Origin of the sequence: Streptomyces sp. NPDC101166, assembly GCF_044768125.1 — a bacterium.
In the GTDB taxonomy this organism is placed as follows: domain Bacteria; phylum Actinomycetota; class Actinomycetes; order Streptomycetales; family Streptomycetaceae; genus Streptomyces.
In genome coordinates, this window is the sequence record NZ_JBIWPF010000028.1 from 1 (window position 1) to 54840 (window position 54840).

Annotated in this window: 58 protein-coding genes (1 of these 58 only partly in view); 25 read left to right on the top strand and 33 right to left on the bottom strand. The window is 71.1% G+C overall.

The window, feature by feature from the left end; genetic code table 11:
• Positions 1-88 precede the first annotated feature (88 nt).
• The 3 genes from ACIRS4_RS32825 to ACIRS4_RS32835 all read right to left on the bottom strand — a co-directional run bounded on the left by ACIRS4_RS32825 (position 89) and on the right by ACIRS4_RS32835 (position 4696).
• The gene (locus ACIRS4_RS32825) at positions 89-1036 is read right to left on the bottom strand and encodes an aldo/keto reductase (RefSeq protein ID WP_404202988.1); all 948 of its coding nucleotides are present in this window, start codon (positions 1034-1036) and stop codon (positions 89-91) included.
• A gap of 41 nt (positions 1037-1077) precedes the next feature.
• The gene (locus tag ACIRS4_RS32830) at positions 1078-3756 is read right to left on the bottom strand and encodes a SpoIIE family protein phosphatase (RefSeq protein ID WP_404202990.1); all 2679 of its coding nucleotides are present in this window, start codon (positions 3754-3756) and stop codon (positions 1078-1080) included.
• Positions 3757-3916: 160 nt separating this feature from the next.
• Entirely contained in the window at positions 3917-4696 is a 780-nt protein-coding gene (locus ACIRS4_RS32835) for a class I SAM-dependent methyltransferase (protein ID WP_404202992.1), read from the bottom strand.
• A 116-nt stretch (positions 4697-4812) separates the two neighbouring features.
• Here ACIRS4_RS32835 and ppk2 point away from each other — a divergent pair, with 116 nt between their 5' ends.
• A complete protein-coding gene (gene ppk2, locus ACIRS4_RS32840; RefSeq protein ID WP_404202994.1) occupies positions 4813-5823 on the top strand; it encodes a polyphosphate kinase 2 in 1011 nt (336 codons plus the stop codon).
• Between the two features lie 58 nt (positions 5824-5881).
• Here ppk2 and ACIRS4_RS32845 read toward each other — a convergent pair whose 3' ends face one another.
• The gene (locus ACIRS4_RS32845; RefSeq protein WP_404202996.1) at positions 5882-6967 is read right to left on the bottom strand and encodes a right-handed parallel beta-helix repeat-containing protein; all 1086 of its coding nucleotides are present in this window, start codon (positions 6965-6967) and stop codon (positions 5882-5884) included.
• A gap of 302 nt (positions 6968-7269) precedes the next feature.
• Here ACIRS4_RS32845 and ACIRS4_RS32850 point away from each other — a divergent pair, with 302 nt between their 5' ends.
• On the top strand, positions 7270-8622 hold the full coding sequence (locus ACIRS4_RS32850; protein ID WP_404202998.1) for a helix-turn-helix domain-containing protein: 1353 nt from the start codon (positions 7270-7272) through the stop codon (positions 8620-8622).
• Between the two features lie 45 nt (positions 8623-8667).
• Here the strand turns inward: ACIRS4_RS32850 and ACIRS4_RS32855 are convergent, their stop codons facing one another.
• Entirely contained in the window at positions 8668-8925 is a 258-nt protein-coding gene (locus ACIRS4_RS32855) for a hypothetical protein (protein ID WP_404203000.1), read from the bottom strand.
• Between the two features lie 86 nt (positions 8926-9011).
• Positions 9012-9638, bottom strand: a complete 627-nt coding sequence (locus ACIRS4_RS32860; protein ID WP_404203002.1) for an NAD(P)-dependent oxidoreductase — start codon at positions 9636-9638, stop codon at positions 9012-9014.
• A 195-nt stretch (positions 9639-9833) separates the two neighbouring features.
• Between ACIRS4_RS32860 and ACIRS4_RS32865 the strand changes: the two genes are divergently transcribed.
• Complete coding sequence (locus ACIRS4_RS32865) at positions 9834-10439, top strand: lytic transglycosylase domain-containing protein (RefSeq protein WP_404203004.1); 606 nt, start codon at positions 9834-9836, stop codon at positions 10437-10439.
• Positions 10440-10651: 212 nt separating this feature from the next.
• Positions 10652-11641, top strand: coding sequence for an aldo/keto reductase (locus ACIRS4_RS32870; RefSeq protein WP_404203006.1), 990 nt, complete (start codon positions 10652-10654; stop codon positions 11639-11641).
• Between the two features lie 25 nt (positions 11642-11666).
• Here the strand turns inward: ACIRS4_RS32870 and ACIRS4_RS32875 are convergent, their stop codons facing one another.
• Positions 11667-12329, bottom strand: a complete 663-nt coding sequence (locus ACIRS4_RS32875; RefSeq protein WP_404203008.1) for a hypothetical protein — start codon at positions 12327-12329, stop codon at positions 11667-11669.
• Positions 12330-12583: 254 nt separating this feature from the next.
• Between ACIRS4_RS32875 and ACIRS4_RS32880 the strand changes: the two genes are divergently transcribed.
• Positions 12584-12967, top strand: a complete 384-nt coding sequence (locus ACIRS4_RS32880) for a hypothetical protein (protein WP_404203010.1) — start codon at positions 12584-12586, stop codon at positions 12965-12967.
• A gap of 73 nt (positions 12968-13040) precedes the next feature.
• Here the strand turns inward: ACIRS4_RS32880 and ACIRS4_RS32885 are convergent, their stop codons facing one another.
• From ACIRS4_RS32885 to ACIRS4_RS32900, 4 genes are all read right to left on the bottom strand, one after another.
• Positions 13041-14312, bottom strand: coding sequence for a hypothetical protein (locus tag ACIRS4_RS32885; protein WP_404203013.1), 1272 nt, complete (start codon positions 14310-14312; stop codon positions 13041-13043).
• Complete coding sequence (locus tag ACIRS4_RS32890) at positions 14309-15541, bottom strand: glycosyltransferase (RefSeq protein ID WP_404203015.1); 1233 nt, start codon at positions 15539-15541, stop codon at positions 14309-14311. Before ACIRS4_RS32890 ends, ACIRS4_RS32885 begins: the two co-directional genes overlap by 4 nt.
• A gap of 620 nt (positions 15542-16161) precedes the next feature.
• Positions 16162-16668, bottom strand: a complete 507-nt coding sequence (locus ACIRS4_RS32895) for a SigE family RNA polymerase sigma factor (RefSeq protein WP_404203017.1) — start codon at positions 16666-16668, stop codon at positions 16162-16164.
• A gap of 192 nt (positions 16669-16860) precedes the next feature.
• Positions 16861-17310 carry a spore-associated protein gene (locus ACIRS4_RS32900; protein WP_404203020.1) on the bottom strand — a complete coding sequence of 150 codons (450 nt, stop codon included), beginning with the start codon at positions 17308-17310 and terminating at the stop codon, positions 16861-16863.
• A gap of 184 nt (positions 17311-17494) precedes the next feature.
• On the opposite strand from ACIRS4_RS32900, the gene ACIRS4_RS32905 reads away from it, so the two are divergent.
• Entirely contained in the window at positions 17495-18385 is an 891-nt protein-coding gene (locus tag ACIRS4_RS32905) for a glycerophosphodiester phosphodiesterase (RefSeq protein ID WP_404203023.1), read from the top strand.
• Between the two features lie 23 nt (positions 18386-18408).
• On the opposite strand, the gene ACIRS4_RS32910 is transcribed toward ACIRS4_RS32905, so the two are convergent.
• From ACIRS4_RS32910 to ACIRS4_RS32925, 4 genes are all read right to left on the bottom strand, one after another.
• The gene (locus tag ACIRS4_RS32910; protein WP_404203025.1) at positions 18409-18933 is read right to left on the bottom strand and encodes a GtrA family protein; all 525 of its coding nucleotides are present in this window, start codon (positions 18931-18933) and stop codon (positions 18409-18411) included.
• Between the two features lie 227 nt (positions 18934-19160).
• Positions 19161-19313, bottom strand: a complete 153-nt coding sequence (locus ACIRS4_RS32915; protein WP_404203027.1) for a hypothetical protein — start codon at positions 19311-19313, stop codon at positions 19161-19163.
• Positions 19310-19516 carry a hypothetical protein gene (locus ACIRS4_RS32920; RefSeq protein ID WP_404203029.1) on the bottom strand — a complete coding sequence of 69 codons (207 nt, stop codon included), beginning with the start codon at positions 19514-19516 and terminating at the stop codon, positions 19310-19312. Before ACIRS4_RS32920 ends, ACIRS4_RS32915 begins: the two co-directional genes overlap by 4 nt.
• Before the next feature lie 47 nt (positions 19517-19563).
• Positions 19564-20607: a LysR family transcriptional regulator gene (locus ACIRS4_RS32925; protein ID WP_404203031.1), complete on the bottom strand. Its 1044-nt coding sequence runs from the start codon at positions 20605-20607 to the stop codon at positions 19564-19566.
• A 95-nt stretch (positions 20608-20702) separates the two neighbouring features.
• Between ACIRS4_RS32925 and ACIRS4_RS32930 the strand changes: the two genes are divergently transcribed.
• Both ACIRS4_RS32930 and ACIRS4_RS32935 read left to right on the top strand, forming a co-directional pair.
• A complete protein-coding gene (locus tag ACIRS4_RS32930; RefSeq protein WP_404203033.1) occupies positions 20703-21860 on the top strand; it encodes a nuclear transport factor 2 family protein in 1158 nt (385 codons plus the stop codon).
• Positions 21861-22008: 148 nt separating this feature from the next.
• Positions 22009-22179: a hydrophobic protein gene (locus ACIRS4_RS32935; RefSeq protein WP_351093860.1), complete on the top strand. Its 171-nt coding sequence runs from the start codon at positions 22009-22011 to the stop codon at positions 22177-22179.
• 265 nt (positions 22180-22444) lie between these two features.
• Here ACIRS4_RS32935 and ACIRS4_RS32940 read toward each other — a convergent pair whose 3' ends face one another.
• Entirely contained in the window at positions 22445-24253 is a 1809-nt protein-coding gene (locus ACIRS4_RS32940; protein WP_404203036.1) for a hypothetical protein, read from the bottom strand.
• A 303-nt stretch (positions 24254-24556) separates the two neighbouring features.
• On the opposite strand from ACIRS4_RS32940, the gene ACIRS4_RS32945 reads away from it, so the two are divergent.
• Complete coding sequence (locus tag ACIRS4_RS32945; protein ID WP_404203038.1) at positions 24557-25648, top strand: protein kinase family protein; 1092 nt, start codon at positions 24557-24559, stop codon at positions 25646-25648.
• 72 nt (positions 25649-25720) lie between these two features.
• On the opposite strand, the gene ACIRS4_RS32950 is transcribed toward ACIRS4_RS32945, so the two are convergent.
• Entirely contained in the window at positions 25721-27322 is a 1602-nt protein-coding gene (locus ACIRS4_RS32950) for a helix-turn-helix domain-containing protein (RefSeq protein WP_404203040.1), read from the bottom strand.
• Between the two features lie 361 nt (positions 27323-27683).
• Positions 27684-27971 carry a hypothetical protein gene (locus ACIRS4_RS32955; protein ID WP_404203042.1) on the bottom strand — a complete coding sequence of 96 codons (288 nt, stop codon included), beginning with the start codon at positions 27969-27971 and terminating at the stop codon, positions 27684-27686.
• A gap of 212 nt (positions 27972-28183) precedes the next feature.
• Between ACIRS4_RS32955 and mscL the strand changes: the two genes are divergently transcribed.
• Positions 28184-28627 carry a large conductance mechanosensitive channel protein MscL gene (gene mscL, locus ACIRS4_RS32960; protein WP_402155743.1) on the top strand — a complete coding sequence of 148 codons (444 nt, stop codon included), beginning with the start codon at positions 28184-28186 and terminating at the stop codon, positions 28625-28627.
• 298 nt (positions 28628-28925) lie between these two features.
• Here mscL and ACIRS4_RS32965 read toward each other — a convergent pair whose 3' ends face one another.
• Positions 28926-29621, bottom strand: a complete 696-nt coding sequence (locus ACIRS4_RS32965; RefSeq protein WP_404203045.1) for a hypothetical protein — start codon at positions 29619-29621, stop codon at positions 28926-28928.
• 132 nt (positions 29622-29753) lie between these two features.
• Positions 29754-33149: a hypothetical protein gene (locus ACIRS4_RS32970; RefSeq protein WP_404203047.1), complete on the bottom strand. Its 3396-nt coding sequence runs from the start codon at positions 33147-33149 to the stop codon at positions 29754-29756.
• Positions 33150-33511: 362 nt separating this feature from the next.
• On the opposite strand from ACIRS4_RS32970, the gene ACIRS4_RS32975 reads away from it, so the two are divergent.
• From ACIRS4_RS32975 to ACIRS4_RS33000, 6 genes are all read left to right on the top strand, one after another.
• Positions 33512-33736 carry a hypothetical protein gene (locus tag ACIRS4_RS32975; RefSeq protein WP_404203049.1) on the top strand — a complete coding sequence of 75 codons (225 nt, stop codon included), beginning with the start codon at positions 33512-33514 and terminating at the stop codon, positions 33734-33736.
• A 434-nt stretch (positions 33737-34170) separates the two neighbouring features.
• Entirely contained in the window at positions 34171-34497 is a 327-nt protein-coding gene (locus ACIRS4_RS32980) for a hypothetical protein (protein WP_404203051.1), read from the top strand.
• Positions 34498-34520: 23 nt separating this feature from the next.
• On the top strand, positions 34521-35786 hold the full coding sequence (locus ACIRS4_RS32985; protein WP_404203053.1) for a sensor histidine kinase: 1266 nt from the start codon (positions 34521-34523) through the stop codon (positions 35784-35786).
• Positions 35783-36460 carry a response regulator gene (locus tag ACIRS4_RS32990; RefSeq protein ID WP_404203055.1) on the top strand — a complete coding sequence of 226 codons (678 nt, stop codon included), beginning with the start codon at positions 35783-35785 and terminating at the stop codon, positions 36458-36460. The genes ACIRS4_RS32985 and ACIRS4_RS32990 overlap by 4 nt, the downstream gene beginning before the upstream one ends.
• A gap of 229 nt (positions 36461-36689) precedes the next feature.
• A complete protein-coding gene (locus tag ACIRS4_RS32995; RefSeq protein ID WP_404203057.1) occupies positions 36690-37412 on the top strand; it encodes a VOC family protein in 723 nt (240 codons plus the stop codon).
• Positions 37413-37539: 127 nt separating this feature from the next.
• Positions 37540-37905, top strand: coding sequence for a gas vesicle structural protein GvpA (locus tag ACIRS4_RS33000; RefSeq protein WP_404203059.1), 366 nt, complete (start codon positions 37540-37542; stop codon positions 37903-37905).
• Positions 37906-38084: 179 nt separating this feature from the next.
• Here ACIRS4_RS33000 and ACIRS4_RS33005 read toward each other — a convergent pair whose 3' ends face one another.
• The 8 genes from ACIRS4_RS33005 to ACIRS4_RS33040 form a co-directional block, all read right to left on the bottom strand.
• Complete coding sequence (locus ACIRS4_RS33005) at positions 38085-38576, bottom strand: hemerythrin domain-containing protein (protein ID WP_404203061.1); 492 nt, start codon at positions 38574-38576, stop codon at positions 38085-38087.
• A gap of 207 nt (positions 38577-38783) precedes the next feature.
• The gene (locus ACIRS4_RS33010) at positions 38784-39506 is read right to left on the bottom strand and encodes a dienelactone hydrolase family protein (protein ID WP_404203063.1); all 723 of its coding nucleotides are present in this window, start codon (positions 39504-39506) and stop codon (positions 38784-38786) included.
• Positions 39507-39730: 224 nt separating this feature from the next.
• Positions 39731-40267: a hypothetical protein gene (locus ACIRS4_RS33015; RefSeq protein ID WP_404203065.1), complete on the bottom strand. Its 537-nt coding sequence runs from the start codon at positions 40265-40267 to the stop codon at positions 39731-39733.
• A gap of 356 nt (positions 40268-40623) precedes the next feature.
• Entirely contained in the window at positions 40624-41016 is a 393-nt protein-coding gene (locus tag ACIRS4_RS33020; RefSeq protein ID WP_404203067.1) for a hypothetical protein, read from the bottom strand.
• Positions 41017-41250: 234 nt separating this feature from the next.
• A complete protein-coding gene (locus ACIRS4_RS33025) occupies positions 41251-41877 on the bottom strand; it encodes a hypothetical protein (protein WP_404203069.1) in 627 nt (208 codons plus the stop codon).
• Positions 41874-42251: a PadR family transcriptional regulator gene (locus ACIRS4_RS33030; RefSeq protein WP_404203071.1), complete on the bottom strand. Its 378-nt coding sequence runs from the start codon at positions 42249-42251 to the stop codon at positions 41874-41876. The genes ACIRS4_RS33025 and ACIRS4_RS33030 overlap by 4 nt, the downstream gene beginning before the upstream one ends.
• A 222-nt stretch (positions 42252-42473) precedes the next feature.
• Positions 42474-42746 (bottom strand): hypothetical protein, encoded by a 273-nt coding sequence (locus tag ACIRS4_RS33035; protein ID WP_404203073.1) that lies wholly within the window; start codon positions 42744-42746, stop codon positions 42474-42476.
• Positions 42747-42857: 111 nt separating this feature from the next.
• A complete protein-coding gene (locus ACIRS4_RS33040; protein ID WP_404203075.1) occupies positions 42858-43796 on the bottom strand; it encodes an alpha/beta hydrolase family protein in 939 nt (312 codons plus the stop codon).
• Between the two features lie 164 nt (positions 43797-43960).
• Between ACIRS4_RS33040 and ACIRS4_RS33045 the strand changes: the two genes are divergently transcribed.
• From ACIRS4_RS33045 to ACIRS4_RS33055, 3 genes are all read left to right on the top strand, one after another.
• Entirely contained in the window at positions 43961-44341 is a 381-nt protein-coding gene (locus ACIRS4_RS33045; protein WP_404203077.1) for a MerR family transcriptional regulator, read from the top strand.
• 133 nt (positions 44342-44474) lie between these two features.
• A complete protein-coding gene (locus tag ACIRS4_RS33050) occupies positions 44475-44663 on the top strand; it encodes a hypothetical protein (protein ID WP_404203079.1) in 189 nt (62 codons plus the stop codon).
• A gap of 191 nt (positions 44664-44854) precedes the next feature.
• On the top strand, positions 44855-45256 hold the full coding sequence (locus ACIRS4_RS33055; RefSeq protein WP_404203081.1) for a hypothetical protein: 402 nt from the start codon (positions 44855-44857) through the stop codon (positions 45254-45256).
• A gap of 135 nt (positions 45257-45391) precedes the next feature.
• On the opposite strand, the gene ACIRS4_RS33060 is transcribed toward ACIRS4_RS33055, so the two are convergent.
• Positions 45392-45871 (bottom strand): Ig-like domain-containing protein, encoded by a 480-nt coding sequence (locus tag ACIRS4_RS33060; protein WP_404203084.1) that lies wholly within the window; start codon positions 45869-45871, stop codon positions 45392-45394.
• 302 nt (positions 45872-46173) lie between these two features.
• On the opposite strand from ACIRS4_RS33060, the gene ACIRS4_RS33065 reads away from it, so the two are divergent.
• Together ACIRS4_RS33065 and ACIRS4_RS33070 are read left to right on the top strand one after the other, a co-directional pair.
• Positions 46174-46806: a GNAT family N-acetyltransferase gene (locus ACIRS4_RS33065; RefSeq protein WP_404203086.1), complete on the top strand. Its 633-nt coding sequence runs from the start codon at positions 46174-46176 to the stop codon at positions 46804-46806.
• 144 nt (positions 46807-46950) lie between these two features.
• Positions 46951-48360 carry a protein kinase gene (locus ACIRS4_RS33070; RefSeq protein ID WP_404203088.1) on the top strand — a complete coding sequence of 470 codons (1410 nt, stop codon included), beginning with the start codon at positions 46951-46953 and terminating at the stop codon, positions 48358-48360.
• 61 nt (positions 48361-48421) lie between these two features.
• On the opposite strand, the gene ACIRS4_RS33075 is transcribed toward ACIRS4_RS33070, so the two are convergent.
• On the bottom strand, positions 48422-49609 hold the full coding sequence (locus tag ACIRS4_RS33075; protein ID WP_404203090.1) for a serine hydrolase domain-containing protein: 1188 nt from the start codon (positions 49607-49609) through the stop codon (positions 48422-48424).
• Between the two features lie 244 nt (positions 49610-49853).
• Between ACIRS4_RS33075 and ACIRS4_RS33080 the strand changes: the two genes are divergently transcribed.
• Entirely contained in the window at positions 49854-50036 is a 183-nt protein-coding gene (locus tag ACIRS4_RS33080) for a hypothetical protein (RefSeq protein ID WP_404203092.1), read from the top strand.
• A 72-nt stretch (positions 50037-50108) separates the two neighbouring features.
• Positions 50109-50405, top strand: a complete 297-nt coding sequence (locus ACIRS4_RS33085) for a hypothetical protein (RefSeq protein WP_404203094.1) — start codon at positions 50109-50111, stop codon at positions 50403-50405.
• Between the two features lie 119 nt (positions 50406-50524).
• On the opposite strand, the gene ACIRS4_RS33090 is transcribed toward ACIRS4_RS33085, so the two are convergent.
• Complete coding sequence (locus tag ACIRS4_RS33090; protein WP_404203096.1) at positions 50525-51829, bottom strand: hypothetical protein; 1305 nt, start codon at positions 51827-51829, stop codon at positions 50525-50527.
• A 238-nt stretch (positions 51830-52067) separates the two neighbouring features.
• On the opposite strand from ACIRS4_RS33090, the gene ACIRS4_RS33095 reads away from it, so the two are divergent.
• Both ACIRS4_RS33095 and ACIRS4_RS33100 read left to right on the top strand, forming a co-directional pair.
• The gene (locus ACIRS4_RS33095; protein ID WP_404203098.1) at positions 52068-52388 is read left to right on the top strand and encodes a DMT family transporter; all 321 of its coding nucleotides are present in this window, start codon (positions 52068-52070) and stop codon (positions 52386-52388) included.
• Positions 52388-52957 (top strand): TetR/AcrR family transcriptional regulator, encoded by a 570-nt coding sequence (locus ACIRS4_RS33100; RefSeq protein ID WP_404203100.1) that lies wholly within the window; start codon positions 52388-52390, stop codon positions 52955-52957. Before ACIRS4_RS33095 ends, ACIRS4_RS33100 begins: the two co-directional genes overlap by 1 nt.
• 196 nt (positions 52958-53153) lie before the next feature.
• Here ACIRS4_RS33100 and ACIRS4_RS33105 read toward each other — a convergent pair whose 3' ends face one another.
• Positions 53154-54122 carry a hypothetical protein gene (locus ACIRS4_RS33105; protein ID WP_404203102.1) on the bottom strand — a complete coding sequence of 323 codons (969 nt, stop codon included), beginning with the start codon at positions 54120-54122 and terminating at the stop codon, positions 53154-53156.
• A gap of 543 nt (positions 54123-54665) precedes the next feature.
• Positions 54666-54840 carry the 3' portion of a LysR family transcriptional regulator gene (locus ACIRS4_RS33110; protein ID WP_404203104.1) on the bottom strand. The gene runs 734 nt beyond the window's last position, so 175 of the gene's 909 nt are visible here — the last part of the coding sequence; its start codon lies beyond the right edge, outside the window — the gene reads right to left on this strand; its stop codon occupies positions 54666-54668.

Genomic DNA, 54840 nt, shown 5'->3' on the forward strand with positions numbered 1-54840 from the left:
GTACATCCAGTACACGGGCGATGCTCCGCCTTGCGATCCACCGCGCCGGACGCCGCGAGCTTCCCGGCAAACCTTTCCGGTCACGGCACTAGCGCGCTTCGGCGAAGCGCGCCAGGTGTCCGTCGTCGAGCCGCAGCCGGCGTGCGGCGAGCGCCTGCTCGATCTGCTCCGGCCGGCTGGCGCCGACGATGGGATCGATCCCCTGGCGCATCAGCCACGCGAGGACGACCTGGTTCCTCGTGGCCGAGAGCTCGTCGGCGACATCGCCCAGGACGGCGAGCACCCGGGTGGTTCCGGGGTGATCATAGGTCTGCGGAAGGGGCTTGTCCGCGCGTTCGTACGATCCCCACATCAGCGAGCTGTACGACCACACGGCGAGCCCCTCCGATCGTGCGTAGTCCAGGTCCTCGGCGGCGAGCATGCGATGACCGGCCTCCGCGAGCGGGGTGAGCGGGCGCGGCCGCACGAGCGAGTGGCGCAGTTGCAGTGCCGACCACGGCTCCACGTTCCGCCGCCGCGCCGACGACCGGGCGCGCTCGACGCGCCAGGCGGCATGGTTCGCCGCCCCGACCCGCACGGCCACCCCCTTGGCGACCAGCTCGCCGAAGGCGTCGACCGTCTCCTCCAGCGGCACGCCACGGTCCTCGGCGTGGGCCCACAGCAGGTCGACGTGATCGACTCCGAGGCGCTCCAGGCTCCCCTCGACACCGGCGTGGACCGCGCGGGCGGAGAGGCCCTCGGCGCTCTGCGGCCACGAGTGGGGGATGAGCGGGTTCTGCCGGACCTTCGTCGCGATCCGCACCCGTTCGCGCACGCCCGGGCGGGCTCGCAACCACGCGCCGATGACGCGCTCGCTGGCGCCGCCGACGCCACTGGGGTCGGCCCAGAAGGAGTAGCAGTTCGCGGTGTCCAGCCAGACACCGCCGCCGGCGACGAAGGAGTCGAGGACCGCGAAAGCCCGCTCGGGGGCGACACGCGTGCCGAAGTCCATCGTCCCCAGGACGACGTGAGGTTCGTCGGTGTTCATGCCGCCCATGCTCGTATCTGGAGCGCGCTCCAGGTCAAGAGCCCTGTTCCTCAGTCGTCCGGCAGCGCCAGTTCGGCCCAGATGACCTTGCCCTGCGGGGTGTACCGGGTTCCCCAGCGTTCGGTCAGCTGGGACACCAGGAACAGGCCCCGGCCGCCTTCGTCGGTCGTCGCGGCGTACCGCAGATGGGGCGAGGTGCTGCTCCCGTCGGACACCTCGCAGATCAGCGTGCGGTCGAAGACCAGCCTGACGTGGATCGGCTCGCAGCCGTAGCGGACGGCGTTGGTGACGAGCTCGCTCAGCACCAGCTCCATGCCGAAGCCCAGCTCGGACAGTCCCCACTCGTCGAGCCGGCCGGTGGCCGCGGCGCGCACCCCGGCCACGGCAGCCGGATCGGGCCGTACGTCCCACTCGGCGATCCGGTCCGGCGGCAGCGCATGCGTGCGGGCGATGAGCAGGGCCACGTCGTCCGTGGGACGCCCGGGCAGCAGCGATTCCAGCACGGCCTGACAGCTCTCCTCCGGCGGGCGCGCGGGGTGTCCCGCCAGGGCTTTGCGCAACAGCTCCATTCCCTCGTCGAGGTCGCGGGTGCGGTCCTCGATGAGACCGTCGGTGTACAGGACGAGCTGCGAGCCTTCGGCGATGTCCAGCTCGGCCGACTGGAAGGGCATGCCGCCCAGCCCCAGCGGCGGCCCGGACGGCAGGTCGGGGAAGGTGACGCTGCCGTCGGGACGGACCAGCGCGGGGGCCAGGTGTCCCGCGCGCGCCATGGTGCAGCGGCACGTCGCGGGGTCGTAGATCGCGTACAGGCAGGTGGCGCCCACGACGGCGGCCGGACTCTCCGTGCACGCCTCGTCCTGGTCGATACGCCCGACCAGATCGTCAAGATGGCTCAGCAGCTCATCGGGCGGCAGATCGAGCGTGGAGAAGTTGTGCACCGCGGTCCGCAGCCGCCCCATGGTCGCGGCGGCGTGCAGGCCGTGGCCGACCACGTCGCCGACGACCAGCGCCACCCGGCTGCCCGGCAGCGGGATCACGTCGAACCAGTCCCCGCTCACGCCCGACTGAGCCGGAAGGTACCGGTAGCCGACGTCGAGGGCGCTCTGCTCGGGCAGGCCGCGCGGCAGCAGACTGCGCTGGAGGGTGACCGCGAGAGCGTGCTCGCGCGTGTACCGGCGGGCGTTGTCGATGCTGACCGCCGCGCGCACCACCAGTTCCTCGGCGAGCGACAGCTCCTCCTGGTCGAAGGGGGCGTGCTCCTCGCAGCGCCAGAAGTTGACCATGCCCAGCACGACACCGCGGGCGCGGATCGGAGCCGAGATGAGCGAATGGATGCCGTATTCCAGGATCTGTTCGGTGCGCTCAGGGTCCTGCCGGTGCCAGCCCGTCGCGGTGGAGAGGTCGGTCACCAGTTCCGAGCGGCCGGTGCCGTAGCCGCGCGCCTGGGGCGTGGACGGCACGAAGTCGATCAACCGGCCCTTCTCGTAGAGCGGTTGGTCGTCGCGGATGCCGCAGACGGCGACGCGGCGCATGCCCTTCGCCGTGGCCGCCGGCTCCTCGCCGTGCAGCACGGCGTCGGCCAGGTCCACGGTGACGAAGTCGGCGAAGCGGGGGACGGCGATCCGGGCGAGTTCGTCGGCCGTGCGCACCACGTCCAGGGTGGTGCCGATGCCCAGTCCCGCGTCGTAGAGCAGCTTCAGCCGCTCACCCGTGATCTGGGCCCTGCCGGACACGGCCCGCAACTCCGTGGAGTCGCGCAGCGTCACCACGGTGCCCTTCGGGCCTCCGTCGCGGTCCGTGGGCCGCTGGTTGACCACCAGCAGCCGGGGACCGGCCAGGTGCACCTCGTCCGTGGCCTCGCGTCCGGAGCCGAGCAGCGACGCCATCTCCGGCTCGAGACCCGGCAGCTGGGAGACCTGCCGGCCCTCGGCGTCCGGGGGCAGCTCCAGAAGGCGCCTGGCCTCGTCGTTCGCCAGCAGCAGCCGCCCCTCGCCGGTGACGATGAGCACCCCTTCGCGCACCGAGTGCAGCACCGCGTCGTGGTGCTCGTACATGCGGGTCATCTCGTTCGGCGCGAGACTGTGGGTCTGCCGTCGCAGCCGCCGGCCCACCAGGACCGTCGCCGCGGTGGCCGCCCCCAGGGCGACCGCCCCGGCGGTGAGGATGATGGGTATCTGCCGGTCCACCAGACCGGTCACGTTCTTGACCTTCAGCCCGGCTGAGACAAGGGCCACCACCTGACCCCGGGCGTCCCGCACGGGCACCGTGGCCTGGACTTCCTTCCCCAGGGGGCCGCGCACGCTCTCCGTGTAGACCTTCCCGGCGAGCGACGGCTCGATCTCTCCCACGAACCGCTTGCCGATGCGGTCCGGCATGGGATGGGTGTAGCGGATCCCCTTCGTGTCCATGACCACGACGAAGTCGACGCCGGCGGACTTGCGACCGGCCTCGGTCAGCGGCTGCAGGACTTTCGCGGGATCGGGGCCGCGCAGGGCGGAGAGCAGGCCCGGGGAGTGGGCGAAGGTCTGTGCGACGGCCACGGAACGCCGTTCCGCCTCGGCGCTCGTGCCTCGCTGTGACTGCAGCACGAGAGCGAGGACGGCGAACGCCACGAGCAGCACCACCAGCGCCACCTGCAGGAGGAACATCTGCCCCGCGACGCTCAGGGCGTTCTTCCGCAGTCGCGACCACGGTGATACCGGTCTTACTCGGGCAAAGCGGTCGTCCATCGGTTCTTTCTAGCATTGCTCCCCCCGTGCCGTCACGGGTCGCCGGCCGAGCGGCCCCCGCCCACCGCAAGCGCAGCGCCTCCGCCGTCACACAGGCCACAACGGTCACGACAGTCAGGCCATGTCGAGAACCGGGACACCTGGCACGCAGCGTGACGCCTCACAGCCTCCGCGTGCGCAGCACGCCCGTCAGCATCGGCAGAGTGAACTCGCCGCGGCCGGTCTGCGGCACGCTTGCCAGGAAGCCGCGAATCCGGTCCAGCGTCGCCTCCCGTTCCCGCTCCGGCATGACCAGCATTCCCGCGCGCGTCGCCAGGGTCGCGACGAGGGAGTCAGCGGTGCGGCGCTGCCCATGCGGGAACTCGGCCTGCTCCGGCGCGCCGAACCGGGGGGCCGCGCCCGTCCGCGGACGGTGGGCGTTCGCCGTCTCCGCGCGCCAGCCGGCTGCCGTGTCCCGCGGGCCGACGGCCGCGCTCCCGCCGACCTGGGTGAGCCCGGCGACCCAGTCCACCCGGTCGTCCAGGACGTTCCACAGCCCGGCCAGAACGCCGCCGGGAGTCAGCACCCTGGCGATCTCGGGTCCCGCCACGGCCATGTCGAACCAGTGCATGGCGTTGCCGGCCAGGACCGCGTCGACGCAAGCGTCCGGCAGCGGTATCGCCTCGGCGCCGCCCGCCGACGCACGGACGGCCGGAAGTGAGCGGCGCAGCTCGCCGAGCATGGCCGGGTCGGGCTCGACCGCGACGACGTCGACGCCCAGCGCCACCAGCGTGGCGGTCAGCTTCCCCGTTCCGGCGCCGAGATCGAGCACACGCGGGCCGGGCGCGAGCGCGAGCGCCCAGTGCACCGCGGCCCGCGCGTAGTCCGGGCGGTGCTCGGCGTACTCGGCTGCCGCCGCGCCGAACGACGAGGCGTGCAAGGCTCGTTGGTCCCCCTCCACGCGGTCACCGTACCGGCGCTGCCGACGGTCCACCACACCGCCTCGTGCCCCCTCACCACGGGGTGTGCGAGCCGGTGCGAGGCCTTAGACATGTGCGGCACGGGTAGTCGGGCGGCGTGGACGATCGTGAGTTGCAGCGGCCCGAGGCCCAGGACCTGCTGTCAGGGCTGAGCGTGGACGACCGCCGACCGGAGCAGCCCGTGCTCCTGGACTCCTCCGGGGCGTCGATCCGTACATGGCAGGAGAACTATCCCTATGACCACAAGATCGGGCGGGTCGAGTACGAGAGGACCAAGCGGTTCCTCCAGATCGAGCTGCTCAAGCTGCAGAGCTGGGTGAAGGACACCGGCGCCCGGCTGGTGGTGATCTGCGAGGGCCGGGACGCGGCCGGAAAGGGCGGCACCATCCAGCGGTTCACCGAGCGGCTCAACCCCCGTGGGGCGCGGATCGTCGCCCTGGACAAGCCGACCGAGCGGGAGACGGGACAGTGGTACTTCCAGCGGTACGTCGCCCATCTGCCGGCTCCCGGTGAGATCGTCTTCTTCGACCGGTCCTGGTACAACCGCGCCGGCGTCGAGAAGGTGATGGGCTTCTGCACCGAGGAGCAGTACGACCTGTTCCTGCGGCAGTGCCCGTCCTTCGAGGCGATGCTCGTGGAGGACGGGATCCTGTTGGTCAAGTTCTGGTTCTCCGTCTCCCGGGCCGAACAGCGGACCCGCTTCGCCATCCGCCAGGTCGACCCCGTGCGTCAGTGGAAGCTCTCGCCCACCGATCTTGCCTCCCTGGACCTGTGGGACGCGTACACCGCCGCCAAGGTCGCGATGTTCCGCGCGACCGACACCGAGCGCGCGCCGTGGACGGTGGTCAAGAGCAACGACAAGCGCCGGGGCCGCCTGGAGGCGATGCGCAGCCTTCTGTGGCGCATCGACTACGACGGCAAGGACGAAGACGCCGTCGGCCGCCCCGACCCCCTCATCGTCGGCAACGCCGACACCCTCCTGGAGGCGGGCGAGGAACCCACCGACCTCTCTCCCACCCCCTTGGCCGGCCCGCCTCTCGGCCCCGGTCTGCACCCCCGCTCACCAGCACACGCACCGGAGCGGCGCCCCGACGACGAGACCGGCTGACGACGCCGACGAGTCGGCGGAAGGAGCCCGGCCGGCCTCCTTCCGCCGGTCCGCCGTCTCACCCGACGCAGCCGCCGACGGAGCCGGCCGGGGCGCAGTTGTCGGGGATGTTGCCGTTGACGGGCGTCCCCTGCAGCGTGACCGTGCCGCCGGCCCGGAAGACGCCGCCCCCCACGCCGTCCGCCTGGTTGCCGGTGATCCGCCCTGCGAAGAGCTGGGACGTGCCGGCCTGGTTGTAGAGGCCGCCGCCGTCGACGTGGGCGGTGTTGCCGACCAGCGACGCGGCGATCAGACGCACGGTGCTGCCGAGGTTGGCGACGCCCCCTCCGTACGAGGCGGCCGTGTTGCCGCTGATCCGACCGCCGTTGACGGTCAGCGGGCCGATGGCGGTGAAGACGCCGCCGCCTTCGAAGGCGCCGGCCGTGTTGCCGCGGACGAAGGCCGAGTTGAGCACCGTCGTCCCGTTGGAGGCCACTCCGCCGCCGGTGGCGGTCGCGGTGTTGGCGTCGACGGCGCCGCCGTTGACGGTCAGCCTGCCGGAGGTGTCGACGTGGACGCCGCCGCCGTCGGAGGCGGTGTTCCCGGTCACGGTGCTGTCGGCGAGGTACGCGGCGCCGCCGGACGCCACTTCGATCCCTCCGCCCGCCACGGACGCCGCGTTGCCGGTGACGCGGCCGGCGTTCAACCGGAGGACTCCCTGAGTGAGGACGCCCCCGCCGTCGCCGGTGGGGGCGGAGGCGGCGCTGCCGTTGGACAAGGTGACCCCGTTGAGTGTGAGGGTTCCCTGCGGGGCGACCTCCGCGATGCGGAACGCGGTCGCCGCGGCCCGCGTGATGGTGGCGGAGCCGAGCGCCGTGAGGGTCAGGTTCCCGGTGATCACGGGGAGACCGTCGGCTCCGTTGGGACCGGCGGCGACGGCGGGAGCGAGGAGCCGGTACTCGCAGCCCGGTGCGAGGAGCAGTATCCCGGAGCCACGGGAGTTGACGCTGTCGATCTGTCTGATCAGCTCGCCGACGTCACCGCACGGCACCACCGCGGCATGTGCCCGCGGGCTCGCTGCGGCGGCCGTCGGGGCGATGCCCGCGAGGGACGTGCTCAGAGTCGCGGCCAGGAGCAGGGCAGGCGTCTTCTTCACGGTCAGCACCGGTTCTCCCTCGGTTCGGCTGTGGGACGGCAATCTCCTGAGCCGGATGAGTGGCGGGAACTGCCGCCCCGACAGTCCAACCTGACCGTGGGCGGCCCGCCATCCGGTGAAACCAGACGGGTTAGGGCGTACGCCCGTCCGGCGTCGGCGGACATCCGAGCCCGGGGTACGGCGCCGGCCGGACACCCGCGCCCGGTGCGACGCCGGTTCTCCCTGCCCATCGTGGGAACCATCCCAGCCCGTCTCACGTGCAGGGACATGAGGGCCTGTGATGCGGGATCGCGGGCGGACGAGGGAGAACGGTGCCCAATCACCACGACGTCGAGGAGTTCGCGGCGCTGCTGCGCCGGCTGAAGGACCGCACGGACCGGAGCTACGGCTCCCTGGCCCGCCGCCTCAACATGAACACCTCCACCCTGCACCGGTACTGTGCGGGCGAGGCGGTGCCGCAGGACTTCGCGCCCGTGGAACGGCTCGCGGCCTTCTGCGCGGCGACACCGCAGGAGCGGCTCGAACTGCACCGCCTGTGGCTGTCGGCGGTGGCGGCTCGCCAGCGAGCCCGTACGGGCGATTCACCGCAACCGCAGCCGGAGGGGGAGCCGCAGCCGGCCCCCGCGCCGGAAGTGGACGCGCACGACCCAGACCCCGTCGACGAGACCGTCCCTACCGAGCAGTCCGGGAGCGGTCCGGCCCCGCACGAGGACGCCCCCGCCCCCGCCCCCCGCCCCTGGTATCGCAGCCGACGCGCCCTGGCGTCCACCGCCGTCACCTGTGCGCTGCTCGCCGCTGCCGGCGGCGTGTCCGCACTGGCGGACCACGGCTCCTCCGCGGCGGACGCGTCTCCCTCGACGGGCCCGAGGACGATCGCCGGCGCACCCCACCGCACTGCTGGACCGTCCGCAGTCTCCCCCTCCCCGTCCAGCAGCCCCGTGTCGCGGGGCGCCCGGCAGAAAGCCCCCACCGCGTCCGTCTCCGGCGGCACCCCCTCGTCGGCCGAGGAACCCGCCGGGCAGCCGACCACCGCCCTGCCCCTCACCTGGAGTGTCGACTCGCTCGTCTGGGACAAGGGCTGCGACCACGACTACGTCATAGGCAAGCCGCCCGCGCAGGTGCCTCCGCCGCCGATGCAGCAGGACGCCGGGGTGTGGGCGGCGACGCAGAGCGCGGTGCACGGGCGGCAGACGAAGGTGCAGATCTCGGTGCAGGGACGGTCGTCCGCGGCCGTGGTCCTGCACGCGCTCCGCGTCCGCGTCGTCAGCCGAGGCACCCCGGTCACCGGGAACGCGTACTCCATGAGCCAGGGCTGCGGCAGCGAGATCACGCCACGCCGCTTCACCGTGAACCTCGACGCCGATCGCCCCGTCGCCCGTCCCGAGGACGGCGCCGACAGGGACGTGACCGTCCCGGCCGTGCGTTTCCCGTACCGCGTCTCCGCCGAGGACCCGGAGGTGCTGCTCGTCGACGGGACGACACAGGCCTACGACGCCCGCTGGTACCTCGAACTCGACTGGTCCTCCCAGGGCCGCACCGGCACGATCCGCATCGACGACCACGGCCGCCCGTTCCACACCACCAGCATCAAGGGAATGCCGCACTACTGGTACGGCACGAACGACGCCGACGAGCGAGCCTGGGTCCCCGCCGACAGCCAGTGACCTCCGGGCCGACACCACGTCCGCTGTTCGGCATCCGGTGCACGCTCACGACGCCCACTGCTCGCAGTACTCGATGTGGATCTCGCGCGCGTTGCCGAGGACGCCGTCGTTGGAGTGCAGCTCGGTGCAGAAGTGCCGGGAACCGGGATGGGCTTCAGCATGGCCCGGGCCCTTGAGGGCGATGTCGAGGAAGCGGCCGGCGGACGTTGCGGCGCGCGACGGGCGCGGGTGGGCCTGGGCGGTGAGGGGCGCGGCCCGTTGCCGAGCGAGGACACGGTAACGGCCGTCTGACACGAACAGCACGTCAATTCCGCTCAGCGGCAAGCCTGTTGGGCAGGCCCCGCCTCCACCCCCTTCGGCGAGGCCGCGCGCTCAGACCGCGGGGCGGCTCAGTCGGTGATGACGGCGTCCCGGCGGATCCACTCGGAGCCGTGGGCCGCCTTGCACAGGAAGTCGGCGACGTCCGCCCGGCTGACCTTCGGGACGCCCTTCATCGCGAGACGCTCGCCGACCCGGTACGCGCCTCTGGCCGGCCCCTTGGTCAGCACGGTCGGATAGACGAGCGTCCAGTCCAGGCCGCTGGAGCGGATCGCCTCCTCGGCGAGCGCCTTGTTCGCGTAGATGCCGCGCAGAAGGGTGCTGTACATGACCTTCTGCACGGGGCTCGCCGAGCGGTAGGTGTCCCCCACACCGAACGAGGACAGCCACACCAGGCGCGACACGCCCTCCGCCTCGGCCGCACCGACCACGGCCGCCGCGGCCCGGGTGAACAGGTCGTCGGCGCGCAGGGACGTACCCCTGCCGAGGGCCGAGACGACGGCGTCCTGCCCCCTCGTCGCCGCCACGACATCGGCGTACGAGGTCGCGTCTCCGGCGACCACCCGGACCCGGTCCGCGACGTCGTCCAGCGCCTCCGGCCGGCGGGCCAGGACGGTGACCGCGTCACCGCCCTCGACGGCCAGATCGACGACATGGCGGCCGGTGGGGCCGGTCGCCCCGAGGATCAAGAGCTTCATGGAATGTGCGTCCTTCGTCCGGGAGACAGGGGCGAGCGGGCGTCCACGCGAGGGGAGCCCGCGCCCAGGATGGCCGGGGCCCGGGGGGATGAGCCAGGCGGCCGCGGGATTGAGACCTGCCCGCAGGGGCACGCGGACCTCGAAATGCCAGGCGTTTCGCTGCTTCGGGCGGCGGCGGGGGAGAGGTGAGTGCGGATGGAGCAGTGGTCGTCCACGACGACGCCGAAGCAATCGTCGAGGCCCGAGGACCACTGCGGTGCCCCGACACCACCGTTGCGGCCCCGCGGCTACGACCCGGCGGACTACGCCGCCTGCGTGGTGCGCAGCGCCGAGGAAGCCGCAGTGACGCCCCTGCTCGTGATGACCGTGCTCCACAACGAGGCCTACAAGCCCCACCACCCGCTGCTGGAGCGGCTGTGGCAGTGGTGGAAGCCCGAGGCGTCCTTCGGGGTGGCCAACATGCACCGGGCGACGTTCGAGCAGGTCCGGCGAATCCACGGCCTGTCGGAGCAGTGGCAGGACCTTCGCGACGATCCCGCTCTCGCCGTCCGCGCGGCGGCCCTGCACCTGGGGGACCTCGACCGGAGCCTCCCGGAGCGGCACGTACGCCGTTACACCCGCGACGAGCTCCTCGCCCTGGGCTACAACACGGGCGAGCGCAACATGCGGGCCTTCGCCCGGGGCATCCCGCCGGGCCCCATGGCGCAGGCGTACCTGCGCCGCTTCCGCACGAACCGGAGCCGGTCCGCCGACGCTCTCGCACATCGCGGCACGCCCGGCGACGCCGCGGCCGCCGGCTGATCCACGCGGCGGCGGACGGCTCGGCGTTCCGGGAACGTCACCGGCCAGGGAGGCTTGCGTTGGAGCGCGCTCCAACACATAGCGTCGAGGACATCGCGGCGCGATGCCTCTCACGGGATGCCGGACGGTGGGATCCGTCGCTAGATGGATGTGGGGCTTCGCGGCGTCCACACGACGTACGAGTACGAGCATGCAGGGAAAGGCTGGGACACATGCAGGAGCGCAGTCTGCGGGATCTCCGGGTATCGGCCATCGGCCTGGGGTGCATGGGCATGTCCGCCTTCTACGGATCCGCCGACGAGAAGGAGGGGATCGCGACCATCCGCCATGCCCTCGACCTCGGTGTGAACTTTCTCGACACCGCGCAGATGTACGGGCCGCTCACCAACGAGTCGCTCGTCGGCGAGGCGATCCGGGGGCACCGCGACGAGTTCGTGATCGCGACGAAGTTCAACTACCGGATGGACGACGCCGTACCCGGCGACATCAGCACGGTCGGCCCGCAGGACGGCTCGGCCGAGCATGTCCGCAGCTCGGTCCACGGCTCCCTCGAACGGCTGGGCACCGACCACATCGACCTGTACTACCAGCACCGGGTCGACCCGAACGTGCCCATCGAGGAGACCGTAGGCGCGCTGGCCGAGCTGGTCGCCGAGGGCAAGGTGCGCCACATCGGTCTGAGCGAGGCGAGCGCGCAGACCATCAGGCGCGCCCACGCGGTGCACCCGATCACCGCGGTGCAGAGCGAGTACTCGCTCTGGTCGCGGGACGTGGAGGCCGAGGTGCTGCCGGCCTGCCGCGAGTTGGGCATCGGCTTCGTGCCGTACTCGCCGCTCGGCCGTGGCTTCCTCGCGGGCCGCTTCACCTCGCCGGACGAGCTCGACGCGAACGACTGGCGCCGTGAGAACCCGCGTTTCAAGGAAGCCAACCTGGAGGCGAACCAGCGGCTGGCGGCCAAGGTGAAGGAGATCGCCGCCGAGAAGGACGTGACGCCGGCCCAGCTGGCCATCGCCTGGGTGCTGGCCCGGGGCGAGAACTTGGTGCCCATCCCGGGCACCAAGCGCCGCACCTACCTGGAGCAGAACGCCGCCGCCGTCGACATCACACTGACCGGCGACGACCTGGCCCGCATCGAAGCGGAGCTGCCCGAGGCCGCGGGGGAGCGGTACGACGAGGCGGGGATGCGATCCCTCGACCGGTAGCACCGCGCCCGGTGGCGACGGCGAGCTACGCCTCGCGCTCGGCGCGGGGTGCGCCGTACCAGCGCCACTTGCTCGGACGCGGCCGGCCGGGGAGCTCGGCACGACCGGTGGCCCACAGGAGGGTGGGCCACCGGTCGGTGTCGGTCGGGGCGTCGGGGAAGAGCCTCGCCAGCACGCGGTCGCACAGGTCGGCGGGCGGCGTCCACCGCAGGTTCAGGCCCTCCGCCACGTCGTGGACGTGCACCAGCGTCTCGACGACGCCCATCGCGGCGAACCCCTCGGGGTCGGCCGCGCCGAAGACATGGTGCGCCCGGACCGTGGGCGCAGTGGTGCGGACGATCGCGGTCAGCAAAGCACCACTGGCGTCCAGGACTTGGAGCAGACCGGCCGGCCCTGCCTCCCGGTCGGCGAAGACCGCGTTCGCCGGGCCGCCAGGCCTCTTCTGGCTCCAGGCGAAGGGGACGTCGGTGTCCGACGGCGGCCTGGCCGGGCCCAGTTGGACGGCGTAGGAGAACAGATCGTCGGCGAGGTGCTCGACCGTCTCCCAGCAGTCCCACTCCAGGGAACCCGCCTTGGCGCTCCAGTCCAGAGCGTCGGCCCCGCGCAGAGCGGCGAGTGCCAGGCGGACGGCGTGCTCGACATCGTCCGCGGTGACCGGGCCGCTCGATGATTCCTGTGCTGCAACCATGGCGGGACCGTATCAACGATCATGCGCCAGCAGGGGAGTTGTTTTCCTTCGAGCTGACCGGCCTCTCGCCCCCGGCGGGGAGCACGCGGAGCGCGTGAGGCGTCCCCGACCACGAGCATGAGCGCCCTCTGTGCCCCGTGTTCGCCCTATCGTGGCGTTTGACCTGATTTCCCGCCCGATGCCCGATCGATGTCACCAGGATGGTCGTCGAGAGCTCCGCTTCCCCGGAGCCCACGGCACGAGAGGACATTCATATGCGAGGCAAGCAGGCGATCGGCGCGGGCGTTCTGGCCCTGGCCCTGGTGTCGGGAGCGGGCTGGGCCGCTCAGGCCGGCGACGGACAGGCCGGCGACACCAGCCGGGCGGCGGCCGCCGCGGCGCCGGCGCGGGCCGCCTCCGTGGCCGGCTACCAGATCGTCAAGCTCCCCAACGCCGACGTCCCCAACTTCCAGCGTCGGACCGTCTACTGCCCGGCGGGCAAGGTGGTCGTCGGCGGTGGCGCCGAAGCGCAGGGCAACGGCGCGATCCTGGTCGGCAGCTTCCCGACCGACGACGGACGCGGCTGGATCGGGCTGGGCCGACAGGACGGCTACTCCACCGTCGGCATCAGCGTGTACGCGATCTGCGCCAGCGTCTGACCGCTGAATCCTGACGCAGGGGTGGCTTCCGCCGGCGGAATCCACCCCTGCGTCAGCGCGTTCCGGCAGCGGCTTACGGAACTCCCAGTTCGAAGAGCGCGTATCCCGCATACGAGCCGGACGCCACCGCCGTGATGCTCAGCAGTGTCATCAGGGTGGGCAGCCCCAGGGCGCGGGACTTGAGGGCCAGCGGGATGAAGAGAGGGAAGGCGGGGAGCAGGTAGCGCGAGACGTTGCCGAATATCTGCTGGCTGCCGAGCGCGAGGACGAAGGTGAGGAGCGTGTAGACGACCAGGAAGGCCGGGGGGCGCAGACGGATCAGCAGGGGGAGGAGAAGTACGGCCAGCAGGACGACCAGCACCCCGATGATGTCCTCGAAAGGGGCCGCGAAGACATAGTCGTGGCGGCCCACCGCGACGGAACTCACCACGTCGAGGGTGTGCGCTCCATAGTCGAAGGTGTGCCCCCACGCCCCGGTCTGGAGGATGAAGTAGCCGCGGAGGTCGCCCATGCGGTTGCCGACCCACAGCAGGTAGCCGACGAGGCCGAGCGGTGCGATCAGTATCGCGGTCCACAGGCGGGCGAAGTCCTTGCGGCGACGGTGCAACGCCACCAGCCCGGCGACGGTGAGAGCGGCGATGAGCGCGACGGCGGTGGGGCGGTTGAGGCCGGCGCTGAAGGCGAGGACGCCCGCCGTCAGCCAGCGGTCGCTCATGACGGCGTGGCAGGTCCACACGGCGAGGGCGACGTACAGCGACTCCGAGTAGCCCGACCACTCCGCGCCCGAGCCGGGCCACACCGCCCACAGTCCGGCGGCGGCCAGCCCGGCCCGTTCGCCGCCGAACCGTGCGGTGACCGTGTGGATCCCGACGGCGGCCACGAAGGAGGCGACGACCGAGACCAGCATGCCGGCGCCGTACAGACCGAGACCCGTGCCCTCGGAGACCACCCGCATCACTGCCGGGTACAACGGGAAGAACGCCGCCGAGTTGCCTTCGAGCGTGATCAGTCCCTCGGCATCGGGCACCGGCACGAGGGCGGGGTCGTACCCGTGTGCGGCGATCTGCTGGTACCACCAGCCGTCCCAGCTCGCCAGCACGTCCCAGGCGTGGGCCCCGCCGCCGAAACGCGGGTGTTTCTCCCGGAAGTCCCCGGCTGAGTCCAGCAGGTACATGAAGACCGAGAAGCCGATGAGTTTGAGCACGCCGTACACGGCGAGCACCGGACCGTAGCGCACGACCGCGCGGCGCAGCCCCGGAAGCGGGCCGTCGTCCGGTGCCTCGCCCGGGGCGGGCGAGGCACCGGGGCTCCCGGTGCCGACTCCTTGCGTCATGGTGTCGCTCATGCGGCAGCGGCCCCCCGCCCACGACGGCGGACCGGGAACACCCAGGCACGGAAGAGCAGGAACCGCAGCAGTGTCGCGGCAAGGCCGGCGGCGACGAGCACCGCGATCTCCGTGGCGCGCGCGGGACTTGGCGCCACCTGGTGCAGCACGCCGAGGCATCCGCTGGTCAGGGCCAGGCCCACCACGAAGATCAGCAACCCCTTGGCCTGGTGGCCGACCGCGCCGGCGCGCCCGCGCAGGGCGAAGGTGAACCGCCGGTTCGCGGCCGTGTTGGCGACCGCGCACACCAGCAGGGCCAGCGCGTTGGCGGCCTGCGGCGTCGTCGTCGCGCACAACGCCGCGTACAGCGACACATGTCCGACGGTGCTCACCGCGCCGACCACGCCGAAGCGCAGCAGCTGGCCGCTCAGACCGCCGTCCGCCGCGTCGGGCGCGTCCCTGCGCAGCCCGGCTGTGGGGAGCGAGCCACGGGCCAGTCCCCGTCCGATCCGGGCGATGCCGCGCAGATCGGCCAGGGCCGTCGCGAGGACGTCGACCCTGCTGTCGGGGTCGTCCACCCAGTCCACCGGCACCTCGTGGATGCGCAGCCCCGCCCGCTCCGCTATCACCAGCAGTTCGGTGTCGAAGAACCACTGCGAGTCCTTCACCAGGGGCAGCAGCCGCTCGGCGACGTCACGCCGGACGGCTTTGAAACCGCACTGCGCGTCCGAGAAGCCCACGCCCAGGGTCGACCGCAGCAGGATGTTGTAGCAGCGGGAGATGACCTCTCTCTTTGCGCCGCGGACCACCCGGGAGCCGGGGACCAGGCGGGTGCCGACGGCGATGTCGGAGTGGCCGGAGATCAGCGGCGCGACCAGCGGGAGCAGCGCCGTCAGCTCGGTCGACAGGTCCACGTCGACGTACGCGAGCACCGGCGCCCCCGAGCGCGACCACGCCGTGTGCAGCGCCCCGCCCCGCCCCTTCTCCGGCAGTCGCAGCCACTGTGTCTCGGGCAGCTCGGCGGTCAGCCGGGCCGCGATGAGTGGAGTGTCGTCGGTGCTGGCGTTGTCCGCGATGGTGATGCGGAAGGGGTAAGGGAACGTGTCACACAGGTGGCTGTGCAGCCGTCGCACGCTCCGCTCCAGGCACGCCTGCTCGTTGTACACCGGGACGACCACGTCGAGGACGGGCTGCCCGTGGTGTGCGGGCACAGGTGCGCGCAGCGGAAGCTGATTCACGAGGGTTGTCATGCGATTTCCGTTTCGGTGATCTGTCCCAGGGCATGCCGGGGCCGCCCGTGGCGGTGCCGGGCCGGACAGGGCCCGGTGCGGTCGGCGGGCAGGAGTCAGGAGGTGCCGGTCAGCGGTCGCCGGAGCCCGGAGAGGCGATCGCCGACGTGGGCGGGGGGCTCGTCGACGTATCCGTGGGCGACGGCGGCGTGGTCGCGAGCGACGTCGCGTCCGGGCCATGAGTGGCCGGGTCTCCGCCCGGCGCGGACGTGTGGGACGCGGAAGCGGGCCCCCCGGCGGTGGCGCTCTCGTCGGGAAGGGACGATGAGGACTCGCTCGGGGACGCGTCCGGGGTACGTGTCGGAGTCCCGCTCGGCGAGACGGGGCTCGACACGGGCCGCGGCTGCGGAGCCTGCGGCCGGTTCTCGGCAGGGTCGTCGCGAGGCAGCAGCAGGAAGCCGAGGCCGAGGCCGGCGACGACAAGCGCGCAACCGACGGTCCGCTGGGCCACGCGGGTGCGGCGCCGGGCCCGAACTCCGGACCGGAGGCGATCACGGTGCCGGGGCTCGAACGGGACGTACTCCTGGGAGTCGCGCATCAACTGCGCCAACTCCCGTTCGAAGTGATCCATGACCTCCCTCTCACTCCACCGACTCGACGGCCTCGGCCAGGATCCGACGTAGTCGCGCCACACCACGCGACGCATGGGACCGAGCCGTGCCGACGGGGCACCCCAGCACTTGGGCGACCTGCTTCTCGGACAGGTCCTGGTAGTAGCGCAGGACCACCACGGCCCGCTGTTTCGGAGGCAGTTGGGCCAGGGCGTCCTCCAGTCGCGAGCGTTCGGCGACGGTGGCGGACGCGTCGCCCGCCTCGGCCCGGTCGGGCAGGTGCTCGACCGGTTGCTCACCCCACCACCGCCGGCGGGCCGAACGGGCCGCCGCTCGTGCCAGAACCTTGCGCACGTACGCCTCCGGCGCCTCCTCGGCGATCCGGGGCCACACGAACCAGAGCTTGACCAAGGCCTCCTGAAGGAGGTCCTCGGCACGGTGCCGATCGCCTCCCACGAAGAGCAGGGCGAGGTGAAACAGCGCCGACCAGCGGGCAGCCACGAACCCGTCGAACCCCTCCGCTCGGCTCTGCCCCATTCGCACCGTCCCCGTTCCAGCGAGCTCTTCACACTTGAATGAAGACGGTGGCCCCCTCGCCGCGATGCACCTCGCCTTGGTGATCTGGATCACCCGGCACGCGATGCGGGCTCCACGCACCGCGGCGGCGCGCGCTCGACGCGACGCCGCCCTCCCACCGGCTCTCGCGCGGTGGAAGGGCGGCGGGGCGGGTCAGCGGACGGAGGTGGTCCGGTGCTCCTTCAGCGAACCGCAGTTGGACTGGGTCACCGTCACATGGGTGTTGGCGATGGCGCCGCCCCAGTCGACGCAGTGGCCCTTGCCGATGGCGTAGGCGGGACCCGCGTACGAGGTGAACTGACCGTAGTCCTCGTCGGTCTCGAGGGTCGCGTCGATGAAGATCCACGCGGACATGTACACGGCGGCACCGGGGGTGTTGCGAATGGTGACGACGCAGTTCTTGCCGTTGGCCGCGTTGTAGGTGAGGTAGACGGTGCCCAGCGAGCCGACGGGAGCGGAGTTGACGGTCTTGTAACCGCTCCCGCACACCTTCTGCGGGGTGGTGCCGGGTGCGGCGGAAGCCGGCGCCGCCAGGGCGGTGGTCGCCCCGAGAGACAGAGCGGCAAGTGCCGCTGCGCCCAGCATGGAGTGAGTGAAGCGCATATTTCCCCCTTGTGGCTTAGGAGTTGGTTGCTCCTGTCCTTGTGTGACAGGCGGGGCCTTCCGATGGTTGCGCCGGAATCACCGGTATTTTTCGCGGCGGACGCGCGCGGCCGGCACGTAGGTCATCATGACCCTCCACACTCACAGCCGCCCTGCACCTCATCACCCGATGCCAGGAGTACGCATGCACGCCCGCGCAGTCGCCGTCACCGCGCTCTTGGGGACCGCCCTCACGCTGTCCCTTCCCGCCTTCGACGCCCAGGCGGCCGCCCGGGGCGTATCCACACCCGCCCGCACCCTGCCCGCGATCATCGCCCACCGAGGCGCCTCCGCCCAGGCCCCGGAGAACACCCTCGCCGCCATCGACAAGGCGGCCTCACTGGGCGTCACGTGGGTGGAGAACGACGTGCAGCGCACCAAGGACGGCGCCCTCGTGGTGATCCACGACGGCACGCTGAGCCGTACGACCAACGTCGAGCAGGTCTTCCCCAAGCGCGCCCCTTGGAACGTGAAGGACTTCACCGCCGCGGAGATCGCCCGTCTCGACGCGGGCAGTTGGTTCGGCCGCGCCTACACGGGCGCACGCGTGCCGACGTTGAAGCAGTACCTGAACCGCGTCGAGCACAACCACCAGAAGCTGCTCCTGGAGATCAAGAACCCCGAGCAGTACCCGGGGATCGAGCGGCAGACCCTCACGGTGCTGGGCGCCGAGGGCTGGCTCGACGCGCGGCATCTGGCCGACCGGCTGATCGTGCAGAACTTCAGCGCGGACAGCCTGCGCGTCGTCCACGACCTGAAACCGGCGGTCCGGACCGGGCTGCTCGGCACCCCGCCGGTCGAGGACCTGCCTGACTACGCACGGTTCACCGATCTGATCAACCCCTCGTACGGCTCGGTGTCGCACGGCTACGTCTCGGCGGTGCACAGCGTCACCGGACCGCACGGCAAGCCGATGGAGGTCTACGTCTGGACCGTCGACGACGCGGCCGTGGCGCGGACGATGCGCGCGTACGGGGTCAACGGCATCATCACCAACAAGCCCGACGTGGTGCGGCGGGCGCTGTACTGGTACTGAGCCCGCCGGCGCGGCCTGTGAGGTCAGGCGGTGCGGCAGAGCTCCGCCGGGGCCGGCGGTGCCGCGTCTCGGACCGCCACGGTGCGGACGGCAGGGCGGACGCGTGCGGCCGCCGCGGCCTGCGGCCGACGGCGCGCGAAGACGACGAGACGCAGGACGACGAACCGTGCGCCGCCGGCGAGCGCGGAGGCGGAGAGATAGACGATCTGATCGAGCATCACGTCGGGCGTCTCGACCACCTGCCGCAGGACCAGCATCGCCAGACAGGTCACCGCGTACGCGGCCGCGGCGGACCCGGCCGACTGCACATGCTGCCGCCAGGTCGCGCGCCTGCCCCCGCCGAAGGTGAAGCGGGCGTGCAGCTCGGTCGCGAGGAGCGTGGACGCCACCGTCACCAGAGCGTTGGCCACGGCCCAGGGAAGCCGTGCGGAGAGGGCCGCCACGGCGAAGCTGGACGCGAGCCCCACTCCGCCGCCGCACAGCACGAACCGGGCGAAGGCGCCCGACGCCGTGGGCTCTGCCCGCCGCCGACTCCGCGTTGTTCCCATGTCCCCGACCCCCTCGACCGCCATCATGCTTTCCATTGGCGGAAACGCTACGTTGCGTTCATGAAATGGGCAACGCAATTGTTGCTAAGGATCGAAGTCATCCCAGCTGGGAGCTATGAAATCGTTGCAATGGACTCAGTTCTAACGCAACAAGTGCACCTTGTTTGTTGCAACCTGGAGCAGACGCCTCTGACGGTCCCGGGCGGTCTCGGTGCCGCCGGTGCGGTTCATGCCGGGGTTCCCGTCAAGGTCTGAGCGAGGTGGTCGCCGAGGTGGGGCAGCCAGTCGGGCCGCGCGTTGCCGAGAAGGTGGTCTCCGTGCGGGACGGACAGGTGACTGCCGTGCGGTGCCAGACGGGCCAGGGGCTCCCCGTTCGTCACGCCGGGGATGACGTCCTGGTCGCCGTCCACGACCAGCAGCGGGGCCGTGATGCGGGGGCCAGGGCGGCGAGGTCCACCTGGCGTACGAACTCGTGGGCGGCGTCGGCGCCCCCGGTGCGCGCGGCCATGATGTCCCGTACGGGCGAAGGCAGTTGCTCCCAGTCGAGGCGGAAGGGGCCGCTGACGGTGGCGAGAGCCGCCACGCGCGGCTCCAGCGCCGCGGCCCGGGCCGCGAAGCAGCCGCCCAGGCTCAGGCCGACGAGCCCGTGACCTCGTCGCGGACAGCGCCGGCGCGCGGCAAGACCGGCGGAGGCGCCGGTCGCACCTCTTCCGCGCCGCCGCCGTGCGGCGCCGGCTCGGGGGCGTGGTCGTCCGGCTCGGCCGCCCGGTCAGCGGCCCGCGCCGGACGGACCGGCTCGAACGCGGTGGCGAGCCGGCCGATCAGAGTCGCCGCGCAGGGGTGCGGGTCGCGGCGTGGCGTGATCGTGTAGATGCCACGGGTCGGGGGATCCACGAGGCCCACTGTGGTGACGTCGGGGCGCAGCGCGCACACCAGCACTCCAGGGATCAGCGCGATGGCGTGTCCGGTGGCGACCAGGGCCAGCTTGCCGAGCAGATCGGCCGCGGCGAGGTCGATGCGGGCGCTGACTCCGGCGCGGGCGGCGTGCTGGCGCAGCAGCGCTGCCGAGCCGTCGTTGTCCTCGGCCCAGGTCTGGTCGGCCAGCGCCCGCATGTGCACCGGGCCTCGCCCGGCCTGGGGATGGCCGACGGGCAGGACGACGACCATCTCGTCCAGACCGAGGTAACGCCGGTCGACGCGCGGGTCGTGGGACAGGCCCGGCGGTGCGTCGGTGACGACGGCGATGTCGAGATCACCGGCGACCACGCGGTGGTGCAGCTGCCCGCTCAGACCGGGCAGCAGGGTCCACCGCAGGGATTGCGCGCACTCCAGAAGGCCCCGGATGGCTTCGGGAACGATGCCCGCGGCCAGGGAAGGCGTCGCCCCGACCGCCAGCGGCCGGTCGAACGCCCCGTCACGGGCGTCCCGCGCGGCGCGAACGGCGCGATCGGCCTCGTTGAGCGTGGTCACGGCATGGCGCCGGAACACCTCGCCGGCAGGCGTCGGACGGACACCGCGCGCATGGCGCTCCATCAGGGGCACGCCGAGCTGCCGCTCCAGCCCCGCGATCTGCCGGGAGACCGCCGACTGGGTGTGATGGAGCTCGGCGGCGGTCGCGGACAGCGATCCGAGCCGGCACGCCGTCACGAAGGTTCGCCACACGGTCAGTTCCACCTGGTCAGTATCTCCTGCCGGTATGCGAGCTGCGCAGGGCTGCCCTGCGAAGCCTGCGCTTGTCGCAGCCGTCGCCGTCCACCACCGTGAGGTGCATGACCACACCGCACACCGTCGCCGTCCTCGGCTTGGGGCGCATGGGCGCCGCGATCGCGAGACGGCTGACGGCCCAGGACCTGGACGTCGTCGGCTGGACGCGCTCAGGACGCGCGCCCGGCGACGTCAGGACGACCGACGCTCTCGAGGAGGCCGTGGCGAAGGCCGATCTCGTACTCCTGGCGCTGTTCGACGGCCCGGCCTGCCGACAGGTCCTCGACGACGTCCACGCCTCGCTGCGGGCGGACACCATCGTGGTGAACACCAGCACCGTCGCCCCCGCCGAGGCGGCGGAGCTGGCGCGAAGGCTCGGCGCCTCCTACGTCCACGTGCCCGTGCTCGGATCGGTGCCCGCTGCCGCCGCCGGAACCCTGCGGATACTCGCCGCCGCGGACCGAGAGGCGTTCGACCGCGCCCGACCGGTTCTGGAGGCGCTGGGCACGGTGCGGCGGGTCGAGGACGCCTCCACGGCTGCCGCGCTCAAGCTGATCGCCAACAACAGCCTCGCCGGCGCCGTCCTCGCACTGCGCGACTCACTGAGGCAGGCCGACGCCCTCGGCCTGCCCCGCGCCCAGGTGCTGGACATCCTCGAACTCGGTCAGCTCGGCGGACTCGTCGCACGCAAGCGTCCCTTCCTCGCCGGCCAAGCGGCCACCCCGACAGTCCACTTCACCATCGGCGCGCTGGCCAAGGACATGGCTCTGCTGGCCGCCGCATCCCACACCCCTCTGCGCAGCGCGGCCGGCCTGGCCGACCCCCTCGCCGACCCCGAAGCCGACATCGCCGTCGCCGCCACGGTCCCCGCTGCCGAAGACACCGTGCTCGAACCCCTTCGCGCCTACATCCGCGGACACGCCACCGGCGACCCCGCCCACTTCCGCGACGCCTTCCTGCCCACCGCCCACATCGAGGGAATCCGGGACGGCGCCTTCGTCTCATGGCCTCTGGACGACTACTGCGCCCTCTTCGAGGGGCGGCCCGCCCCGGACGAACCGGCTCGCTCCCGCCGGATCGACGCCGTCGACGTCCACGGCACCGTCGCGACCGCCACCATGACGCTCACACACGGCCCGGACACGTTCACCGACGTGTTCCTGCTGGCCCGAGCCGACGGCGGCTGGCGCATCGCCAACAAGGTGTATCACCGCCATCCCTGATTTCACGTCGGGTGAGCGCCGGTGATGAACAGGCGAACACCGGTGGAGAAACGGAAACCCGTTCCCGCAGAAGAGGTGAAGAAACACGCCGATTGCTCTGTGTGTTCATGCATTCGCCGGGCATCCGGAGCAACGGAGGTTGATAACTATGGTTCCCCTGCTTCTCGTTCTTCTGCTGGCCCTGGTCCTCTTCGGCGCGGGATTCGCGCTGAAGGCACTGTGGTGGGTCGCCGTCATCGTGCTGGCCGTCTGGCTGCTCGGCTTCGTCATGCGCAGTGCGGACACCGGCGGCCGCCGGGGCCGCTGGTACCGCTGGTGACCCACCCGACAACAGTCAGCCTGTGGGCCCCGGAGGACATCCGGGGCCCACAGGCCTGTTCCGCATCAGGACAACTCACCGGACAAACGGTGTAACCACCACCCTCCCGGGCACCAGACCACGTAGCTGGGGCCCGGTGCAGCAGCGGAACCTGCGCCTCCAACCACCGGACCCCAGCCCACCCGCCGGAGCGCCGAGGACGCGGCGCCGCTGGAGGCGAGGTCTCACCGGACGCGGGGGAGCGGAGTGGCCTGGGGCAGCGGGGTCACGAGGTGAGGCGGTGGACGGTGATGGGCACGGTGGTGCGGTTTCCGGTCGCGTCGATGCCGAACCGCCCGGTGGCGGCGGGGACGGCGCCGCCGGTGAGGGCGTAGAGGTGGTTGCGGACGTCGAAGTGGTTGGGGTGGGGAGTGGTGTCGTCGGTGGCGTTGCGGACCGCGGTGACAGCGGTGAGGACGGCGTCGTGGGCGAGGACGGGCCAGTAGCCTCGGGTGGCGTGGTCGGCGGGGAACCTCTGCCCATGGTGGTCGCCGGCGAAAGCCTGGAGGAACTTGTCGTACAGATCGTGGTCGCTGTTGCCGGAGCCGCGCAGCGCCGCGGCGGAGGGCAGCGAGGCGTACAGGACGGTGATGGGCGCCTCGCCCTGCTGGTTCAGACCGGTGAGGGTCCCGGGGTCCAGGGCGGCGGTGTCGGACCCGGCGACGACGGTGATGGGCAGGCGATGGCAGCTGCGGCGGCTGAGGGCCTTCAAGAAGTCGGGCAGGTACTTCTCACGGGCCGCGAAGTAGACCGTGTCCACGGGGCGTTGAGTGTTGCAGATGTTCTGGCCGATGGCGTCCAGGATCGAGTCGGCTCCGCCACGGGGGTCGAAGAAGAAGTCCGCGTTGGGGTCGAGGTGCTTCTTCAACCCGCTGACGGTCCGGAAGTCCCGGTAGAGGGACTCCGTGTAGAAGTCGGTGGTCCCGTTCGGGGTGACACTGGTGCGCACCAGTGCCGCGGTACGGGTGTCGCCGTCCAGTTCCTTGCCGAGCGCCTTGAGCTGAGTCGCGTTGGTCAGGGTGACGCGGACCAGCCCGTTGATGGGCTCAGGTGCGGCCGCGCCGGCGTCGATGGCGCCGGTGGTGTCGAAGCCGTCGGCGGTGATCACGTCGGCGACCATGGGGATGTCCTTGGCGCTCAGCGCACGGGCGGCGTCGACGGACTCCTGCTGGCTCAATCCCATGCCGGCGACGGCGACCAGGTTCTTCACCCCGCTCAGCGCGTCGACGGTGCTCTTCCAGCGCAGCTCGCCGCTGCCCATGTTGGCCAGCACCAAGCGGATCTTCAACGGGCTGTCGCTGGCGTTGGCCCGTTCGACGGCCGTGTACGCTCCCTCGACCTCCCCGACGAATTGGTCGAGCGTGAGGTCCTTGGCCTTGCCCATGGAGGTCAGCGGCGCCAGAAAGGCGAGGGTGACGTATCGGTCGCCGCGCGTCGCCCGGGAGTTCTCCGCTGCGACGGCCGTCAGCACCGGCCGCAGAGCGGAGCCGAACACGCCGGGACCGTCGCCGCCGTCGGTCACCCCTGTGCACTCCCCGTCGGCGCCCGTCGTCAGCGCCTCGTTCGTCGTCCCGCAGTGCGCCGCACGGAACTCCTCTCCTTCCCGCTGCTGTACGTCGTGGTGGTGCAGCCGGTACCAGACGCCCCCGCCGACGCCCGCCGCCAGCGCAAGAGCCACGCAGACCGCCACGGCGCCCCGATGCCGCGCCAGCCGGGCCCGGCGCGCTTTCCACCACCCGTCGGCGTCCTTCGCCGGGGCAGGCGCGGACGGGGTGGACACGGACGGCGCCGGCGGGGCGTCGGGAACGGTGGGCGGGTGCGCCGACGGCGTGTCAGGGCCGGTCCGGCTCTGTGCCGGCACGGTGTCGGCGGCGGCGAGGTCAGCTGCCGTCCGGGTGTCCGCGGCTGGAGGCGACGGAGGCCGGACGGGCGCCTCGACCGGGGGAGCCGGATCGCTGCCGCCGGGGCCCGGGGCCGTCACGGCGGGATCCCGCCGGGTCTCCTGCGGCCCGCCGGGCATCTGATCCTCCGCCATCACACACCCCCCGCCGCGTACAGGGACTGTGTCGGAGACTCCGGCAGCCCTCTCCTGACACGAGCGCTGTATAGGTTCAGCATGAAAGAATTCCTGTCTTCCTGGGCGCGGTGCTGAGAAGACCGCCTGAGAGCCTCGTGTCCGATCGCCGGCCGAAGGGCGAATCGGACGGTGGCTCAACCGAATCAGGATTCCGCCTCACGATCACCGGCTGACGGGTAGTGCGATTTATTTCCGAACTCTCCGAACCGTGCCGCATCGTGATCGTCGCCTTATCCGCAAGATGCAAGGACGGAGCCACCGATGGACACCACCGAGACGGACCACGCGGCACGCGTATCCGCCCACGCAGCCGTGGGAGCACGGCTGTCCCTCTTCAGCGACCGTCGGCTGGAGACCGCCGTGTCCGCCGCGCCGAGCCTCGGCTGCGGCATCGGCGGACGATCGGCGCAGATGGAAGTCGAGGGAAGCCGCGTCTTCGTCAAGCGGGTCCCGCTGACGGACGTCGAGTTGCGGCCGGAGCACGTGCGGTCGACGGCGAACCTGTTCGGGCTGCCCCTCTGCTACCAGTACGGAGTCGGGTCGGCCGGCTTCGGCGCCTGGCGTGAACTGGCCGCGCACATCATGACGACAAGCTGGGCACTGAGGAACGAGTACGCCGGTTTCCCCTTGCTCCACCACTGGCGTGTCCTGCCCGACAGCCCTCCTGCCGGCTTCTTGGACGACCTCGGCGGCGTCGAGGGGGCCGTAGCGCACTGGGAGGGTTCGCCGGCCATTCGCCGTCGACTGGAGGCCATCGAAAGATCCTCCTTCAGCCTGGTGCTCTTCCTGGAGCATGTGCCGCAGACCCTCGCCGAGTGGCTCGCAGGCACCCGTGACGCGTCCCCGCCGGGCCGCGGAGGCGAGTCACCGTATCGATGGGTCGAGCATGAGCTGCTGCGGGGGACGGAGTTCATGAGTGCGCGCGGACTGGTCCACTTCGACGCGCACTTCGCCAACCTGCTCACGGACGGCCGACGGGTGTACTTCGCGGACTTCGGGCTCGCGTCGAGCCGTGAATTCGAACTCTCCCCCGAGGAACGCGACTTCCTCACCGATCACCTCGTGTACGACCGCTCCTACGCACCGAGCCACCTGCTGCGCCACCATCTCCCACAGGACATGCGCGGCGGCGCCGAACACGCAACCTTCCTGCGCCGGTGGGTGGGCGGCCACCGACCCGCCCATGTGCCGTCCGACATCGCCGCGATCATCGACCGTCACGCCCAGCACGCGATCGTCCTGGACGACTTCCACCATCGGCTGCTGACCCGGAGCAAGCACACCCCGTTCCCCACAGCAGAAGTACGTCGGGCCGTTACGGCAGTGACAGCCGACAGCGTCGGCCCGTCGTAGTCTCGGCGCTCCGGCCCGCGGCTCGAACAAGGTGAGGGACGGGTCTGGTTCGACAATGCACGCGACGCAACGTCAAACCGACGGGACCGGCCACAGCCGTACCGTCCTGTCCGTTCCCGTCGTCCTGAGCAAGCCTCCGTTCGGTGCGAAGCTCACGCCGGTGACCGGCCCGTGATGGCCGGTGAGCGGCTCGCCCAGCGGCCGGCCGGCCACCGGTGACCAGTACCGCACGGTCGCGTCGTCACCGGCGCTCGCCACCAGCTGCCCGTCCGGTGAGAAAGCGACGGATGTGACGGGCCCGGTGTGACCGGTCAGCGGTCGCCCGGCCGGGGAGGCGGCGACCGGATCCCAGAGCCGTACGGTCCCGTCCGCGCCGCCGCTCGCGATGCGGCGCCCGTCCGGCGAGAACGCGATCGCGCGCACGGGGCCCTCGTGGCCGCTGAGCGGCCCGGCGGTCGGCGTCCCCACGGTCAAGTCCCACAACCTGACGGTTCCGTCGAGGCCGGCGGTCGCCAGGAGTCCGTCAGCGGGCGAGAACGCGAGCGCGTCGACCCCGCCGGTGAGGCCGCCGAAACCCTCGTGCAAACGGTAGCCGCTGAACCGGCCCACCCGCGTACCCGGCGGCGGGGGCCTGCCGGTGACCTCGTCCCGGAGAAAGCGCACACGCCGGCTCGGGGACCCGGGAGTGGTCCCGTCGCGGTCCGGCTTCCACAACTCGACCGTTCTGCCTCCGAGGCCCGCGATCGCCAGCAGCCCGTCGCTGCGCGGCGCGAAGGCCACCGCACGCACATCGGTGATCCCGGATCCGAGGCGTTCCGGCTGGGCGGACCGGCCCGCAGCCGGCTTCCAGAGCCAGACGCTCCCGTCCTGGCAGGCCGTGGCCAGGAGACCGCAGCCGGCATGGAAGTCCAAGGCCAGGACCGGCCGGTCGTGATGAAGGGTACGCACCGGCGACCGGCTCGCCGCCGGCTCCCAGAACCGCAGGGTGCCTTCCGAGCCCACGCTCGCGATCAGGGCTCCGTCGGGCGACAGGGCGATCCCGTCCACCTTCCCGGTGCGGTCGCCGAGGACCAGACCGGTGAGGGGCCAGTGGTCCGACGGCTGCTGCGGAGGCGTGAGAGCCAGTGCCGGTCCGTCCTGTAACCGCACGACCTCCTCGATGGCTCGTCCCAGGAACTTCCGGCGTTCGCCTTCCACTCGCGCCTGTTCGGCGAGGTGCTCGCTCCGACGGAGGAACTCCTGCCGCTCCTGTTCCATGTGCCTCAGGTTGTCGGTGAGTTCGGCGATCCGTCCGGTGAGCGCATTCCGGTCGGTGTCATGGGCTTTCAACTGCTCGTCCAGGCGCTGCCGCGTCCCTTCGTGCGCGGCTCCGAGCTCCTCCTCCATGCGGAAGACCTGATACTCGGCCGGCGCTTTGAGACGGACGGACTCGAAGTACAACCGCCGCGTCTCCGCCCGGACGGCCTCGGTCACAGGGCGGCCCGTCCGGTCCTCCATCGCGGCGAAGAGCTTGTCCAGGAAGTACGCCTTCGGCTGCCGCCCGCCGGAGAGAAAGCGCGAGATGGTCCCCCTGCTGTAACCGACTGCCTCCGCGAACGCCCGCAGGGAGGACCAACCGCTCTCCTCGTACAGCTCCCGCAGACGCAGGACGAAGGCCAGAACCGGTTCGCTCACATCTTCTTTGACCGGTCCCAGTTGCGGTCGCCTGCCCCCACCACCGCTCATGGCTCCTCCGGATGCGTTGCGCAAGAGGCAATGATCGCACCGGAGATGACTTCTGGTGGTGCGACTTCCGGCAAGGGGAGCGGGTGTTTCACGCTCAGGGCATCGACTTCCGTCCGGAGCGGCCGGCCCCGGCCACCGCAGGCGTTGCTGAGAGGACCTCCCTTCCCATGCACACTCTCCTCATCACCGTGGCCGCCCTGTTCAAGGGGCGGCAACGCCCACTCGTGATCGCTCTGTGTCTGCTGCCTCTGCTGGTGGTGACGGCGTGCTGCGTCCCCGCCCTCCTCGTGCTGCCGTTCTGGCCCGCCGGTCACACCAGGGCCACCGCATTGGTCCGGCATCTGCGGGAATGGTCCCTGGCTCTGCACGGGACCGACGGTCCTGCGCCCGGTCGGTGACGCGTCGGACCGGCGATGGCGGCGAGGTGCGTGCCGGGGCGTACGGAGAGCCCGTTCAAGTGGTGGATGATCGTTCCGGTGGAGACGGCGGCGACCTTGTGCTCGGCGCCGTCGACCGGGTCGATGATGCGGCCGACGGCCTGTCCCTCGGTCACCTCGTCACCGGTGACGGCATTGGTGGCGCGGACGAACGTCGCCACGTAGCCGGACGGGGACCAGCTCCAGCGCCAGGCCGCCCATGCCTGTTTCGAGGTGCAGCTCAGGCTGAGCGACCGGTCGCGATGGTGTGCTCCGCGCCGCGCGGCGGAGCCGGCATGGGCGACGGGTGGCCGGGCATCCGAGGCGAAGGGGATGGGCTGACCGCGCTTTCGGTGCCGCCCGTCGACGTCAACAGCCTCTTGGGGGTGAGAAGGTGAAGGGCTTCCGCAGCTTCATCCTGCGCGGCAACGTGGTCGACCTGGCCGTCGGCATCGTCATCGGGGCAGCGTTCACCGCAGTGGTGAACGGCTTCGTCCGCGCCTTCCTGACACCGATCGTCGGGCTGGCCACCGGCGCCACCGGCGACATGAGCCGTAAGACCTTCACCCTGGGCGCCACCGAGTTTCCCTACGGCGCCTTCATCAACGCGGCGATCAGCTTCCTCCTCCTCGCCGGCGCCCTGTACTTCCTGGTCGTGCTCCCGATCAACAAGCTCCACGAACGCCTCGCCCCGCACCACGACGTCCAGGCCCCCAAACGGGACTGCCCCGAGTGCCTCAGCCCCGTACCCGCCCAAGCCCGACGCTGCGCCTCCTGCACCGTCTCCCTGCCCGCCGTACCCGCTCAGGCCGGGGAGACAACCCAGCGCGCCGGGTGACCCGACCCGCATGGGCCGCCCTGGGGTGCCGGGCCTCTCGCGGGCACGTCCGTGGTGACCGTGGTCACCGACGGCGTCCGACGCCGAACCGGCTGAGTGGCTTCACGGTCGGCGCTACGGCGGCGGCGCTCGCCGACGAGACCTGACGTCGCTTACATCGAGCAGCAGGGCTCCCCTGCCCGGCCCCGGCGGCTGGGCCGTCTCTTTCGGGTCCTGCGCCGCCAGCCGGTTGGTTCCATGGTCGGACTCCGTGCTGATCAGGGTGAGCCGCGCTCACGGCGGCCGCCACGGCCGCCGGTCACCAGTCCTTCTCGGCGGTGGTCTTCGCCGGACCCAGGACCTCCACGTGACCGTGATCGCCGTAGAGGGAACGCCGCCAGCGCGCGAAGACCTCGGCGGTGCGGTCCGCCTGCTTCTGTTCTCCCACTCCGTAGTCGACGCGGACCACGGCCACGCTGCGGGCGCTGCCCGAGGGCACGCGGACGTGCACGCTCGTCACGTGGGCGGCGACCGCGGCGTCCGCCTTCGAGGCACCGGACGTGAGGTACGCCCGGAACTCGCGCAGCATCGGGTACCAGCGGTGGGGGCCACTCGTCGGCACTCCCACGCCGTCTTCCGTGGTGTCGCCCTCGGGAGGATCGTCGGCATCCCGATCGGTGGTGGTGTCGGGAAAGGTGCCTTGGTCGTCGCTGGTGGTGTCGGGGAGGATGCCCTGGTCGTCGCTGGTGGTGTCGGGGAGGGTCCCCTGATCGTCGCTCGTGGTGTCGGGGAGGGTCCCCTGATCGTCGCTCGTGGTGTCGGGCAGTTCTTCCTGACCGTCGTCGCTCGTCCCGTCCGCCGCGGACGCTCCGGATCCCCCGCTGGCCGCCGCGGCTCCCGGGCCGGCCGTGGCCGCCGTGTGCGTCCCCGGGCGTTCCGTCCCGCAGGCTGTCAGCGGCAGACAGCAGCAGGCGAGCAGCGCCGCCACGGGCGCGTACCGAGTCATGATCGTCATGTGACGTCCCCCTTTCAGCCTGTCAGAGAGGTACGCGCGCCCCCGGGTTCCCCCGGCCTGTCAGGCGGGCAGCCGCAGTCGAGGACGCCTGCGTGGTGAAAGGGCTATGACTGCCGCGGAGAGCGGCAGCGGTCACTCGTTCTCCGTCGTGATCGTGTACGCCTCGTGGCGCACGTCAGCGTCGGTGTGGCCGCGCAGCAGACGCAGCAGTGCACGCCACTGTTCGGGCCAGCCGAGCGCGGGGCCCGTGCCCTGCACGATGCCGACCGCCAACAGGCCCTTCGCGGCGCTCCCGTCGCGGGCGAACAGATCCGCCGCGGCCAGCAGGGCCTCGGTGTGCCGGGACAGGGCGCGATGCGCCGCCGACGTCCGCAACCGGCCGGTCGTGTGCGTCGCGACGGTCACTCCCGCGCCCTCGAGCGCGTCCGCGAGGTCCCGCAGCCGTGCGAGCAGTTCGTCGGGGTCCACGGCCTGATCGGCCAACTTGCCCAACAGATAGGCTCGTTCCAGAGCCAGGAGGGGCTCCGGCGCCAGCTGTCGCGCGACCGCTTCCAGCAACTCGGTCCGCACTCCGGCGTCATAGCCGAACGACGTCAGGTCCCGCAGCCGCTGCAGCGCCGGCAGGTCCCGGCCGTCCAGTGCGTCGCAGCCGCCCTGCGCCGTGTGCATCGCGGCCATCAGCTCGGCCACCGCCGTGTGGTATACGCCGCCCGGCGCGGCGCCTCCCACGGGGTGCGCGAGATCGGACGCGGCCAGATCTCGCAGTACCCACCCCGCGCACTGCCAGTGGGTACGCTCGCCGAGGTCGCAGACCGTACGGGAGATCCGGACGGCCAGGTCGGCCGAGTAGCGGCACCACACCCCCATGGCGCGCAGCAGGGCGTAGCCGCCCCATGAGCCCTCCGTGAGCGCGAGGCACGGGTCGTACGCCGCGACGATCACGTCGGCATAGGCGCGACGGTGCGTCTGTGCCAACTGCCAGGGGGTGACGCCCAGAAGAGCCATGTGCACGGGGAGGGCGTCGTCGCGTGCGACGTCGTCGAGCAGCCGCCAGGCGTCCGGCTCGCCGAGCAGCGGCGGCAGCCCGCGGACGACGGCAGCCCGCACGTCCGGGTGGCGGTCGGGGGCGCGGAAGGCGTCCGACAGCAGGGACACGGCCCGCCGGGGCGGCAGGAAGCGCGCGGCCAGCCGTACGGCCTCCTTGCGGGAGGTCACCTTGGCGGGTCGTTCTCCGGTGAGCAATGCACCCAGCGCGACGCCGAGTTCGGACGGGGCGGTGAAGCGGGCGGCACGGGATGCCGCGTACACGGCGACTCGGGCGCGGTCGCTGCCGGCGTGCTCCAGCAGCACCGGCAGGGTGTCGTGCGGCCGGTCGGTCAGGGGCAGCGCGGCGAGCGCCGCCTCGGCGACGACCACTTCCGGGTCGTCGGTGTGCGCGAGCGCCAGCGCCTGCCCGAAGCCGGGCACCGGGGCAGCCGCCCGGATCAGGGCGGCCCGCTCGTCGATAGAGAGGGAACCGTCCGTGATCGCCTCCGCGGCCAGCCGGACCGCCGCCTCCTGCTGGCGGGGCAGCCAGCGGTCGCCGTCGGCGAGGTCCGGCAGCGGGCGCCGGGCCCCCTTCACCAGGAAGCGGCCGTGGGGCGGGAGCGCGTCGAGCAGCGCGTCCAGGAGGTCCGTCCGCCGTCGGCTCAGCACCCGCAGCACCGGGGGGAGGACGACCGATGACGGTTCGAGCTCGACGATTTCGGCGGCCCGCTCGTCTCGGGTGGCCGGCGCGGCCAGCCACAGCCGGGCCGCCTCCCTGAACGTCTCGTCGTCACCGCGTTCGAGGGCCGCGGCCAACCGCTCCTGCAGTTCGGGCAGCCGTGGGGCGCGTGGTCCCAGCGCTGCGGCCAAGCCCAGCAGCAACCGGAAGTCGGCGCGGGCGGCCCCGGCGTCGAGCCGGGGACGCAGGGCCCGGAGGATCTGGTGTTCCTGGCCCCGCCGCAGGTCGCGGTGGAGCGGGCCGAAGTCGGGCACGCCGACCCGGCTCACGATGCGCTCCAGGGTGCGCAACGCCCACTCCCGCAGGTGCGGCGCCTCGTCCGCGGCGTGTTCGACGAGAACCCGCACGGAGAGGGTGCGCAGCGCCGTCAGGGTGTCGGCCGAAGCGTCCCGTGCCTCCAGCGCGTCCGCCGCGATCGCGTCCAGCGACGGGGCGTCGTCGGGGCCGAGGAGCCGCGGGTGCGTCTCGGCCAGTGCGCGCAGCGCCGCGGCGCGTACCGGATCGCGCTCGTTGCGCAGACGGCGGCCCGCCGCGGTGAGCAGCTCGGTCATCGCCTCCCGGCCGCCGTCCCGTGCGGCGCACGCGACGAACAACGGCCAGGCGATGGCCCGGTCGTCGGCGTGGGACCGTCCGATCCCGGCGAGGAGCGCGGGACGCGCCTCGTCGAGAGGGCCGTGGGCGAGGGTGTCCAGGTCGTCCCACCAGTGGTCGCTGCCGTCGAACTCGGCCACCGCCCGGCGCACCTCCGCCCAGCGGCGCTCGCGCGGCATCAGGCCGAGGACGCTCAACGCCGGGTTCCCGCGCGTTCCCTGGACGGTGACCGCGTCCACGAGCGCGGGGCGCAGGCCGGGGGCGACGGCCTTCACCAGCGCGGTGAAATGGCCGCCGCGGTGCACCCAGTGGCGGCCCAGGGCGGTCAGCGAGGCGAGGTCGGCCCGCGCGAGCCGGCGCAGCACTGCGGACGGCGGTATCGGCTCGTGGCGCTGTTCCTGGCGGTCGGGGGACGTGATCCAGCGGATCAGGCGTGCGGGGTCGGCGGCGGCCACGGGGCCGAGTCGGTTGTTCAGCGCCGGCGGCGGACTGCCGGGGCCGTGCCGCTCCATCAGGGTCAGCACCCGCTCGGGACGCAGCGGCGCCAGTGCCGCGACCGTGGTGGCGTTCAGGCGCCACCAGTCGTCGCGCTGCTGTGCGCCGGCCCGGTCGGCCAGGGTCTGCTCGGCGTGGTCCAGAACCGGGTCGGGATGGCGGCACGCGAGCCGTGTCCAGCCCTCGACGGCGTGTGCCAGACCCGGCAACTCCCGTGTGACGAAGGGGGCTGAGCAGGCGGGGAGCAGCCGTGCGGCCTCGGCGTCGCCCCACTGCGCGCGCAGTCGCGCCACCATCCGCTCGGCGAGCGCGCTGCGGCCTCCCGCGGCGAGCAGACGAGCCAGTCGCTGCCTCAGCACGGCCGGTGCGTCGTCGTACGCCGCCTCCAGCGCACTGTCCGGCACGGGCAGGTCCCGTGCGGCGCGGCGCGCGTACCCGGCGACGACGGGGTCCGCGTCGGCCAGCCGCTCGGCGAGGTACCGCGCGTCCTGTCCGACGAGCGCCGCCAACGCCGCGAGCCGCCGCTCGTACGGTCCCCGCCCGTCCAGCTCGGCCAGCAGCGGGGCGAGCGTCCCGTCGTCCGCGAGTTCGCGCGCTGTGCGCGCCGTCAGGGACAGACGCGCGGGGAACGGCAGCGGCTCGAGAGCGGAGAGCAGTCGCTCCGCGGGGGTCGGCATGCGCCGATTCTGCCGGGCGGGATTCCTCAGCGCGATCGAATAAGCGCTGACGGGCGCCGGGTGCAGGGGAGTTTACGGGACAGCCCTTAGCTGTCCCTGGATGAGTTCCTGGGCAGTGCAGAGGCAGAGAAGAAGAAGCCGCGGGAGCGCTGTTCGGTTCTGAACTGCGCGCGGATGCGGAGTAGCTCCGGTGGACCGGACTTTCCTCTACCGGCACTGTGACCTGCGGAGCGAAGTCCACATCGCGGAGCGGGCCCCCGCCGCAGATGCGGTCGGTGGGGCCGGGGTCTCACGGGCCTCGCTGATGGCCGACCTGGCTGCGGCGAACGAGCGCAATTGCCCGGCTGGCCGGTCGCATCACCTTGCTGGAGGGCCGACTGTCGCAGCTCATTGGCGAGCAGGTCTTCGCTGAGGCTGGACTCGGTGCCCCCGAGAGTACGGAGAAACTGCAGCAGCGGATCGTCCAGCTCGAACAGGACAATGCCGATGCGAAGCTGAAGCTGGACGAAGCTCTGGAGGACCTGGAGGCCTCGCGGGCAGCCAACCGCGAGTTGACCCGGGCGTTGAATCAGCCGGGTTGCGCGTGACCAGACCGCGACTGTCCCAGCGGCGTGAAGGGCGATCGCTTCGCGTGGACGACGCCCTGGCCCCCTACGGGGGTAGGGGGCCGGTTTGGCACTGTGGTGTGACGCGGTGGATGGAGCCTTGGTTCTAACTTTCTGGTCGTCGGCAGCGAGTCGGCCGGACAGTGAAGGAAAAGGCAATGCCATTCAGGGCTTCGCAACGCATCGGCAAGGCTTCCGAGCCCGGTTCAGCGTTCATTCGTCCGGGATTCGCGCGGCGGGTCGGGTACGCGGCAGTGCTGCTTCCGGCCTCGGTCGCTACGGTCGGTGCGGTTGCGGTCGGGCGTTCGGACAGGGCGTGTATGTGGTGGGCCCGGGCCGGTGAGCAGGGCTTGGCAACGCAGACGCCGAGTGGGCGACCTGGCGCGGCGCGTCTGCTGGCACATGCCATGTTGTGCGTGCCGCTCGGGCTGCTGGCGCTGATCCCCGTGGGCGTCGAGATCTTGTTCGTTTTTCGCGGGGTCCTCTACCCGCTGGTCGACCGGGGCCCTTACAACCACTCCTGGGGTGGTCCGAGCGTCGGTGGGGCCTGGCTGGCGCACTTCGGCGTCGGCGTGCCGTTAGCGGTTGCCGGGGTGGGCGCCCTGTGGCTGTTGGGTCGCCTGCACTCCCGCCTGGCGGGCTGGATGTGGGGCCGCAAGGTCGGGCTCGGACCCTTCATCACCACGGCGGCGGCCTCCGTCGGCGGGGTCGCGTTGGTCATCGCCTGGATTCACCAGTTGTGAGGCCGGACATATCATGTCCCTCGATGAAGATCCACATTCCTGACCTCCGGCGCCGGTCCCTGCTGGCCTTCTGCCGGCAGGCAGTGTGGGACGACCTGGCCCGGCCGTCGGTGTCTGTCCCGGGCGGCCGGCGGGGACTTCGAATGCTGTGGATCCTGGCCGTTGGGGTCTGCTTCATCGGAGCTTTGGACCTGGAGCAGCATTACAACCTCGGCTACGGCCCGGCGATGGCATTGACCGTCGCCCGGGCCGCCCCGGTCGTCCTCGCGCCCAGTCGGCCCCGGACCGCCTGGTGGACGGAGCTGACGGCGGCGGTTGCGACGGCAGCGCTGAGCCGACCCCACTCCAGTTCCGAACCGTGGCCATGGGCCGTGACCTCGCTGCTGACCGTTGCCGTCGTGCTCGCCGTGGTCGGCTTGCGGACATCGCGTCGCGCCACGTTCGCGATGTGGCTTGAGGTGCTGGCTGCCGGGGCACTGTTCATCGCGCTGGTCCCGACCCACGACGGGTGGATCGCACTGCTCCCGATGAGCGTGTTCCTCGCGGTTGCGGCGGTCACAGCTGATGCCGTTCGCGGCCGTGGCGAGGCCGAGGCCCGGCTCGCCACCGCCGAGCAGATCAGTGTCGCCGAGCAGGCGCGGGCGACACTCCTGGCAGAGCGCGCACGCATCGCCAGGGAACTGCACGACGTTGTCGCGCACCACATGTCGGTGATCACCGTCCAGGCCGACAGCGCGCCGTACCGGATACCCGATGTCCCCGCGGCCGCCACCGAGGAGTTCGCGGCCATCGCCACCCAGGCGCGACGGTCCCTGGCTGAGATGCGACGTCTGCTTCACGTGTTGCGCAGCGAGGAGTCACCCGACGGTGAGCACACCCCGCAGCCCGGTCTGCCCGATCTCCCCACTCTCATCGAGACGACCGCCCGCGCGGGCATCGACACCCGTCTGGTCGTGGCTGATGATGTGCCGACCGGTGCTGAACTCCCTGCCGTCGTAGGGCTGTCCGCCTACCGCCTGGTCCAGGAAGCGTTGAGCAACGTAGTGCGCCATGCTCCAGGCGCCCGCGCGCACGTCAGCGTCGACTACGTCGACGGCGCTGTACGGATCGGCGTGGTCAACTCCGGCGCGACCGGAGCCCAGCACCCCGTGGAGACCCGGGCGGGCGGACACGGCCTGGTCGGGATGCGGGAACGCGTCGCCATGCTCGACGGCGAGCTGACCGCCCAGGCTCTTCCCGACGGCGGCTTCCACGTCACCGCCGTCCTTCCCCTGTCGGGAACACCATGACCATCAAGGTTCTCGTTGTAGACGACCAGGCCATGATTCGCGCGGGCTTCGCCGCATTGCTGAACGCCCAGCCCGACATCGAGGTGGTTGCCGAGGCAGCCAACGGTCAGGCGGGCGTCGAGTTCGCCCATCGCTCACGACCCGACGTCGTGCTCATGGATGTGCGCATGCCGGTCCTGGGCGGCCTGGAGGCAACCCGGCACCTGATGAACCCGACACGCGGCGTGGAGCACCGGCCTCGGGTGCTGATGCTCACGACCTTCGATATCGACGACTACGTCTACGAGGCGCTGGCCGCCGGGGCCAGCGGCTTCTTGCTCAAGGATGCCCCGCCCGGCGATCTGATCGCAGCGGTGCGGGTCGTCGCGGCCGGCGACGCGCTCCTCGCGCCGTCGGTCACCCGGCGGTTGATCGAAGGCTTCGTCCGCTGCCGCCCGCGCGCGCTCCCGGCCTCGACCCGGCTCAACGGGCTGACTCCGCGGGAGACCGAGGTCCTCGTCCTGGTCGCCCGCGGTCGATCGAACACCGAGATCGCGGCAGACCTGTTCCTGGCTGAGCAGACCGTCAAGACGCACGTCAGCCGAATCTTCGAAAAACTCTCGCTGCGAGACCGAGCCCAGGCCGTCGTTTTCGCCTACGAAAGCGGCCTGATCAAGCCCGGCGAGGCTGACTGAGCCCGGATCGCACCGGCTTGATTCCCGAGTGATCCTTTCGCTCCTTCGCGGTGGGATTCGCGCCGGTGACCAGGCGAGCACCTGCTCGACGGTGCCGGCGGTGACGCCGGGCAGCTGGTCACGCCCGCCCGAAACTCGGATGCACGGCCCGCACACCCGCCCGTAGGCTGCGCCCACGACAAGGGCGAGACGCCGTACAGAGCGTCAGCGGATCGGAGACGCACGGGGTATGACCAGTCAGCTGTTCGCGATCTGCTTCAACGCCACCAGGCCCTCGGACCTGGCGCGGTTCTGGTCCGGAGTCCTCGGTTGGGAGTTGGCCGACGGCCCGGACGACGACATCGCGATCCTGCCCCCCGATCCCGCCGGATTCCGCGTCCTCTTCCTGCCGAGCCAGGAACCGAAGACGGGACAGAACCGGGCGCACTTCGACCTCACGAGCACCTCCCCGGAGGACCAGCGGCGGACGGTTGCCAGGGCTCTGGAACTGGGCGGGAAGCACATCGACGTGGGCCAACTCCCGGAAGAGGGACACGTGGTGCTCGCCGACCCGGACGGCAACGAGTTCTGCGTCATCGAGGCGGGCAACAACTTCCTCGCCGACACCGGCACCATCGGAGCGCTGGCCTGCGACGGTACGCAGGAGGTCGGATACTTCTGGAGCGAGGCGCTGCGGTGGCCGCTGGTCTGGGACCAGGACCAGGAGACAGCGATCCAATCGCCGAACGGCGGTACGAAGATCACATGGGGCGGTCCCCCTGTAGCGCCCAAGTCGGGCACGAACAGGCTGCACTTCGAGCTGGCGCTCCCCGCCGGTGCCGACGGGGAGGCCGAGATCGACCGCCTGATCTCGCTCGGAGCGAAGCGCACCGACATCGGCGAGGCCGGCGAGGGCCGTCTGCAGCTCCTCGACCCCGACGGCAACGAGTTCTCCGTCCGCATCCCCCGATAGCGGCCCTCGCCGGGCTCGCACATCCGTTTGGTCGCAGGTGGCCGGGTAACTAGCACCTGCAAGCCTGCGCCGCGGCGAAAAACTGCGCCGCGGCGCCGAGCGGACACGGATGACAGGGGGCCGGGCGATGACCGTGGCGAGACAGCAGGGCGGCGGGGGCGGTTCCAGCGGCCTGTACGACGTTCTGGAACTCATACTCGACCGTGGGCTGGTGATCGACGCGTACGTGCGGGTCTCCCTCATCGGCATCGAGATACTCAAGATCGATGTACGGATCGTGGTCGCCAGCGTCGACACCTACCTTCGCTTCGCCGAAGCGTGCAACCGCCTCGACCTGGAGGCGGGACCGCGCAAGCCCGCCGGGCTCACGGACCTCACGGGCCGACTCACCGAGTCCGGTGCCCACGGCAAGGTCAAGGGAGCCCTGTCCGGCGCCGCCGAGGCGATCTCCGACGCCTTCCACCAGGCTCGCGACGAAAGCCGGGAACGCTGAGCCGGATCGCGTCCGGGCGGCCCCTGTGGAGGCGAGCCGGCTCCACAGGGACCGCCTGATGAACACGGACGTGACGGGTACCGGCCGGGCGGCCCGACCGTCGTGCGCCCGCTCTCGCCGCGTTCGGCCCCTTCAGCGGCGGGCGGGTCCGCGGGCGCTCGACTCCTCGCCGTGCTCGCTCAGGAGTTGACGATGCGACGCACGTTGTCGACCGAGCCGCAGCCGGACTTCAGCTGACGCTCGCGCTCCTCCCAGAACGCCGCTCCCAGCTCCTCCCGCCGCCCCATCGCCACGTTCTCCCGCGCACCGTTGAGGATGGTGCGCTCCTCCTCGTCGGCATGATGGGTGACGGCCTCCACCAGCTCCTCGAGTTTGGAGTCCCACTCCTCGGAGCCGACCTCCTCCACCTCCAGGAGCTCCAGGAGGGCCTTGTTGCCCTCGTCGTGCTCGTGCTCGCCGTGCTCGACCTCTTCGTCGTCGATGTTCTTGTACCGCTTGAGGGCCGGATAGACCTCGGCCTCTTCCGCCACCGCGTGGGCGATCAGCAGGTCCGCGAACTCCTGAAGGGCCGAGGCCCGGTCGGCTTCGACACTGCGCATCAGGCGGAACAGGTCCTCGATGCGCCGGTGGTCCTGAAGGATGAGTTCGATGACGTCCTGAGTCTCGGCCATGGCAGGGCACCACTTTCGTACGAACGGTTGAAGTCACTACCGCGTACCCTGACCTCCGGCATTGATGGCTTCCCCGACCTGCGGTCGACAAGCCCCTTCGGCCTCGCCGAAGTATCCACGAGCGCCGCCCCGACCGGCCGGCACCGCCGATGACCGGTGCCGCCGCGATCGGGGCGGTCGTACGTCCGCCGGCCTGACGGCCCGGCCTCACTTCAGGTGCCGGTCCAGGAACCGGCACCCGTCCTCCAGCTCGAACCACGGCGTGCCGGTGTGCCCGCCCGGATTGGCATGCAACGTCTTCTCCTTGCTGCCGAAGGAGTCGAACAGGTCCAGCGCCCGTTGCCGGGGGTTGCCCTCGTCGTCCCACTGCAGCAGGAACAGCAGCGGAATGGTGACCCGCCGGGCCTCCTCACGCTGGGCACGCGGTACGTACCCCCCGGCGAAGAAGCCCGCGGCCGCGATGCGCGGCTCGACCACCGCCAGCCTGATGCCGAGGGCGGCCCACCCTCCGGAGTACCCCACCGGGCCGTCGATCTCGGGCAGCTCGAGAAGGGCGTCCAGAGTGGTCCGCCACTCCGGGACCGCGTTCTCGACCAGCGGGCCGATGAAGGACTCGAAGATCTCGTCGACCGGCTCACCGGCCTGCATCGCCCGCCGCAGGTCGGCGCGGGCCCGCTCGTCGGCGGCGGAACGGGGACGGTCGCCGCACCCGGCGGCGTCGATGGTGGCCACCGCGTAGCCGCGCGCCGCCGTGTACCGGGCTCGGGCCACCAGCCTCGCATCCGCCTTGGGCAGGCCGTTGTTGTGGGCCATCAGGACCAGCGGGGCCGGTGCGGATCCGGGCGTCCACAGGGTGCCGGGGATCTCGCCGAGGGTGAACTCGCGCTCGAAGACGCCGTCGTCGAGACGCTGCTCAGAAGTGAATCGCATGGTCGTACCTTTCGGGAGTGCTCTTGAACGGCGCTCCCGGACGACCTATCGCCCGACCGTGACCCCGGAGGGAAGCACCCATGTCGATACTGCGTTCACGGGTACCACCTCCTCGTTGCTCTCGCACGGCCTACGGAAAGCTAGCAGTGGCCGCCGCAGTTCGCCAACAGCCTTTTTCGCGTCGGCCCCGACCGGACGAACACGGAGCCACTGCGCCGCGAGCGTCAGTGGCTGCTCGTGGTGGTGATGTCGGCGATGTGGTTGTACCGCTCCAGCAGGACGAACAGCTTGGTCTTCTGCGTCGTCGTCCCGCTGCCGTAGGTCAGGGTGACGACGACTTCATGGGCGTGACCCACGGCGCCGTTGTCGGTCACCGTCCACCGGGCCGGGACGTTCTGGGCGCGCAGCACGCCGTCCAGACCGTTCTTCGTCTCCCAGACGGCCAGCCGCTTGGCGAAGTCCGGCGTCAGGTAGTGCTTGCGGAGCGCCGTGGCCAGCGTGGGGTCCGGGTCGGTGTAGTCGCCCTTCGCGTCGATGTACGCGCCGTAGAAGTCGGCGACCCGGGTCACCGCCTGGCCGGTGGTGCCGCTGACCGACTGGGGCGCGGCGGTGGACGCCTTCGCGGCGGCGGGGACGGACACAGGGACGGTCGCGTGGGCCGACACCTGTGTCGACACGCCGAGCGCGACGGCCAGGACCAGCCCGGCGGCGACGGCCGCGCGGCGACCCGGACGGCGGCGAACGGGGGAGGTGGGGTTCATGTGGTCTTCCTTCTCTGATCTGTCGTGTGTGCTCTGGGCCCACTCGGGCAGGCGGGTGCATCGCTGCACAGGCACGGGCGGGTGTCGTCGCGGTCTGCTGCCGAGGCGGTCGTTCTCGCCTCGGCCGGCCGGACACCCAGAGCTTCGAGGACGGCAGAGGCCCCGCACAACACCGGCCGCCCCCTCTCCCACGGTGGAACCGTCCCACCCCGATCGACCTGCGGAAACGAGGGTCCCTGGGATGCCCTGGGACACGTCTCGGGGACGGCGGAGGCGGCGTCCCCGAGACGGAGTGCGGGAGGTGGCACCGAACTGAAGGCACGCCCCGTCGCGGACGGGCCCCAGGCGCACCATGGTCAGACTGCTCGACGAGGCGGTGAGGGTGGCTGCAGGACGGCGTCGGCTCGGCTGATGATCTGACGGAGTTCGCGGGCGCTTCGGCGGGGGAGGGCCTGCATCACGGTGTCGAGGAGGGCGCGGGCTTGGAGGGGATCACCGCAGCAGTCGTCATGCGCGTCGCCCCACTCGTAGTCGTGCCACAGCTGACGTTCGGGGCGGTGGACGTAGTCCTTCCACCGGCGCACGGCTGCGCTGACGTGTCCTGACTGCAGGTAGTTGCGGGTGTGCTCGAGGCGGGAGATGTCACGTAGCGCGCGTGCGGACAGACCGTCGATCGCTGGCTCCGCGCCTCTTGTCCGGCGGCTGCGGAAGCTGCCGGCCCGGATGCGCCCCGGCCGTCTACGAGGCATGGACCTTTCGGTTCGTAGTCATGCCGGCATGCTCCCACGGTCTCGGACGATGCCGCGATCGGATTTTCCCTCACCTGCCTCTGCGAACCCACCCTCTGGGCCGGCGGCGCGCAGACCGTCCGTGACCCCGGGCCCGTGACCCAAGCGCCGCGGACGGCGACCGACAACGGGCATGCGTACAGCCGGCCGGTTGCGTTCCGCATAGGTCCGCCTTGCCCTGCCCATGTCAGGTACTCAGGAAGGCAGTTGGACCGTCGCATGATCGGATGGCGGGTCCTGGTCGGTACCGGACGCGGTGTTCTTCCTGGCCCGCATGTCGGTGACGGCGTACGGCAGAGCGGGAAGGAGAAGTACCGGAGCCGCCCACAGCGGCACGGTGAACAACGTGCCGTCGCCGCCCAGCCATCGGGTGAGCAGTGCTGCGGGTAAGCCGACGACGAGGGCGACCGCGAGGCTGCGGCCGATTCCCAGACTGCCGCGCCTCAGTTCCCAGACGATCGTGACCGCTGCGGCGACGGTCCAAAAGGTGATGTCGTCGACGCTCACGGCCCGGTGAGTGGTCCATCGGAGAAGGCATGTGGCCAGTAGCAACCAGCCGATCATGAAGCAGAGCATCGCCGCCGTGCGCAGCAGCCGGCGGGCGAACGGGGCGCGGGCCCGCGCCCACGAGGCGGCGAATTCGGTGACGTCGTTGCCGACGACGTCTTGAGGTGTGCGGCCTGCGGCGACCGCGTCCTCCAGATGGGCGGAGAGCTCGTCGAGCATCTCCCGGACGGACCTGTCGTCGACGCCCCGGTACTCCCAGTTGCTGCGACAGACGGCGAGTATCTGTTGTTGTGTCATGGTGTGCTGATGGCTCATGGCGCGCTTTCCCCCGTGTTTTCGGTCGCGGTCAGGATCCGCCCGACACGCTGACTGAAGGTGTGCCAAACAGCCCGGCCACTCACCAGTTCGGCATGTCCCGTGTCGGTCAGGCGGTAGTACTTGCGCGGGGCGCCGCCGCTGGCCGACGGGGCACGGTACGAGGAGACGAGCCCCTCCCGCTCCAGCCGCGCGAGCAACGGATAGATACTGCCTTCGCTCACGAGGTCGAGCCCGCTGTCGGCGAGTGCGTCCACGAACTCGAAGCCGTACCGCGGCCGTTCGGAGATCAGCGACAGCAGGCACAGATCGAGCACTCCGCGCAGCAGTTGACTGCGACGCTGGTCACCAGCGGGGGGCGGCCCCTTTGTCATGCGGTGCAAGATAGTCAGCAACTACCGTGCGCCGCAAGATACTTGCAGCGCATGGCCATGAGTGGAGCGACAGCTCCCCTTACGAGGATCCGGTCAGGCCAGGACGACGCGGCGTCGTCGGGTGTGTCCACCGTCCGGAGCTCGTGGTCTCAGTACGGCTACCGCTGCCGCGCAGCTGAGCCTCGGAACCGGCAGGCGGGCTGGATCAGCCGATCGCGTATGTCACCGGGCGGCCCGCCCTGTATCGGTGGGTTCGTCCGCGTCATCCTGCGCGTCGTGCCGGGTCGCGCCCGGCGTGTCCTCGTCACCAGTGGTGGGAAAGATCAGCTTGACGATGAGATGGACCGCTGCCAAGGCTGCCAGCATCAGGGCCCGGTACAGCCACTTCTTGCCGTCCTCCCAGTCACGGGGAGGGCCGTAGAACAGGTACACCATGAAAGCGATGTCGGCCGGCAAGGCGATCCAGCCGAGCGTACGACGTAAACCAGAACTCATACGTTCATGATCACCTGAGCTGCTCCGGCTCCGCAACTTCCGCCTCGGGGAACATCGGTACGGCGGTCGGCGCTGAGAACGATCATGGTGGAGGCTGCGGGTGGCCAGGGGTTACTTGTCTTCGAGGTGCCCCAGCGGGTGGCTGCCTGTGAGGACGGTCTGGGCGTGGTTCCAGTCGGTGTGGTCGATTCCGGTGACGTGTCGCAGGTAGGCGAGGGTGACCTGCTGGACGAGGGCGAGACGGTCGGGGTTCTCGTCGGTGGTCTCGGCTGCTTGGTGGCCGGAGATGCCGCCGAGGAAGTGCTCGCCGCCGCGGACGGTCAAGAGGCTCTTGTCGCCGCGGCTGAGGGTGTAGGGGTCGGTCGTCCAGGCCGGGCCTCGGGTGGTGAGCGGGAGGTCGTCCTTGTCTCCGGCGACGACGAGGCCAGGGGCGGTGATGTGGGAGAAGTCCTGGTCGCGCAGCCAGGGAAGGTTGTCGTGGGCGAAGGGCGTCAGTTCACCGCCCCCTCTACCGGCGGTGGCCAGCTGGATGCTGGCCATGACCCGAGCATCGGACAGGTCCTCGGCGGCGCCGGTCTGCGGGTCTGTCACGCGCAGGCCCACCAGGATGCCGGCGGTCTGGCCGCCGAAGGAGTGCCCGGCGGCGACGATGCGACTGTGGTCGATGCGGCCTTCCAGTCCCGGCACGCTCGCCTCCAGGGTGGCGAGTTCATCGAGGACGCGCCGCATCTCCTGTACGCGGTGGCGCCACATCCGGGGCCGGCGGGGATCGTCGGCGGGTAGGGCGAGCCGTTTGGAGTCCAGGTGGGTGGCCTGGACGACGACGAAGCCGCCGGCGGCCCAGTGATCGACCAGCGGGGCGTAGCCGTCCAGGTTCGAGCCGAAGCCATGGGCGAAGAGCACAACGGGCAGGCTCATGCCGGTAGTGGGGGCGGTGACGCGGACGTGCAGGTCCTCGCCGCGCTGCGGTGCGCTCACCGCGAGCGGCTTGACGGATACCGTCGCGGTGGGGGCAGGGCCGGTGAGGCCGGTGGTGTGGTGGGTGATCATGCGTGTGTCAGCCTTTCAGGCCGTTCGTCAGTTCAATGGGCCCCGACTGGGGATCTGGCAGAGCTTTTCTCCCGCTGGTGGGCGCATGATCTACCGTAAAAGTTGACGTTGACGTGAAGGGCAAGTGTGCGTGGCACATGGCACATGAAGGAGATGGGGCGGGAATGCGGATCGGTGAACTCGCGCGCCGCACGGGTGTCAGCACCCGAGCCCTGCGCTACTACGAGGAACAGAACCTGCTCACCGCCGAGCGCAGTGGCAGCGGCCAGCGCCACTACGCGGAAGACGCCGTCGACCGGATCCGCCTCATCCGCCAGCTGTACGCCGCCGGACTGAGCAGCAAGGCCATCGCCGAGCTGACGCCCTGCGTCATCGACGGCAAGGCCACCCCCGAGCTCCTCCAGCGCCTGGCCGCGGAACGCGACCACCTCGACCGGCGCATCGCAGACCTTGTCCAGGCGCGGGACAAACTGGACTCAGTCATCAGCGGCGCCTCGTCCAACATGCGCACCGGCGCTCCCTGCTCACGGGGCGCCGAAGCATAAAAGGATCGTTGACGACAGGCAGTCAGTGCGTCCAATGAACCCGTGCGAGCCGGGCGTTCGAGGCGGCGCGACAGCAGTCGACCGCCCTCTTTGAGGAGGACCCGGGCATCTCCAGCCGCCGGCACGCCCTCCAGTGCGACCTCCAGGCGGGCTGACCTACGACGGACTGCGCGTCACCGCAGTCCCGGCCCTGCACCGTCAGCTCCTCGCCCGCTGCCGGCCGCTCGACAGCGGCCAAGGCGTCCCGGCTGTTCCGGCCCAGCGCAAGGCCGGCCGCGAGTACGAGAACCGCGTCAGCGCGCTCGCGCCGATCGGACCGTGACCGATCTCAGCGCCAACCGCTGTACAGGACACCGGCCCGGCCCCGGCCGGCCACGCCGCCGAGCTGGATTCTCGGTCGCAAGAAGCCGGCAGCCCGCCAATACCCATGTTGCACAGGTTTGCTGACGTTCCATCAGGCTACTTGACCGGTCGTCGGCCGGGACGGCCCCGGCCGGGAGAGGAGTTCCGATCATGAACCGGATACGTCGCCGGTCGGCCACGGTCCTGGCGTGTGCGACGGCGATGGCCGTCCTGCCCTCGGTCAGCGCGGCGGCGGCGCCCGCTCAGGCCCTGCCATGTGTGCAGAAGGTGGCCGTCGTCAACAACGCGGGCTTCGTCCTGTCCTGGGCCCCCGCCACCCGCGACGGCGAGCATCTGGCCCCGACCGACGACTACCCGATCAACCAGACGAGGACCGTCGACCTGTCCGCCACGTCATTACCGCAGGGGACCGACGTCCGTCCCTACGTCGAGGCGGTGGCCGGCGTCAGCGAGTTCGGCACGTCCTACGTGTCCTACTGCGACAACGGCCAGACGGCCACGTACACCGTCACGGGCACCACGTTCGACTACTCGGTCACCCTGCTGACCTGACCGTCGCCCGCGAAGGCCGACCGCACCTCCGCGCAGGGCGGTTTCGTCCGGGCCGCCGGGCGAACCGGACGAAACCGCCCTGCACGTCAGCGAGCAGCAGGCCCGGCAGGCAGGCGGCACCGCTCCGAGCGCCTCTCAGTGGATGATCACGTTGTTGGTGATGTTCCCGGTGGTGAAACTGAACAGACCGCCGCAGGTGAGCAGGCAAAGGCCGGGAAACCCGGGGGTCGGGGGAGCGGGGGCGGCCGCCACCTGCACGGTGGTCGTGCCGTTGGACGCGTCACAGGCACCGTTGCCGTTGTACACGGCAGTGATGGTGTGCGAACCGGCCGAGCTGAACGACATGGTGTAGTTCGCCTGCCCGTCGATCCCGACAGGAACGGTGTCCAGCAGGTCACCGCCGTCGAAGAAGGACATGCCCAGACCGCCGCTCGGGTCGGATGCGCAGGTGACGCCGGCGGCCAGTTGGACCGGACTGCCGACGGTGGTGGACGCCGGCGCGGCGATGACGCTGGTCGAGGAAGGGGCGGCGGCGGCCGAAGTGGCCGTGGCCAGGACGACCGCGAGTGCCGATGAGGTGACGGCCCATCCGACAGAAGTACGCCTGCGTCTCACGAAGTGCTCCTATGGGTTCGGTTGATCTGCCGTGTCGACGCCCTCACGCTAGTCACGGTCGACGAATCTGCGGTGAAGGCGTTCGCCGGGTGAGCCACTCGGACCAGTCGGAAGAAACGATCGTGTGACAGGTCGGGTAGCGCAGTTGCAAGGACGGATCGCTCACGGGCACTCAGGTCCTCGCCACACACACCCGCACAGGCGACCGAAAGGCCGAGTGGCCCCGCCCCGGTGATGCCGGCCCATTCGTTCTCCAACCCCGAGAGGTACCGCGGTGAGCGGGCATGGGGCACGATGCCGTCATGACGATGCCGCCAGGGATTCGCCCCTACCGCCCGGAGGACCGGCCGGCCCTCGACGACATCTGCATCCGTACGGCCCACGGGGGCCAGGACAGCCGTCCTCATTACGAGGACCCCGGCATCTTCCCGGCCACGTTCGCCGCTCCCTACGTCCACCTGGAGCCGGAGTCGGCCTTCGTGTTGGACGACGGGCACGGCCTGGCCGTCGGCTACATACTCGGCACCGCCGACACGCCACGCTTCGCCGAGACCTTCCGCACCACATGGCTGCCCCTGGTCACCGCCCGGTACCCGGAACCGCCGACACCGACGCGCACCCCGGACGAGGCGATCGCCCACCTGCTGCACACTCCCGAGCGGATGGTCCTCCCCGAAGTGGCCGACCATCCCGCGCATCTGCACATCGACCTGCTGCCGGAATGGCAGGGCCTCGGACACGGACGCCGACTGATGAGGACGTTCTTGCAGGCCCTCCAGGACAGGGGGGTGCCGGCCGTTCATCTCTCCATGGCGACCGCCAACACCCGAGCGAGAGCCTTCTACGACCGCGTGGGCTTCCACGAGATCGACGTGCCCGGCGACGGGTCGGTCACCTACCTCGGGCGCACCACGAAGGAACTGGACCGGTTGTGACCGGTGGAGCGCGCTCCCGCGCCTGACCACGGTCCTGCAAGATGGTTTCGAGGGGTAGTCCGGCATCTCACGGGTACTTGCGTCCGGCGTGCCTCGGCAGACGGGCACCCGCGACAATGGTGCTTCGAAGCATGAGGAGATGGAATGCGGCTCCGCGAGTCGGCGATGGCGTTGGCCTCCCGGTGTTCGGCCGAGATACTGGCCGGCCGCTACCGGCTGGACACCCGCATCGGTTCGGGTGGCGCGGCGGATGTGTACCGTGGTTTCGACCTGCGTCTCAGGCGTGCTGTGGCGGTGAAGGTCTTCCGGCCCGGCACCGGCGTCGAAGCGGAGGAAGGCTTCTCGAGCGAGGCCGTCATCCTCGCGCGGTTGCAGCACCCCGGGCTGGTCACCGCCTACGACGCCGGACGGCACGACGACCGCGCTTACCTGGTCATGCAACTGGTCGAAGGCTCCACGCTGAAAACCCGTATCGCCGAAGGCGCTCTGTCGCCTCGGGAGACCGCGGAACTCGGCGCCGATCTGGCCCGGGCCCTGGCCCACGCCCATGCGGAGGGCGTCGTCCACCGTGACGTCAAGCCGTCCAACATCCTTCTCGGCGCATCGAACCGCCCCTACTTGACCGACTTCGGTATCTCCCGGCTGGTCGACGCCACCACCCGCACGGTCACCGGCACGATCGTCGGCACCGCCGCCTACCTCTCTCCGGAACAGGTGCTGGGCGAGCCCGTCGGTCGGTCTGCCGACGTCTACGCCCTCGGGCTCGTGCTTCTCGAATGCCTGACGGGCAGGCTCGAGTACGACGGCGGGCCTCTGGAGGCGGCCATCGCGCGGCTCCACCGCCCACCCGTACTGCCCAGCGCTCTGCCGAACGAGCTCGCCGTGCTGCTGGGGGACATGACGGCCAGGAACGAGGGGACCCGTCCCTCGGCGCTCGAATGCGCGCGCACACTGGCCGCCGTGGCGGACACGGCGGCTCTTTCCGCACCCGCGGCGCCCACCACGCCCACGGTCGACGACACAGCCGCCGTGCGCGGTGGGCAACCGACGCACGATGACGCCACGCACCTGACCGCACGTCCCGCTCCCGTCCGAGCCGCTCCTGCACGGAGCCGGGTTCTGGCAGCCGGCGGAACCCTCGCGCTCGTCACCGCCATGGCCGCCGCCCTCGCCGTCACCGACGTCTTCCCGGACCAGCGAAGCGACGAGCACCCCTCACGGGCCGTCAGCAGCCCTGCCGAGAACGCCGCCCCCGACGGCAGCGCCGCAGCAAGGAACGACGCCGCAGCAGTCGAGGCTCCGCCGGCCTCGTCCGCGCCCAGCGAGGCCTCCGACCAGCCACTTCGTGACGCCACCCCGGTACGCGAAGACCGTCCCGCCTCCGGCAGCGCGGGCCGCAGCCCGGTACCCCACGGCGCGTCCGACAGCGGAGCACGGACCGGGACGAAGGCGGCGCCACCCGGCAAACGCTCCGGCAAGTCGCACAAGGCCGGGAAAGCCCAGAAGGCGGAACTGAAGTCCGACGACAAGAAGCAGAACAAGTCGACCGAGTGAACACGCCGCCGTCGGCAGTGCCCCGCGCGGCGTGCGCCGGTCAGCGGGAAACGGCGGCCGCTCACGGAGTGCCGGGGCTCCCGGCGCACAGTGCGTGGTCGATCAGGGCGCTGGCCGCGTCCTCCTGCTCCTTGATGTGGCCCAGGGTGTCGCCGCGGGCCTCGGACATCGAGACCACGGCGCTACGCCTGCCGTCGTCGGTGACGCCGTTGAGGGTGATGTAGCCGCCGTCCCCACCCTCATGGCTCCAGTAGGTTCCCCCGCACGACTTCAAGGGCCGTTCGACGAGGCCCAGTCCGTACCGGCCCCCGGGCCACAGCTCCTGGACGTCCTTGCTCACGGCGACGGTCTGCTTCATTTTGGCCAACTGCTGTGCGGGCAGCAGGCGGCCGCCGAGCAGCGCGCGGAAGAGGCGGTTCTCGTCCCGGGTGGTGGTGACCCACGACAGGTTCTCGTGGTCCACCGGTATCTGGTCGGTGACGTCCACCCGGGAACCGGGGCCGAAGAACTGGTAGGCCCGGGCGTGGGGCCGGGGCAAGGTGGGGGAGACGCCCATCCACCGGGTCTGGTCGAGGCCCAGCGGGCGCAGGATGCGGTCTTCGATCTCCCGGTGGGCGGGTCGACCGGTGGCCTTCTGGATGATCATGTCGAGCAGGATGTAGCCGGTGTTCGAGTACGCCCAGCCCTTGCCGGGGTCGAAACCCTCCGGCGCGTGGGCCATGGCCCGGGCGACGAGCCGCTCCGGGCTGTGCACGTCGTGGCGCTGCTCGTAGTACTCGTCCGGTGTGGTGTATCCGGGCATGTCGTCGCGGATTCCACCGGTGTGCTGGAGCAGGTGGCGGACATTGATCAGGCTGCCGTCGTTGCCGTTGCCCTGCACCACTCCCGGCAGCCAGTGGTCGACCGTGTCGTGCAGGGAGAGCCGGCCCTCGGCCTCCAGTTGGAGGACCACGGTGGCGACCAGCGTCTTCGACGTGCTGGCCATGCGGAAGTAGCCGCGGTGGGACACCGGGCGGCCGGTGTTCAGATCGGCGGTGCCGCTGGTGGCGACCGTCTGCCTGCCGTCAGGCGCGATCGCGCGGGCCTGCACACCGCTGACACCGAGTGCGTGGATCGCCTCGGTGTCCCGGTGTAACCGCTCCGCAGGGGAGGGACCGGCGGGCTGGGCGACGGCGGGGGCCACCTCGGCGGCGAGGAGCGTGGCGACACCGAGCGCCAGTGCCAGGTGCTTTCGCAGAGTCGAAGTCATGGCTCGACGCTAGGTTCGCCCTCGGGCGGGGCGCGATCCGGCGCACCCCCAGACCGAAGGGGGGCCACCCCCCTTGTGGGCCGTGGCCGGTCCGGCGTCGACCGCGTGAAGTCAGCCCTGGTGGTGAAGGCCCGACGGCGGCGACGGCATGGACCGGAAGGCACAGCACGGGACCTGGCGGAGCATCAACCGCTGCATCACGGGCACTCCCCAGCCATCACCGTTCATCGCGTTGAGGAGAGCCATGGCACCGAAGACCGGATCCGACCAGGGCAACCGGTTCTGCAAGGCGTGCGGCACGCCGGCCGAAGACGGGAAGCTGTGCGGCCACTGCGGCACAATTCTGGACTTCCCCGACGACGCCGGCCTGATCGAAGATCAAGGTGCAGCAGTGCGACGTGATTTCGAGGAAGACACCGAGCGGTAGGAGCACGGGTGATCGGCGCGACGGGAAGAACTTGATCCGCTTAAGCGCGCACACCGGGGTACACGGGCCGACATGGCATCCAAGACTGATCGCGTCAAGTCCCTGCGGGCCGTGCGACAACTGCGCCAGGTTCGCGTCTTCTACGTGGTGGGCGTCCTCGTGTGGGCCGCATCGACAGCTTGGACGGGCTGGCAGTCTCCCGGCAGCCGGCAGATGTGGGTGTCCGTCCTCCTCCTGGCCATCTTCACCGGTCTCCTGCTCACGGCCTCCCTGTGGCTGCAGCGTCTTCGGGCCGCAGGCTCAGCCGGCCGCCCTGCGCACCACGCCGCCTCACGAAGGGCGACTGCACCCCGCCACGTGCACGCCTGACTCACCGCGGGGTCCGCGGTCGTACCGGCCGAAGCCCGCGCTCTGATCGTCGGCGACCAGCGCGCTCGTCGGCCCTGCAGGCTGGAGCACCTGCAGGGCCTGTGCCTGACGGCCGGTGATCAGACGTCGCTCGTGGACCTGCGTCGGCGCGCGGCGACGACCAGTCCGGTGCCGAGCGCGACGGTGGCGGCACTGGTCAGCGCCATCGGCGTCATCGCCGAAGAGGAACCCGTCGCGGCGAGGCTGCCATGGGAGCCGGCACCAGTGGCCGTCGTCGTGGTCACCTGCTGGGACGCGCCACCCTGCGCCGAGAGGCCGGAACCCTTGCCGGGCTTCGCCGCTCCGGGCCGCTCGTCGTCGTTCTGGCCGGGATCGCCGGGCTTGGCGTCGTCGACCGGGTCGGTCTTGTCGCCCGAGGGCGTGAGCTTGAATTCGTAGCGCTTCATCGGGCCCAGCACGCACGGGTTGTACGCGTCGGAGGCGTCACCGGCGAGGAGGGCGAAGGCGTCGGCGTTCTCGGCGGCGGGGTCGACCGTCATGCGCAGCTTCACTTCGCTGTGCTCGCCCGGCTTCATGGCGTCGATGCGGGCGATGTGCTGCGGTTCCTCACCGTTCAGCGTCTGCCAGACGGGGCCGTTGGACCATTCGACCTTGAGAAGGTCCTTCGTGCCGCGATCTTCCCCGGCCTTGTGGAAGAAGACCAGGTTGTCGACGGTCAGTGTGCGCCGGGTGCCGTTGGTGACGCGCAAGGTGAAGTCGACGGTGGTTCCTGCGGCGACCTCGGTCGGCAGCCCCACCGCGAGAGAGGTCAGCCCGTCCTCCCGAACGCACTGCTTGGCGGTGGCGAGCGCCTTGTCGGCGGCCTCCTTGGCGGCTCGGGCCGTCTCCAGGGCCTGCTGGACCTGGTGGTACTTACGGGCGGCCGCCACCCGGGCGTCGTCGAGTGCGGTCTGAGCCTGCGCGGCCGCCGCGTCGGCCACCTGCTGGGCCGCGATCGCCTTCGCCAGGTCGCCTTCCGCAGCCTCGAGGACCTGCTGCGCCTCGGCCTTCTCGGTGTCGCTCTGGGCCGCTTCGAGCTTGGCCTCGGCGTCCGTGACGGCCTTCTCGGCCGCGTCCTTCACGGCGGCCGCTTCCTTGGCCGTCTTGTTCGCCGCGGTGACCGCCGCCCTGAGCGGGTGTGTGTCGGAGTCCAGGGCCTTGAGGGTGGCCTCCAGCTCCTTACGCCCTTCCTTCTCCGCCGTGACGGCCGCGTCGTAGGTCTTCTGGGCGTCGGTGGCCGCCTGCGTCAACTCCGCGTACGTCGGCTGGTTCTGCGTCGGTCCCGCGGACGTCCCGGCGGCGAAGGCCGGAGCGGCGGTGAGCAGCGCGATGGGGGTGGCCACCGTGACGGTGGCGGCCACGGCGAGGCAACGGCGGAACTTCACAGGGGTCCTCTCACGACCGGGGGGCGGTCACCGGTCGGCACACTTCGGCAGCCAAGAACCCGTCGATCTTATAGTCCCGACAGAGATCATGATGATCTATTTTTCGGACGTACCGCTCCAACGCACTTACGCCAGCGGCAAGTTGCGGCGGGGGTGTGACCCCCCGTGTGCCCCCGGGCCGAGGTGACCACTCCTCGGTTGTGTACGCCCGTACGCAACGATGTGTACACTCGTACACATGGGATACGGACTGCTGGCCGCGGCCATCGCGGCGGAGGTGGCCGGGACCACGGCCATGAAGTTCAGCGAGGGGTTCAGCAAGCTGTGGCCGTCGCTCGGCACGGTGGCCGCTTATCTGATCGCCTTCGCATTGCTCGCGCAGACCTTGAAGGTGATGCAGGTCGGCACCGCGTACGCGATCTGGGCCGGAGCCGGCACCGCGGTGGTCGCCGCGATCGGGATCCTCTTCCTCGGCGAGACGGCCGGGCCCGCCAAACTCGCCGGGATCCTCTGCGTGATCCTCGGCGTCGTGCTGCTCAATCTCGGAGGAGCGCACTGATGGGGGCGCCACGGCGGTACGACCCCGAGCGGCGCCAGCGCATCATCGACGCCGCGATCCGGGTGGTGGGGCGCTCCGGCATCTCCGGTCTCAGCCATCGCACCGCCGCGGCCGAGGCCGACGTGCCGCTCGGCTCCACCACGTACCACTTCAAGAGCCTGGACGACCTGCTGGTGGCCGCCCTTCGCCAGGCCAGCGAAGGCTTCGCCAAGGTGGTGCGCGAACACGGCGGCGCCCTCGCCGACCCCGGCGGCGACCTCGCCGCCGAGCTGGCCCGGCTGACCGGCCAGTGGCTGGGCGGCGACCGCGCCGGCGTGGAGCTGGAGTACGAGCTCTATCTCGCCGCGCTGCGCCGCCCCGGGCTGCGCGCCGTCGCCGCCGAATGGTGTGAGGAGGTCGCAGAGTTGCTCTCCCGGCGCACCGACCCGCGCACCGGGCGGGCCCTGGTGGCTCTGCTCGACGGCATCTGTCTGCAAGTACTGCTGACGGGAGGGGAGTACGACGAGGAGTACGCGAGGGATGCGTTCACGCGGGTCATCGGGGTGAGCGGCCAAGCGCGGCATCGGTGAGTCCGAAGCCTGGACGTGCAGTGCTCTGCACGGTCGTCACCCGCCACGGCAAGCGCGGCCACGCCGTCCCGGGCACCGCCGCGGCGACGGTCTCCTCCGTCCGGCGGCGAACGTGGCCGCCCGGACGGTCCAAGGGCCTGTCTGACAAATCCCCGCCTGCTCTGCGGGCGGACGACGGGGATTTGTCAGACAGGCCCTAGACCCGGTCCTGGGCGAGCTCCGGCCTCTGGGCGGGGGTGTCGGTCGAGGCCGGGGCGTCCTTCCCGGTGTTCTCCGGTGCGTCCTTCCCGGTGTCCTCCGGTGCGCCGAACCAGGCCACCGCCACCGCGCCCGAGACCGCCAGGACGAAGCCGATCACCGCCAGCCAGGCGAAGCCGGGGCGGGAGGCGTCCCCCAGCCACCAGACGCCGATCATGCCGGGCAGCACGGTCTCGCCGACCACCAGCGCCGCCGTGGCCCCGTTCACCGACCCGAGCTGCAGCGCGACGGTGTGCAGGTACATGCCGCCCATTCCGGCGACGAGGACGGCGTACAGGGCCGGGTCGGCGAGCAGCGCGCCCAGGTCGAACGGATCGATTCCGTTCAGCACCCGCACGCCCACGCCGAGCGCGCCGAAGCCGAGACCGGAGAGCAGTCCGGCAAGGATCGCGGCCCGGGCTCCGAGCAGCCGGACCAGGACCGTGCCGCCCGCCATCAGCAGCAGTGAGATCGCGAGGAGCCACCAGTGGGTCGTGATCGGCGTGTGCCCGCTGCCCTCAGGACCCGCCGCGCTCGCGAGCAGCACCAGCGCCGAGCAGACGACTGCGATCGAGGTCCACTCCGACCGGGTCAGCCGGATGTCGAGCAGTTTGACGCTCAGGACGGCCGTGATGATGAGGTTGGCACTGATGACCGTCTGGGAGAGGAACAGCGGCAGCAGACGGGCGGCGAGCGCGCCTAGCCCGAAGCCGATGAAGTCCAGGACCGTGCCGACGACGAACTCCCAGGTCATCGCGGCCTGGGCGGTGGAGGAGAGGCTGGGGCCGCCATGCGCGGTGACCTGTCCGGCGGTGTGTCCGGCGGCCGCCCCGCGGCGGGCGGACTTGCGGGAGCCGACGGCCTGCAGGACGGAGCCCGTGCCGTAACAAATCGAGGCCGCGACGGCGGTCAGGAGTCCTATGAGCACCGAGCACTCCGTTCGAGGGGGTGGTTCCTGGCTGTTCTCCCTGCCAGACGCGGGATCGGCCGCCCGCGTTGCACGGACCGGGCCTTGATCGAGAGGGACGTGACGAAGGCTGCGGCGTCCCGCGGAGGACGCGGCGTGACGGTCGAGCGGAAACGCCCGCTGCGCGTGTTCCCCGTGCATGCGTACGGCGTTGCCCGGTCACGGAGGTTGACCGCGTGACGTCGCAGCGGTGGGTACCTCGACCGGAGCCGGTCGCGTCAGGTCCACGGAGCCCGCACCGAAGTCGGCGTGCTCGCCCGAGGCGGGTGGCCCGGCGAGGACGACGAGCCCCGCCGACCCGGACCAGCCCGTCGCCGGCGGAGGCGCGAGCGTCGATCACCGTGCGGGGCCGGTCGAGGTGCGGACGGCTGGTGCAGTCCAGGCCTTGCCCGGGTCCGGACGTACCGGTCCAGCCGGGTGCCGTCATGGGCGTCGACGGCGGCTCCGCATGTGCCCCGGCTGGAAGCGGCTCAGGGCGTAGGGATGAACGCCCGACGGCGCCGACTACGACGACGCTCCGCACGTGGCCAGCGCGGTTCGCGCCAGCCCGCGCAGCCAGGCGTGGGCCTGGTCGGTGTCGTAGCGCTGATGCCACGACAGGTATATCGGCGCCGACGGTAGTTCGAGGGGGAGGGGGAGCACGACCAGGCCGAGGTCGGCGACCGCTGACCGCGTGGTG

Coding starts and splice junctions, on each gene's coding strand:
- ACIRS4_RS32885 (WP_404203013.1), bottom strand. CDS start 14,312: ATGAGCGACACCATGACGCAAGGAGTCGGCACCGGGAGCCCCGGTGCC.
- ACIRS4_RS33065 (WP_404203086.1), top strand. CDS start 46,174: ATGACGATGCCGCCAGGGATTCGCCCCTACCGCCCGGAGGACCGGCCG.
- ACIRS4_RS32985 (WP_404203053.1), top strand. CDS start 34,521: ATGAAGATCCACATTCCTGACCTCCGGCGCCGGTCCCTGCTGGCCTTC.
- ACIRS4_RS33095 (WP_404203098.1), top strand. CDS start 52,068: ATGGGATACGGACTGCTGGCCGCGGCCATCGCGGCGGAGGTGGCCGGG.
- ACIRS4_RS33085 (WP_404203094.1), top strand. CDS start 50,109: ATGGCATCCAAGACTGATCGCGTCAAGTCCCTGCGGGCCGTGCGACAA.
- ACIRS4_RS32990 (WP_404203055.1), top strand. CDS start 35,783: ATGACCATCAAGGTTCTCGTTGTAGACGACCAGGCCATGATTCGCGCG.
- ACIRS4_RS33080 (WP_404203092.1), top strand. CDS start 49,854: ATGGCACCGAAGACCGGATCCGACCAGGGCAACCGGTTCTGCAAGGCG.
- ACIRS4_RS32880 (WP_404203010.1), top strand. CDS start 12,584: ATGCGAGGCAAGCAGGCGATCGGCGCGGGCGTTCTGGCCCTGGCCCTG.
- ACIRS4_RS33070 (WP_404203088.1), top strand. CDS start 46,951: ATGCGGCTCCGCGAGTCGGCGATGGCGTTGGCCTCCCGGTGTTCGGCC.
- ACIRS4_RS32900 (WP_404203020.1), bottom strand. CDS start 17,310: ATGCGCTTCACTCACTCCATGCTGGGCGCAGCGGCACTTGCCGCTCTG.
- ACIRS4_RS33025 (WP_404203069.1), bottom strand. CDS start 41,877: ATGAGCCATCAGCACACCATGACACAACAACAGATACTCGCCGTCTGT.
- ACIRS4_RS32865 (WP_404203004.1), top strand. CDS start 9,834: ATGGAGCAGTGGTCGTCCACGACGACGCCGAAGCAATCGTCGAGGCCC.
- ACIRS4_RS33055 (WP_404203081.1), top strand. CDS start 44,855: ATGAACCGGATACGTCGCCGGTCGGCCACGGTCCTGGCGTGTGCGACG.
- ACIRS4_RS33005 (WP_404203061.1), bottom strand. CDS start 38,576: ATGGCCGAGACTCAGGACGTCATCGAACTCATCCTTCAGGACCACCGG.
- ACIRS4_RS32905 (WP_404203023.1), top strand. CDS start 17,495: ATGCACGCCCGCGCAGTCGCCGTCACCGCGCTCTTGGGGACCGCCCTC.
- ACIRS4_RS32860 (WP_404203002.1), bottom strand. CDS start 9,638: ATGAAGCTCTTGATCCTCGGGGCGACCGGCCCCACCGGCCGCCATGTC.
- ACIRS4_RS33040 (WP_404203075.1), bottom strand. CDS start 43,796: ATGATCACCCACCACACCACCGGCCTCACCGGCCCTGCCCCCACCGCG.
- ACIRS4_RS32970 (WP_404203047.1), bottom strand. CDS start 33,149: ATGCCGACCCCCGCGGAGCGACTGCTCTCCGCTCTCGAGCCGCTGCCG.
- ACIRS4_RS33075 (WP_404203090.1), bottom strand. CDS start 49,609: ATGACTTCGACTCTGCGAAAGCACCTGGCACTGGCGCTCGGTGTCGCC.
- ACIRS4_RS32910 (WP_404203025.1), bottom strand. CDS start 18,933: ATGGGAACAACGCGGAGTCGGCGGCGGGCAGAGCCCACGGCGTCGGGC.
- ACIRS4_RS32940 (WP_404203036.1), bottom strand. CDS start 24,253: ATGGCGGAGGATCAGATGCCCGGCGGGCCGCAGGAGACCCGGCGGGAT.
- ACIRS4_RS33020 (WP_404203067.1), bottom strand. CDS start 41,016: ATGCCTCGTAGACGGCCGGGGCGCATCCGGGCCGGCAGCTTCCGCAGC.
- ACIRS4_RS33015 (WP_404203065.1), bottom strand. CDS start 40,267: ATGAACCCCACCTCCCCCGTTCGCCGCCGTCCGGGTCGCCGCGCGGCC.
- ACIRS4_RS32895 (WP_404203017.1), bottom strand. CDS start 16,668: ATGGGGCAGAGCCGAGCGGAGGGGTTCGACGGGTTCGTGGCTGCCCGC.
- ACIRS4_RS32830 (WP_404202990.1), bottom strand. CDS start 3,756: ATGGACGACCGCTTTGCCCGAGTAAGACCGGTATCACCGTGGTCGCGA.
- ACIRS4_RS33045 (WP_404203077.1), top strand. CDS start 43,961: ATGCGGATCGGTGAACTCGCGCGCCGCACGGGTGTCAGCACCCGAGCC.
- ACIRS4_RS33030 (WP_404203071.1), bottom strand. CDS start 42,251: ATGACAAAGGGGCCGCCCCCCGCTGGTGACCAGCGTCGCAGTCAACTG.
- ACIRS4_RS32935 (WP_351093860.1), top strand. CDS start 22,009: ATGGTTCCCCTGCTTCTCGTTCTTCTGCTGGCCCTGGTCCTCTTCGGC.
- ACIRS4_RS33035 (WP_404203073.1), bottom strand. CDS start 42,746: ATGAGTTCTGGTTTACGTCGTACGCTCGGCTGGATCGCCTTGCCGGCC.
- ACIRS4_RS32995 (WP_404203057.1), top strand. CDS start 36,690: ATGACCAGTCAGCTGTTCGCGATCTGCTTCAACGCCACCAGGCCCTCG.
- ACIRS4_RS33000 (WP_404203059.1), top strand. CDS start 37,540: ATGACCGTGGCGAGACAGCAGGGCGGCGGGGGCGGTTCCAGCGGCCTG.
- ACIRS4_RS32870 (WP_404203006.1), top strand. CDS start 10,652: ATGCAGGAGCGCAGTCTGCGGGATCTCCGGGTATCGGCCATCGGCCTG.
- ACIRS4_RS32965 (WP_404203045.1), bottom strand. CDS start 29,621: ATGACGATCATGACTCGGTACGCGCCCGTGGCGGCGCTGCTCGCCTGC.
- ACIRS4_RS32875 (WP_404203008.1), bottom strand. CDS start 12,329: ATGGTTGCAGCACAGGAATCATCGAGCGGCCCGGTCACCGCGGACGAT.
- ACIRS4_RS32945 (WP_404203038.1), top strand. CDS start 24,557: ATGGACACCACCGAGACGGACCACGCGGCACGCGTATCCGCCCACGCA.
- ACIRS4_RS33100 (WP_404203100.1), top strand. CDS start 52,388: ATGGGGGCGCCACGGCGGTACGACCCCGAGCGGCGCCAGCGCATCATC.
- ACIRS4_RS32825 (WP_404202988.1), bottom strand. CDS start 1,036: ATGGGCGGCATGAACACCGACGAACCTCACGTCGTCCTGGGGACGATG.
- ACIRS4_RS33010 (WP_404203063.1), bottom strand. CDS start 39,506: ATGCGATTCACTTCTGAGCAGCGTCTCGACGACGGCGTCTTCGAGCGC.
- ACIRS4_RS32930 (WP_404203033.1), top strand. CDS start 20,703: ATGACCACACCGCACACCGTCGCCGTCCTCGGCTTGGGGCGCATGGGC.
- ACIRS4_RS32890 (WP_404203015.1), bottom strand. CDS start 15,541: ATGACAACCCTCGTGAATCAGCTTCCGCTGCGCGCACCTGTGCCCGCA.